Raw genomic sequence first — 55,767 nt, 5'->3', positions numbered from 1 at the left:
GGCATCAACACCCAGCGCTATACCGAATCGGAAATCGACCGGGTTGCCCGCAGCGCCTTTGAACTGGCGATGCGCCGGAACAAGAAGCTCTGTTCGATGGAAAAGGCCAACGTCATGGAATCGGGGGTTCTGTGGCGCGAAGTCGTGACCGAGGTCAGCAAGGACTACCCCGAGGTCGCGCTGAGCCACATGTATGCCGACGCCGGCGCCATGCAGCTGTGCCGCTGGCCCAAGCAGTTCGACGTGATCGTCACCGACAACCTGTTCGGCGACCTGCTGTCGGATGCCGCCGCAATGCTGACTGGTTCGCTGGGCATGCTGCCGTCCGCGTCGCTGGGGGCACCGATGGCCAATGGCCGCCCGAAAGCGCTGTACGAGCCGGTACACGGCTCTGCCCCCGACATCGCCGGTCAGGGCAAGGCCAACCCGATTGCCTGCATCCTGTCCTTCGCCATGGCGCTGCGTTACAGCTTTGACCACGGCGACGAAGCGACCCGCCTGGAACAGGCCGTGGAAAAGGTTCTTGCCGACGGCTATCGCACCGCGGACCTGCTGGGCGAAGAAGGCAAACAGCCTGTGTCCACCTCTGAAATGGGCGACGCGATCGTGGCGGCGCTGGACGCCAGCCTGTAAGCTCGGCCCAACGGAACCCCCCCAAAGGCCCTGCACGATGCGGGGCCTTTGGCATTTATGAAGGTCGGGTATACCGGACTGGGGCCTGCGCTCTGGTGCCCCTATGTGATTGTGGTTCAGAAACCATTGCCCGAAAGATATTTCATGTTGACCCGATTCAAGATCCGCTTGGCCGCGGGCCTGTCGCTTGCCCTGACCCTGGCCGCCTGTGACACCGCCTATCCCGTGACCGTGATCGGCGAGGGCGGCGTGGTGTTCCGTGGGGCAGCCACCAATACCTTCCTGGAAGGAGGCAGTTTTCAGGCCACGAATGGCCGGGTCACCTGCACCGGCACCTATACCCAATATGCCGACATCCGCACCGTCAGCTTTCCGGTGGTCTGTTCCAATGGTCTGACCGGCATCGGCACCGCCGCCTTTGAGACCGCCAGGCGTGGGTCTGGTTTTGTCACGATGTCGGATGGCAGCCGCTGGCAGTTCCTGTTTGGACGCGGCGCGCTGGCACTTTAGGCCGGAGCCACCGAAAAGCTCTTGATCCCCGGGACCGCCCGGGGATAGCACGGGGGCGCTATCGTCAACATCGGACCTGTCACCATGGGACACAACGCCCGGGGCGCGCTGCTTGCGCTGCTGGCCTTCGCGATTTTTTCGACCCACGACGTGATCGTGAAAACGCTTGGCGATACCTACAGCCCGTTTCAGATCGTGTTTTTCAGCGTGTTCTTCGGTTTTCCGCTCGTCACGATCATGCTGATCCGCGATTCCGAACCGGGACATCTGCGGCCTGTTCACCTGTGGTGGACCCTGTTTCGGACGCTGGCAACGGTGATCACCGGCGCGTCCGCCTTTTATGCGTTTTCGACCATTCCGATGGCGCAGACCTATGCGATCCTGTTCGCTGCGCCACTGCTGATCACCATATTGGCGATCCCCATTTTGGGTGAAACCGTGCGTCTGCGCCGCTGGATTGCGGTGATCGTGGGCCTGTGCGGCGTGCTGATCGTGCTGCGCCCCGGCACCACGGATCTGAGCCTGGGCCATGTCGCCGCGTTGGTGGCTGCGGTGTTCAGTTCGTTTTCGTCGATCATCGTGCGCAAGATCGGACAGGATGAACGCAGCGTGGTTTTGTTGCTGTATCCGATGCTGGCGAATTTCGTGCTGATGGGGGCGCTGATGCCCTTTGTCTACCAACCCATGCCGGTGGCGCATCTGGGCGGTCTGGCGTTGATGTCCGCGATGGGGTTTGTGGCCTCGGCCCTGGTGATCGCGGCCTACAAGGCGGGCGAAGCCGTGGTCGTGGCGCCCATGCAGTATTCCCAGATCCTGTGGGCAGCACTTTATGGCGTGCTGTTCTTTGACGAATATCCCGATGGCATGACCCTGCTGGGCGCCACCGTGATCATCGCCAGCGGCACCTATATCGTGCTGCGCGAAGGGCGCTCTCAGGCCTCTGACAACACCCCGGTGCTGCGCAGCCGCACCCGCCTGGACACCGGCACCTTGCCCCGCGTCGGGCTGGTTCTGCGCCTTGTGCGAAAGAAACCCAAAGCCCGCCAATAGCCCCTTGCCAAACCCCTGTGGCTGGGCTATGCCGCGCCGCACGGTCGGAGTGTAGCTCAGCCTGGTAGAGCACTGTCTTCGGGAGGCAGGGGCCGGAGGTTCGAATCCTCTCACTCCGACCAATAATCATAAAATCTCTGATGCCTACGGGCACTCCGGGCCCTGAGCGAGCGATGCCACGCGGATCAAATGGGCCGGGTCACGGTCGTTCCGGGTCGCCCGGCGCGTGACCGTTCTTGGCCTAACGCCCCGCGGGTTCCGGCTCTGCCGGGACAACGTCAACGCTGTGATGGCTGGCCTGCCCGCCTGCGGTGCGCATCATCCCACGCACCGGGGCCACGTCGAAATAGTCGCGGCCAAAGCCAATGACGATGTGGTCCTGCGCGACGAAAACGTCATTCGTCGGGTCGAATTCAATCCAGCCGGCCTCACGCCCGCACCACGCCCGCACCCAGGCATGCATCGCGTCGGCCCCTTCCAACCGGGGTTGACCCGGTGGCGGCAGCGTGCGCAGAAACCCCGATACATAGCCCGCAGGAATGCCGATCCCGCGCAGACAGGCGATCATGATGTGGGTGAAATCCTGACAAACACCGTGACGGTTGGCAAAGGCCTCTGCCGGGGGGGTGTGCACATCCGTCGCCTCGGCATCAAACGTCATTTCCGAATACAGCGCGTGGCCAATCGCTGCGACCGCCTGCGCCGTGGTCATGCCCGGTGACAGGCAGGCGCGGGCAAAGGCGGTCATGTCAGGCTCTGGCCCGGTGCGAACCGACGGCCCCAGGAAATGATGCGGGGCCAGCGGCTCCAGGCTGTGCACGCTGGCTATGTCCCGTGCCAACGTTTCCAGCCCCACCGAAAGTTCCAGTGCCGCCTCTGCGGGCAGCCGTTCAACCGAGGCCCGCAGCGAAACCTCAATCCGGTCGATCGGTTGATGAAAGCTGATCCAGGTGGTCGGGTTGCCGAAAAAATCGACCCCGTCCCAGCGTTCCGGCGGCACCGGATCCACCGATAGCAGCCCTGCGATCACGTTCTGACGGCCAGAGATCATGGCCGGGAATACATGCAGCAGATTGCGGGCATGATCCGACGCGGAATCATAGTCATATTCGACCGTCAGAGAGATATCGAAACGCATCACGTCACCGCAGGTAAACTGACGACAACAGGTCGGACGTCTGCGCCAGCACCGTGCGGATGTTGACCAGCGCCTCTTCCGACAGGTCCTCTGGGTCAGCGACAGCCAGTTCGCTTTGCAGCGGCAGAAGCGCCCGCATCACCGATGACGGCCGATGCTCTGGCTGGTCCTGCGGCAGGTCCCGCGCAATGCCCAGCATCCGGTTGACCTGGAACAGGATCGCCCGCGGGTTCTGCGGATCGAGCGCCAGCAGATCCAGCACCGTTTCGCGCGTTGCGCCGCTGTGATACCGGCGGCGATGCGACATCGCGCTGTCGCCCAATTCCACCGCGATATCGAAGGCCCCCATCGGCGCATCGGCATCGGCAAAGGCGATCAGCGCCGATGCCGTCGCATCGGCCCGTTCCAGCGCTCGGCCAAAAGCAAGGAATTGCCAACCTGTAAAGCGGTACATGTTTTCATGCACCAACCCGGTGAATCCTGTGATCTTGCGCAGCAGAACGCTCATGGCGCGGGCGGCATCGTCGCCGGGGCGCGCGGTGTCCTGCATCCGGCCTGCGGTTTTCGCAAGGTCCTGCAACGCCGCCCAGCCATCAGTGGAAAACCGGTCACGCACCTTGCCCGCACAATTGCTGGCCCAGGCCAGCAGTTCGATCAACGCGGGCGGAATCGGCTGCGTCGCATCGATCCAGATCCTGTCCATGAAGTCAGCCAGTTGCACCAGCCGTGCATCTTCGGGATCACCTGTTTCGCCCAACCGCAAGTTATAGGCCCGGACCAGGCGGAACGCCGCCTCGGTCCGTTCGACATAGCGGCCCAACCAGAACAGGTTTTCCGCAGCGCGGCTTGGCAGCGCTTCGCGCCGAACGTGGCGCAAGCCCCCCCTGTCCAGCAGCGTTTCCTTGGCAACGGGCGTATCGGACACGACCCAGACATCGGCCACGGATCCACCGCGCTGCATCGCCAGCGCGGTGGCATCGTCCGACAGGCCGATCCGAGCATATCCGCCGGGCATGAACACCCAGCCATCGGGCGTGCGCGCGGCGGTCACACGCACCGTCATCGGGCGCGGAGCAAGACGTCCGTTGCGCCACGCCGGTGTCGTGGACAGGGTGACCACCTCTTGCCCGACCAGCATGTCGCCTTCATTCTCGATCCAGTCATCAACCGAGGCTCGGGCGGAATAGCGGAACTCGCCCCCCAGCGCGGTGGTGGCGCCAATGTCGAACGGCAGGTCCTGATCCAAAGCGCCGCCAATCATCATCCTGTCGGTGTTCCGCTGCACGTAGTCGCGCTCTGCGGGCTGGCCGCACCACCAGGTGGCGATGTTGGGCAGCTTGAGCGGCGCACCGGTCAAGACCTGGCTGATCTTGGGCAAAAACGCCATCAGCGCCCGCATCTCCAGCACACCAGAGCCCAGCGCGTTGATCAGGTTCACGTTGCCCAGGCGCAGCGCGTTGACCAGACCGGGAGTTCCCAGCTTCGAGTTTTCAAGCAACTCCAGCGGATCCGCGAATCCGGAATCCAGTCTGCGCCAGATCGCGCCAAGTGGTTCCAGCCCTTCCACCGTGCGCACCTTGAGCACGCCGTCCTGTACGATCATGTCTTCGCCTTCCAGCAGCAGCAGGCCAAGGTATCGGGCGATGAACGTGTGTTCGAAATAACTGGCGTTGCCGGGGCCGGGAGTCAGGATCGCGCTGCGCCGGTTGCCGCTGCCCGGCAAGGTATCCAGCGCATCGCGGAAGGCGCGGAAGAATCCGGCCAGTCGGTGCACATTGGTGCGCGGCAGCGTGTCCTGGAAGATCCGCGTCGTCGCCATCCGGTTTTCCAGTGCGAACCCCGCGCCCGACGGGGCCTGCGTCCGGTCCCCCAGCACGAACCACGACCCGTCGGGGTTGCGGCTGATTTCAAAAGAGATCACGTGCAGGAAATGTCCCGAAGCGGGCCGGATCCCCACCATTGGGCGCAGCCATTCGGGGTTGCGCGCGATCAGCCCCGCAGGCAAGTGCCCGTCGCGGATCAGCGTGGCCGGGCCATATAGATCGTCCATGACCTGTTCCAACAGGTCTGCGCGCTGCGCCAGCCCATCGCAGATCGTGGCCCACTCCGCTTCGTGGATCAGTACCGGGACCGGAGACAATGGCCAGTCCCGTTCCGGTGCCGGATCGTTCGTGTAATGCCGGAAATAGACCCCCGCATCCTGCAGGTAGTTCTTTCCGCGGCCAAAGTCTTCTTCTGCCTGTTCCGGTGTCAGCCGCGCCAGGTGGTTGATCAGCGGGCGCCAGACCGGACGTATGTTGCCGTCTGCGCCGAACAACTCGTCCGCCACGCCGACCTTGGGACGATAGGCCCCCAGCAGACGTGTGAGATCGGGCTGTTCCGGCGCAACGCGCTGGGTCATACGGCAAGCCCCGGAATACGGCGAAGGTCAAGCGTCATCGGAAACTCCGGGTGCGGCTGTTCAGGCTGCGGATGGTAGGTTCCGGCACTATGCCCATAGGGTTCGAACCGCGCAAGCCGGCGCGCCTCGGCTTCGTTCGCGTTGACCGGGAACGTGTCGTAGCTCCGCCCACCGGGGTGTGCAACGTGATAGGTGCAGCCCGCGATCGGCCGGTTCGACCAGGTGTCGTAGATGTCGAACGTCAGCGGTGCGTTGACCGGCAGCACCGGGTGCAGTGCCTCGGGCGGTTGCCACGCCTTGAACCGGACGCCGGCGACCGAGGTGCCGGACTGATCGGTTTTCGCCAAAGGCACCGGGCGCCGGTTGCACATCACCTTGTAGCGGTCCTGGAACTGCGTGGTCAGTGTGACCTGCAACCGTTCAACCGAACTGTCGGTATACCGCACGGTGCCGCCGATGGCCCCGGTTTCGCCCAGCACGTGCCAGGGCTCCAGCGCCTGCCGCAGTTCCAGCTTGACGCCCTCGGCCTCGACCTCGCCGCAGAAAGGAAAGCGGAACTCGGCCTGGGCTTCGTACCACACCGGGTCAATGGCATAGCCGTGGTCGGCCAGGTCGCGCACCAGCGTCAGGAAATCCTGCCACAGGTAGTGCGGCAGCATATAGCGGTCGTGCAGCGTGGTACCCCAACGCACCGGCCGCCCCTGCACCGGCGATTTCCAGCAACGTGCGATGATCGCCCGGATCAACAATTGCTGGGCCAGGTTCATGCGGGGATGCGGCGGCATCTCGAAACCGCGGAATTCCACCAGCCCCAGACGCCCGGTGGGCCCATCGGGGGAATAAAGCTTGTCGATGCAAATTTCGGCCCGGTGGGTGTTGCCGGTGACATCGGTCAGCATGTTTCGGAACAGCCGGTCCACCAGCCAGGGCGGCGGTGCCATGCCTTCGCCCGGGGCGGGCACCTGCGCCAGCGCCATTTCCAGCTCATACAGGGTGTCGTGCCGCGCCTCGTCGATCCGGGGTGCCTGCGATGTCGGACCGATGAACAGGCCCGAGAACAGGTAGGACAGCGACGGGTGCCGCTGCCAGATCAGGATCAGCGATTTCAGCAGATCGGGACGGCGCAGGAACGGGCTGTCGTTCGGCGTTTCGCCGCCCACCACCACGTGGTTGCCACCACCGGTGCCGGTGTGGCGCCCGTCGATCATGAACTTGTCCGCGCCCAGCCGCGATTGCCGGGCTTCGTCATAGATCGCCTCTGTCGTGGCGACGCAATCTTCCCAACTGTGAGCGGGGTGGATATTCACTTCGATCACGCCGGGGTCGGGGGCGACACGGATCACGTTCAGGCGCGGATCGTTCGGCGGCGAATACCCCTCGATATGAATCGGCAGGTTCAGCTCTTCTGCCGTCACCTCGGCCGCGGTCAGCAATTCCAGATAATCTTCCAGCGTGTCACAGGGCGGCATGAACAGACACAAACGCCCGTCACGCGGCTCGATCGCAATCGCGGTGCGCACCGCACCATCGATTTCATGGCCCAGTTCCTGCGGCACCACGGTCTGGCTCATCTCTTCGGACCCGCGCAGGGATTTGTCCTGCGTGTGACCGGGGGACACTTCGGGCAGCATCGCGGCCTGTTCGGCCTCTTCCCTGGCCAGCCGGTCGATTTCGTCCTGGATCGCCTTTTTGCGATCGGAAAGGCGCACCTTGAAATCAGGCAGCGGGCCAACCGGGATCGTTGGGTCTGCCGGATAAGAATACGGGTAATAGGCAGGCGCGACATAGGGCAGCGTCGGCAGTGGCAGGCGGAATCCGACGGGGCTGTCACCGGGCACGAGGAAAATTTTTCCGCGCCGCGGTTTCCACATCTCGGACCGCCACTTGGCCGGCTTGTCGGCAGACTGCCAGCGTTGGATCGGCAGCATATACCCTGCCGGCTCGGTCAGACCCCGGCTGAAGACACGGGCAAAGCGTGCCCTGTCCTCGGGGTTCTTCAGCTTTGAGTTTTCCGGCGTGACATTGGGCGGCAGGTTGGCCTCTTTCAGGATCCACTCTGCCGGATCCTCGAACGCGGGCTGGGCAAAATCGGGATCAAGCCCGAGGTTCTGGGCAAATGTCTGCATGAACTGCCCGGCGTCCTCGGCACTGGCCGGGTTGTCATCCGCTTCGCGCGCCACCAGATCGGGATTGTTCCAAACCGGCTGCCCATCGCGCCGCCAGTAGAGCGAGAAGGTCCAGCGCGGCAGGCTTTCGCCGGGATACCACTTGCCCTGTCCGTAATGCAGAAAGCCACCCGGCGCAAAACGGGTGCGCAAACGCCGGATCAATTCGTCTGCCAATCCACGTTTCTGCGGACCGACGGCTTCTGTGTTCCATTCCGCGCTTTCGAAGTCATCAATCGACACGAACGTCGGCTCGCCCCCCATGGTCAGGCGCACGTCCTCTGCCGTCAGTTCCGCATCGACCTTGCGTCCCAGCGCGTTCAGCCGTTCCCACGCCTCGTCCGAGAACGGCTTGGTGATGCGGGGGTGTTCGGAAACGCGCTTGACCTGCATGTCGAAGGCAAAATTCACTTCGGGCGCACCAGCAGACGAATAGCCGCCGGTGATCGGCGCGGCATTGCGATAATGCGGGGTGGCCGCCAGCGGGATGTGGCTTTCTCCGGTCAGCAGGCCGCTGGTCGGGTCCAGCCCGATCCAGCCTGCACCCGGCAGGTAGACTTCGACCCAGGCGTGCAGGTCGGTGAAATCGACCTCGGTTCCCGAAGGGCCGTCCAGCGATTTCACATCCGGCTTGAGCTGGATCAGGTAACCCGAGACGAAGCGCGCGGCAAACCCCAGGTGGCGCAGCACCTGCACCAAGAGCCAGCTGCTGTCGCGACAGGATCCACGCTTGACGGTCAGCGTTTCCTCGGGCGTCTGCACACCCGGTTCCATCCGGATGGTGTAATCGACCGTATTCGACACCCGCTGGTTCAACGCCACAAGGAAATCGACGGTATTGGTCGCGTCAAACGGGATCTGCCCGATGAATTGCGCCAGAAGCGGCCCCTCGGCCTCGGGCGTGCGATAGATCACAAGGTCGTCGCGCAGTTCCGCCGGATAGTCGAACGGCCATTTCTCGGCCGATTCCTCAACGAAAAAGTCGAACGGGTTGTAGACCGTCATGTCGGCGACAAGATCGACCTCGATCTTCAGCTCGGTCACCGGTTCGGGAAAAACAAACCGCGCCAGCCAGTTGCCATAGGGGTCCTGCTGGTGGTTCACGAAATGCCCCCCCGGCGACACCTTCAACGAATGAGAGATCACGCGCGTACGGCTGTGCGGTGCCGGTCGCAGGCGGATAATCTGCGGGTCCAGCGTGACCGGGCGGTCATACTGGTAGTGGGTCAGGTGGTGGATGCTTGCATAGATCGCCATGGGTGGCCGTCACTTCGCCGGTTGTGTGCGTTGGCCCCCAGTGTGGCGTCTAACGCCGCAGGCATGCAAGCAAATGCCCCGCAATAACGCCCCATGCCGGGCGGATTTCCATGGCACGGGCCGGAACTGCGAACAGCACCGGATCAAAGCTGCCAATAAATGAGGCACCCGGGTTGAACGGGTTCAACGGGCCTGCTGCATCCAGTCATCCAGCGCCGCCACCTGTTCTGGTGTCATCCTCAGGCCCAGCTTGCTACGCCGCCAAACCACGTCTTCAGCCCGGCGGGCAAATTCATGGTCCATCAACCAGCGCACCTCGCGCTCTGTCAGGGACGCGCCGAAATCGCGGCCCAGATCCTTGGCAGTAACGGCATCTGCCAGCATCTCTGCCGCCTCTGCTCCGTAGGCGCGCACCAACCGCTTCGCCCAACGGTCTGTCAGGAACGGATACCCTGCTCTGAGCGCGGCGATCAGATCAGCCACGCCATCGAAAGGGAAATCTCCCCCCGGCAGCGGCACGCCCGCCGTCCAGTCCGGCTTGACCCCGCCCAGTTGCGTCCCGATCTTGGCCAGCGCGCTTTCGGCCAGCCGGCGATAGGTGGTGATCTTGCCGCCAAAGACGTTCAGCAACGGCGCGCCGCCTCCGGCATCGACTGTCAGCGTGTAGTCCCGCGTCGCCGCGGTCGCGCTCGATGCGCCATCGTCATACAGCGGCCGGACACCGGAATAGGTCCAGACGATGTCGTCGCGCGTCAGCTGCCGTTTGAAATACTGGTTCGCAAAGGCGACCAGGTAGTCCTGCTCCGCCTCTGTGCATTCGGGGCGCTGCGAGGGATCTGGATGGTCGGCGTCGGTGGTGCCGATCAGGGTGAAATCTGTCTCATACGGGATCGCAAAGATGATCCGACCGTCAGTTCCTTGAAAGAAATAGCACTTGTCGTGGTCGTAAAGCTTACCGGTCACGATATGACTGCCGCGCACCAGACGCACGCCTTCACGCGTGTTCCGATGAAGTTTCTGCTGCAACACGTCGGCCACCCACGGCCCTGCCGCGTTGATCAGCATCCGCGCGTGGTGGGTCCGGGTGGTCCCGCTTTCGGTATCGCGCGTCTCGACCCGCCACAGGGCGCCATCGCGCTCGGCCCGCACCACTTCTGTTCGCGTCAGAATCTGCGCCCCGCGCGCCTGCGCATCGCGGGCGTTCAGGGCAACCAGCCGGGAATCTTCGACCCAGCAGTCGGAATATTCATACGCCTTGGTGAAACGGTCCTGCAAAGGTGCGCCTTCGGGCGACCCCGCCAGATCAACCCGCGATGTGCCGGGCAGGATCTTTCGCCCACCCAGATGGTCGTAAAGGAAAAGCCCCAGCCGGATCAGCCACGCCGGGCGGCGGCCCTTCATCCACGGCATCAGCGCAGACAGAAGCCGCGACGTGGGCGTTTCGGAATCGAACCGCATGTCCCGATGATACGGCAGAACAAACCGCATCGGCCAGCTGATGTGCGGCATGGCGCACAACAACACCTCGCGTTCGATCAGTGCTTCGCGCACCAGGCGGAATTCGAAGTATTCAAGGTACCGCAACCCGCCGTGGAACAACTTGGTCGAGGCAGAGGAGGTGGCAGAGGCCAGGTCGTTCATCTCGGCCAAGGTCACCGACAGACCCCGCCCCGCCGCATCGCGCGCGATCCCGCAACCATTGATCCCGCCGCCAATGACGAAAAGATCGGTCACATCCTGTGGCTGGCTGGTCATGCTTCGGTCCTTTGGCGCGCTTGGGGTCAGGCTATGCCGAAAGCTTCGCAGAGTCGCAAACAAAAATTTTCGTTTTCTTTCCTTATGACGTCACATTTCATAAAAACGACAAATTTTCGCGGGCCATCAGGTAAAATCATCGCTTCAAACCCTTGCGAAATGTTCGTTTCCCCGCCAGTTTGCGGGCGCGTCCGCTCTGATCGAAAGCCCGCAATGTCCCAGACCTTTCGCCAGCCAGAGATCCTGGAAATCGCCCGCAGCAGCGGCAAGGTGACGGTGGACGGACTGGCGCAGCATTTCGGGGTGACGCTGCAAACCATTCGCCGCGACCTGACCGAACTGGCCGAAGCGGGCAAGCTTGAACGCGTGCATGGCGGGGCGGTGCTGCCCTCGGGCACCACGAACATTGCCTATGACGACCGCCGCGCGCTGAATCCCGTTGCGAAAACCGCGATTGCCCGCGCTTGCGCCGCGCGCATCCCGAACGCTTCTTCGCTGTTCCTGAACATCGGCACCAGCACCGAAGCGGTGGCCCGCGCCCTGCTGCATCATGAAAACCTGATGGTCGTGACCAACAACATGCACGTCGCCAACATCCTTGCCGCCAACCCGGGGTGCGAGGTCGTCGTGACCGGTGGGCACTTGCGCCGTACGGATGGCGGGCTGATTGGTACGCTGGCCACGGATACGATCACTAAATTCAAGTTCGATCTTGCCGTGATTGGCTGTTCCGCGCTGGATCAGGACGGCGACATCCTTGATTTCGATATCCAGGAGGTCAGCGTCAGCCAGGCGATCCTGCGGCAGGCGCGGCGCACCTTCCTTGTGGCCGACCGGTCGAAATTCACCCGCAGCGCCCCGGCGCGGATCGCGTCCCTGGCGGACATCGACACGTTCCTGACCGATGCGCCGCTGCCCGGCGAATTGCCTGATGCCTGCGCCCAATGGGGGACAGAGGTGGTTGTGGCAGACCCCGGTTGACACGAAAAAGGCGCGCCACCGTGGACGCGCCCTTGTCGATTCATGCGGGCCGGATCAGTCCAGCCAGCCCTTCAGGTTGTCTTCGACCACGGCCATCAGCGCCTTGATATGCGCGGCATCGTCGTTGAGGCAGGGGATATAGGTGAACTCTTCCCCGCCGGCATGTTCAAAGCTTTCCTTGATCTCTTCGTTGATCTCTTCCAGCGTTTCGATGCAGTCGGCGGAAAACGCGGGGGCGATCACCGCGATCTTCTTCTTGCCCTGCTTGGCCAGCTCGGCCACATGTTCCACGGTGTACGGACGCAACCATTCCTCGGTGCCGAAAACCGACTGGAAGGTGGTGACGATCTTGTCATCGGCCCAGCCCAGACGTTCCTTCAGCAGGCGCGTGTTCTTCTGGCACTGGCAATGATACGGATCGCCCTCCAGCAAATAGCGTTTCGGCATGCCGTGGTAGGAACAGACAAGGATATCGGGCTGGCTGTCCATCGCGGCATAGGCACGCTCGACCGACTGCGCCAGGGCATCGATATACAGGGGATGGTCGAAATAGGCCGGGATCGTGCGCGCCGCCGGTTGCCATTTCTCCTCCATCAGGGCGCGGAAGAACTGGTCGTTCGCGGTGGCCGAGGTCGCGCCCGCCTGCTGCGGATACAGCGGTACGAACAGGATCTTCTGGCACCCGGCCTCGACCATCTTGCGGACCACGGATTTCGTCGACGGATTGCCGTAGCGCATGCAGAAATCCACCATCACCTGATCGCCGTAGCGTTCAGCCATCGCGGCGGTCATCGCAGCGGTCTGGTCCTTGGTGATGGTCATCAGGGGGCTTTCGTCCTTCTCGGTGTTCCAGATCGACCGGTAGGCCGCACCGCTGGTGAAGGGACGCTTGGTCAGGATGATCAGTTGCAGCAACGGCTGCCACTTCCAGGCCGGATAGTCGATGACCCGCTTGTCGGACAGGAATTCGTTCAGATACCGCCGCATCGACCAGTAATCGGTCGCATCCGGCGTGCCCAGGTTGGCCAGAAGCACGCCCACCTTGGCAGCCGGGATCGCCGGGTGATCAGACGGCGCGTGTTCCGGGCGGACGGCGTGTTTGGCAGTATCCAGCATGTGTTCTTCCCTGTTCCCCTGAGGTCCGGTGCCTCAGATATAGCCTGAGCGCCGGACGTCAATCTTTGAGCGGCGATTCCTTGGTCCCCAGCGCATCCGCCAGACGTTGTGCCGCAGAACCCGGGCGCAGAGGTTTCTGCTGGCTGTCGTCGGGGGCCCAGCCGTGCAGAAAGATCAATTCGAACGTCGCTGGAATACGGCCATCCGGGCCGGCGTGGGTTTCGGCATAGCTCTGCGCCGCGCGCAGCAGCACGCCCCGCCGTGTCGGGTGGCGCAGCCGGGCAGCCAGCGCATTGCCTTCGCCCATCGCGCGCAGGTCGCGCATCAGATGCAGTGGCGTGGCATAGCTGACGGTCAACGGCAGGCTGTCGGCCACCGGCAGCGCGAAACCCGCCCGCTGCAGCAGCCCGCCCAGGTCGCGGATTTCCCCCATCGGCAGAACCCGTGGCGACAAGCCGCCGGTTTCCGCCACCTCGGCCGCGGCAAGCGCGCTGCGCAATTCGTGCAGCGTAGTTCCGCCGAAACTGACCGCCATCAGCAGCCCGTCGGGGCGCAGCGCGCGGCGGCACTGGATCAACTGCCCGACCGGATCGTTCGACCAGTGCAGGCAAAGCGCGTGAATCACCAGGTCTTGCGTGCCTTCGGTCAGGTCCAGCACCTCGGCATCGGGCACGATGCGGGCCCCGGGGATCGCCCCCTGCCAGACCTGTGGAAAGGGCGTCACCACGGCGACGTCCGTAAACGTCCTGTTAACCATCGCCAGCCGATCCTGCACCTCGTCCCGCGCGGTTTCGTGCAGGAACAGCGCATCGGCCTGCGCGCGGGCACGGTTGCGCGCAAGGGCGGTCAGATCGGTCAGGGGCGGCGGTGTCGTCATGAGGAGTGCATAGAATGCTGGGCGCGGCGTTGCAAACGGCTGTTCGCGTGCTTTACCCGCCGCGCTGCCTGTCCTGCGGCGGCATGGTCGAACAGGATTTCGGCCTGTGCGGCATCTGCTGGCGCGACACGCCGTTCATCACGGGCCTGGTCTGCGACAGCTGCGGCACGCCGTTGCCCGGGGAATCCAACACGATCGAACACTGTGACGCCTGTTTGCAAATTGCCCGCCCCTGGGATCGGGGCCGCGCCGCGCTGCTGTATCAGGATACCGGGCGCAAGCTGGTGCTGGCGCTGAAACATGGTGATCGACACGACATCGCGGACCCCGCCGCGCTGTGGCTGGCCCGCGCGCTGCGCCCGATCCTGCCCGACGCGCCGCTGATCGTGCCGGTGCCGTTGCACCTGATCCGCCTTTTGCGCCGCCGGTTCAATCAGTCCGCGTTGCTGGCGCAGGCGCTGGCGGAATGTCTGAAGGCCGATTGCTGCCCCGATGCGCTGCTGCGCCCCACCCGTACGCCCAGCCTTGACGGTCAGACCCGCGAGGAACGTTTTGCCACCATGTCCGGTACCCTGATCGCCAATCCCAAACGCCGCGCACAGATTTCCGGTCGCAACGTGGTAATCGTCGATGACGTGATGACTTCGGGCGCGACGATGGCCGCCGCCGCCGAGGCCTGCCATGACGCTGGCGCAAACACGGTTTGCATTGCGGCGCTGGCGCGCGTTGCAAAGGATGCCTAAATCTCCGACAAATGGGGACAAAGGGGTACACCGATGCAAGATGTTGAAATCTATACCACGCCATTTTGCGGCTTCTGTCACGCGGCCAAGCGCCTGCTGACCCAGAAAGGCGTGGCGTTTTCCGAAGTCGACGTGTGGTCGGAAGCCGACCGCAAGGCCGAAATGGTCCAACGCGCCAATGGCGGGCGCACCGTGCCGCAGATCTTCATCGGTGGCACTCATGTCGGTGGTTGCGATGACCTGTATGCGCTGGAAAGGGCGGGCAAGCTGGACCCGCTGCTGCAAGCGTGATGCGGGCGGCGCTGCTTCAGATCAGCTCGACCGATGATCCGGCGGAAAACCTGGCGACCGTCAACGCGATGCTGCAACAGGCGAAAGCGGGCGGTGCCGGGTTTGCCCTGACGCCAGAAGTAACGAACTGCGTGTCGCAAAGCCGCGACCACCAGCGTGCGGTTCTTCATCCGCAGGACAGCGATCCGACGCTGGCGGGTCTGCGTGACGCCGCGGCGCGCTTAGGGCTGTGGCTGTTGGCCGGATCGTTGGCGGTGAAATCGGACCCGCCCGAAGACCGCTTTGCCAACCGGTCTTTCCTGATCGCGCCCAATGGCGACATCCACGCCTGGTACGACAAGCTGCACATGTTCGACGTGCAGGTGACCGAAACCGAAACCTTCCGCGAAAGCGCCGGTTTCGCGCCGGGCAACCGCGCCGTCGTCGCTGAAACGCCCTTTGGCAAGGTCGGCATGGCGGTGTGCTATGACCTGCGCTTTCCGTATCTTTTCCGTGACCTGGCGCAGGCGGGGGCGACGATCCTGACGGTGCCGGCCGCGTTTTCGCCCGCCACCGGCGTCATGCACTGGGAACCGCTGCTACGCGCCCGCGCGATCGAAAACGGTGCCTATGTCCTGGCCCCGGCGCAGACTGGCAAACACAAGCTGAGCACAGGCAAGCCGCGCACAACCCATGGGCATTCGCTTGCGGTTTCACCATGGGGCGAGGTTCTGGTTGATGCCGGCACCGCGCCGGGCGTGAGTTTCGTTGACCTCGACCCGGCAGCCGTGCAGGATGCGAGGCGGAAAGTCCCGTCTTTACAACATGATAGAAAATACAGCCCTCCGGATGCGTGAACACAATGCCCTTGCGATCTCGCTGTTCAGCGAGCTGCTGACAGCGGATCAGCTGGTGCGGAACCGGCTGACACGGGTGTTGCCCGACCGGATGGAGATCTCGCATTTCTCGGTGCTGAACCACCTTGCTCGGGGCGGGTCGGAAAAGACCCCGGCGCAACTCGCCAAGAGCTTTCACGTCACGCGCGGAGCAATGACCAACACGCTGACCAAGCTGGAAATCGCGGGCTATATCCACATCCGCCCCGACTGGGACGACGCCCGGCGCAAGCTGGTGTCGATCAGCACCGCAGGCCGCCGCGCCCGCGACAGCGCGCTGGATGCGATCACGCCGCTGATCAACGAAATGGTCGCCGAACTGGGCGATGACAAGGTCCGCGCCGCCCTGCCGGTGCTGCGCGAGTTGCGGGTAAAGCTGGAAAGCGATGGCTGACCGGGGCACCTGCCCCGCCATTCAGTGCGCTTCAGCCCAGTTGGCGCCCTTGCCCGCATCCACGATCAACGGCACGTCCAGCTTGACCACCGGCTCTGCCGCGCCCTGCATCACGTCGCGTGCCGCGGCGATCAAGTCATCGACCGCGCCTTCCTCGACCTCGAACAGCAGTTCGTCGTGCACCTGCAACAGCATCTTGGCGGGAAGCCCCGCAATTGCGTCATCCATCCGCACCATCGCCCGGCGGATGATGTCCGCCGCGGTCCCCTGGATCGGGGCATTGATCGCCGCACGTTTGGCAAAACCTGCGCGCGGACCCTTGGCGTTGATCTCTGGCGTGTGGATGACCCGCCCGAACAGGGTTTCGACACGGTTGTGTTTCTGGGCAAAGGCCGTGGTCTCTTCCATGTAGGTCTTGATGCCAGGGAAACGTTCGAAATACCGGTCGATAAAGCCCTGCGCCTCGGCCCGCGGGATGCGCAGGTTGCGCGCCAGACCAAAACCCGAGATGCCATAGATCACACCAAAGTTGATGGCCTTGGCCTGCCGCCGCACGTCCGGGGTCATTTCGTCCAGCGGCACGCCGAACATTTCCGACGCGGTGGCGGCGTGAATGTCCTGCCCTTCGCGGAAGGCCTGTTTCAGCGCCTCGATATCGGCGATATGCGCCAGGATGCGCAGTTCGATCTGGCTGTAGTCAAGGCTGACCAGAACCTTGCCCGGCTCGGCCACAAAGGCCTCGCGGATGCGGCGGCCTTCTTCTGACCGGACGGGGATGTTTTGCAGGTTCGGATCGGTCGAGGCCAGACGCCCGGTGTTCGCCCCCGCGATGGAATAGGACGTGTGCACCCGGCCAGTGTCCGGGTTGATGTGGTCCTGCAACGCATCGGTATAGGTCGATTTCAGTTTCGACAGTTGACGCCAGTCCAGCACCCGGCGCGGCAGTTCATGTTCTGTCGCAAGGTCTTCCAGGATATCCGCGCCGGTGGAATATTTGCCGTTCTTGCCGCGCTTGCCGCCCTCGAGCCCCATCTTGTCGAACAGGATGTCACCCAGTTGCGCGGGCGATCCGACGTTGAATGCTTCCCCGGCAAGTTCGTGAATCTCGGACTCCAACCCGGCCATCTTCTGGGCGAAGGCGTTGGACATGCGCGACAGCGTATCGCGATCCACCTTGATGCCCGCCATTTCCATCCGCGTCAGCACTGGTACCAGCGGGCGTTCCAGCCCTTCATAGACACGGGTGACGTGGGCTTTGTGCAATTGTGGCTTGAACAGGTGCCACAGGCGCAGGGTCACGTCGGCATCTTCGGCCGCATATTTCACCGCGTCGTCGATCGGCACCCGCTCAAAGGTGATCTGGCTCTTGCCGGTGCCCAGCAATTCCTTGATCGGGATCGGCTGATGCCCAAGGTACTTTTCCGACAGGAAATCCATCCCGTGGCTGTGTTCCCCGCCGTGCATCGCATAAGACATCAGCATGGTGTCGTCGATCGGGGCCACGTCGATGCCATAGCGCCTCAGCACCTTGGCATCGTATTTCATGTTCTGCCCGATCTTCATCACAGCCGGATCTTCCAGCAGCGGCTTCAGCGCATCCAGCGCGTCGTTCAGCGGAATCTGCCCTTCGGCCAGATCGTCAGAGCCGAACAGATCATCCGCGCCGCCTGCCTTGTGCGTCAGCGGGATGTAGCACGCCGCGCCGGGGTCGATGGACAGGCAGACACCGACCAGATCTGCACGCATTTCGTTCAGCCCGGTGGTTTCGGTGTCGACCGCGACCCAACCCTTGTCCGTGGCCCGTGCGATCCAGTCGCGCAGCCGATCCATGTCGCGCACGCATTCGTATTTGGATGCGTCGATGGCGGGCCATTCCGGCGCTGTGCTGCCCGGCGCATCGGGCACGTCGGCGGGCGCGTCGGTAATCACCGGGGCCTCGGCACCCAGCGCGTCGGCGATGCGCCTGGTCAGGGTGCGGAATTCCATCTCGGCCAGGAATCCCAACAGGGTTTCGGGATCGGGGTCCTTCACCTCCAGGTCGTCCAGCGTGAAATCCAGCGGGGTGTTGCAGTCCAGTTGAACCAGCCGCTTGGACAGCTCGATCTGGTCGCGTTTCTCGATCAGGGTTTCGCGTCGCTTGGGCTGCTTGATCTCGTCGGCGCGATCCAGCAGCGCTTCGAGAGAGCCAAATTCGTTGATCAGCAAGGCGGCGGTCTTGATCCCGATCCCCGGGGCCCCGGGCACGTTGTCGACACTGTCACCCGCCAGCGCTTGCACATCCACCACGCGGTCCGGCCCGACGCCGAATTTTTCGCGCACGCCGTCCACGTCGATGCGCTTGTTTTTCATCGCGTCCAACATTTCGACGCCGTCACCCACCAGCTGCATCAGGTCCTTGTCGGAACTGATGATCGTTACCCGGCCCCCGGCATCGCGCGCCTGGCAGGACAGCGTGGCGATGATGTCATCGGCCTCGTAGCCTTCCAGCTCCTTGCAGGCGATGTTGAACGCCTCGGTCGCTTTCCGGGTCAGGGGGATCTGCGGCCGCAGGTCTTCGGGCATCGCCTCGCGGTTGGCCTTGTACTGATCATAAAGATCGTTGCGGAACGTGTGGCTGCCCTTGTCAAAGATCACCGCGACATGGGTCGGCGCATCGGGGCCAGAGTTGCCTTCGACGTAGCGGTGCAACATGTTGCAAAAGCCGCTGACCGCCCCGATGGGCAGCCCGTCGGACTTCCGCGTCAGCGGCGGCAGCGCGTGATAGGCGCGAAAGATGAAGGCCGATCCGTCGATCAGGTGCAGGTGGCATCCCTTGCCGAATTGCGTGCCCATGGGCGTCATCCTCCGCGGTTCTTGTGGGGTCTGTTCTGGCATGATCGCCGCCGCGCCGCCAGCCGATGTTTGGCGGTTGCGTTTCGGTTCGAGGCTTCGCACAAAAGATGGGACCAGATTTCGACAGACGACCGAGGCAGAGATGACCGCAGACCTTCCCGCAGACTGGCAGATTGACGAACGCGTCGAAGCCGAAGCCCGTGCTCTGCGCCATGCGCTTCACCGTGCACCGGAACTGTCGAACCACGAGGTCGAAACCGCCCGGATGATCGCCCATCACCTGGCCCCGTTGAACCCCACCCGTTTGCTGACAGGGCTGGGCGGAACCGGCGTTGCGGCGGAATTCGGCCGCGGTGACCGCGCATTGATGATCCGCTGCGAACTGGACGCGCTGCCGATTCTGGAAACCGGCACACCGGCCTATCGGTCCGAAACCGCAGGGGTGGCGCATTCCTGCGGCCATGACGGACACATGGCGATCCTCTATGCCGTGGCACAGTGCCTGTCGCGCCGCCCGCCCGACACCCGCGTGATCCTGTTGTTCCAACCCGCAGAGGAAAGCGGCGATGGCGCGCGCGATGTCATCGCCGACCCGCGGTTTGCCGATTTGCGGGCCAGCATGGCGGTTTCGCTGCACAACTTGCCGAAAATTCCACTGGGCTCTGTGTCCTTGCAGCCCGGCCCGGTCAACTGCGCCTCACGCGGGGTCAAGATCGTGCTGACCGGACGCACCTCGCACTCGTCGCAACCGCAGAACGGCCGATCGCCGGGCAGCGCACTGGTGGCCCTGATCCCGGCATTGGAGGCGCTGACAAACAACGTCGCCACCGACGCGCCCGGGTTCCGACTGACCACCGTCACCCATGCCGTTCTGGGCGAACAGGCGTTCGGCATCTCGCCCGGCCGGGCCGAAGTCTGGGTCACCCTGCGCACACTGCTCGACGATGACATGGCCGCCCTAGAAGGCGAGGCACGGGCCCTGGTCGCCAACCTCGCTGGCGTTTTTGCGCCCGAGATCACGATTCACGAACCCTTCGGCCATTGCATCAACGATGAGCAGGCCACCGCGCTTCTCGACCGCGCCTGCGCGCCGCTGCCACGCGTCTCCGAAGGGCTGCCCATGCGCGCGTCCGAGGATTTTGGGCTTTTTGGCCACCACATGCCCAGCGCAATGCTGTTCCTGGGCTCGGGCGAAGATCACCCCGAACTTCACAACCCTGACTATGACTTCCCCGACGCCCTGATCCCGGTCGGTGCCGGTATCTTCCTCCGCGCCATCAAGGAATTCGCCGGCAACGCGTGACAGGCCAGGAAACACCGCCGCCACAAGCCGGACGCCGGTCGCCCCGCGGGCGTATCCAAAGTGACGCGCGCGTCACGCGACCGGGGACAGGATCAGCCGCAGCCGTTTCAGGCTTTGTCCTTGAAATCCGCGTGGACGTATTTCGCGTCGCAATAGGGGCATTCGACCACGCCGCTTTCATGCGGAATCTGCAGCCAGACCCGGGGATGGCCCAACGCCCCTTCACCGCCGTCACAGGCGATGCGATAGCTGTCCACGATCTTGGTTTCGGGCGCTTCGGTGGTCATGGGCTTCGGTCCCTTTTCGCGAAATCTGCACTCTCAGCGTTATGGGCGATGCGCGAACCCGAGGCAAGAGTGCGCCGCACGCAACGCGCACCCCGAACCCGATGCACAAATGGCGCAGCCCATCGCGCATGCATCCGGCGGGTTTGACAGCGCGCGAAAGCCGGTGATCATCACGCCACCCATCGCTGCGAAGGCCCGACATGACCACGATCCAGACCCACACCCTGCGGGACGGCGACAGCGCCGTGACTCTGCTGTCACTTGGCGCGATCACCCAGGATTGGCAGGTCCGCGACGCCAGCGGCGCGACAGTACACGCCGTTCTCGGGCACGCCGACGCTGAAGACTACCGCCGTTTTCCCGGCTCCATGGGGGTGATCGTCGGGCGCGTGGCGAACCGGATCGCCGGGGCGCGGTTCACGCTGAACGGCGAAACCTGGGTCCTGCCGGCAAACGAAGGCACGAAACAGCTGCATGGGGGTCCCGACGGCTGGCAGCATCGGCACTGGGCAATGGCGCCCGACGGCCCCGGGCGGGTGCGCCTGTCGCTGCACTCGCCTGATGGCGACATGGGCTTTCCCGGTGAGGTCGACGTTCAGGTGATCGTCACGCTCAACGGAACCGCCCTGACCTATGACATGACGGCGACACCCGACCGCCCGACGCCGATCAACATGGCCAATCACAACTATTACAACCTGATGGGATCCGGGCCGATCTGGGATCACGGCATGCAGATCAACGCGGGCGCCTACACGCCGGTCGACGATGCGCTGATCCCCACAGGCCGGATCGTCCCGGTTGCTTCCACGAAATACGATTTCCGTACCCCCTGCACCCTTGGCAAGGCTGACCCGGACCGGATCGGCAGCGATATCAACCTGGTGCTCAGTGGCGCGCAGCCGGCCGTCACGGTAACCGCCCCGAACGGCCTGCGCCTGCGCCTGACCACCGATCAGCCGGGGGTGCAACTCTACACCGGCGGCGGCTTGTCCCCCAGGGGCACACAGTTGCCCGGTCAGACACACGCCGCGTTCACCGGCTTCGCGCTCGAGCCGCAGAACTTCCCCGACGCGGTCAACCAACCAGCCTTTCCGTCAGTCATCTTCACACCGGAAAAACCCTACCGCCAGGTCACGACGATCGACATCGCGCCTGCCTAGCCTCATCATCTTGCCGAAAATATCCTCGGGGGAGCGCGAGGGGGCAGACAGCCCCCTCGCATCACCTCGAACCGGGCATCAACCGGCCTTGGTTTCCGCTTCGATCTGCGCCCGCGACTTCCGCGCGCGCTCGGTCGCCGATTTCAGCTGCCCGCAGGCCGCCATGATATCTTCCCCCCGCGGAGTCCGGATCGGCGAGGCGTAGCCCGCCTTGTAGACGATATCGGCAAAGGCCTCGATCCGCGCCCAGTCGCTGCGCTGATACGGTGCGCCGGGCCATTCGTTGAAGGGGATCAGGTTGATCTTGGCCGGGATGCCCTTGATCAGGCTGACCAGCCGCCGCGCATCCGCATCGCTATCGTTCACATCCTTCAGCATCACGTATTCGAACGTGATCCGTTCCGAATTCGACACCTTGGGATAATCCCGCAGCGCGTTCAGCAATGTCTCGATGTTCCAGCGCTTGTTGATCGGCACCAGCTTGTCGCGCACCTCGTCGGTCGTGGCATGGAAACTCACCGCCAGCTGACAACCGATCTCCTCGGCGGTCTTGGCGATCTCGGGCACGACGCCACTGGTCGACAGCGTGATCCGGCGACGCGACAGGGCGATCCCTTCGCCATCCATCGCGATCTTCATCGCGTCTCGCACGTTGTCGAAATTATAGAGCGGCTCACCCATGCCCATCAGCACGATGTTGGACAAAAGTCGCGGGCCGTTCTCGCCCGTTCCCTGCCCCGGTTCCGGCCATTCGTCCAGGTCGTCGCGCGCCAGCATGATCTGCCCGACGATTTCCCCGGCGGTCAGGTTGCGCACCAGCTTCTGCGTGCCGGTGTGACAGAACGAACAGGTCAGCGTGCACCCCACCTGGGACGAAATGCACAACGTGCCCCGGTCTTCCTCGGGGATATAGACCACCTCGACCTCATGCCCGCCGGCGATCCGCACCAGGTACTTGCGGGTGCCATCGGCGCTGACATGCTTGGTCACCACCTCGGGCAGGGCGATCACGAAATGCTCGGCCAACTGCGCGCGATAGGCCTTGGCGAGGTTCGTCATCTCGGCAAAGTCGCGCACGCCCCAATGATACAGCCACTGCCAGATCTGGTTGACCCGCATCTTGGCCTGCTTTTCCGGCGTGCCCATCGCGATCAGGGCATCGCGCATCCGGTCACGGGTCAACCCGACAAGGTTGACCGGCCCCTCCGGCAGCTTGCGGGGGATCGTTGCAACGTCCTGGGTGATCGGCGCGGTGGCGTCCATGGGGTCGTCCTTCGGGAAAACAGGCACTTCTCATACAGGATTCGCGGGGATTTGCAAAAGCCTAAGCCACGGACCGATCGGCCCGTCCCATCATCTTGCTGAAAATATCCCGGGGGGTGTGGGGGGCTGGCCCCCCACGGGTCAAACGCGCACCTTACTGTGAACAGCGCTTCTCCGCGTCCTCGATCGCCGCCGTGAACCCAAGCAGTGAAAACGTGTCCTTGGTGTTCGTGCCACGCGACGACCGCGCCGCGACAATGGCGGACGATCCGCGTTTCATCGCGGTCACCAGCTTGGCGTCGTCGGCCGGCGTTGCCGGCCAGGCCCACTCGCCCTCGGTGAACAGTTCGAACTCGTTGCCGTCGACATTGACGTTGACGGTCGACCCCGGCGCGAACGGGTAGCCGCCGGTAAAGGCCACCTGGCCCTTGACCTCGGCGCCCGGGCGGAAAAACACCATCAGCAGGATGTCGCCACGGGTCACTGCAACCACCCGGCCCTCCTTGGTGTTGACGCTTTCCTTGTAGGTCGTCACCGCCCAGCATTCACGCGGATCGCTTTCCTCGAAAACGCTCCAGTCCGTGACAGAGTTGACGCGGTTGGTGCTTTCTTCCTGCGCCAGCGATGCGGTCGCCGACAGACACAGCAACGCCCCGGCCACACTCCGCGAAAAGATGGATACCATGTGCCAGCCTCCAGCTGTCATTTGCCTCAATCCTTGTGTTGCGCCATACCTGTTCCGGCTTGTTCTTGCGCGCAACCATTTTACACTCGACGACGGCACATTAGACTGAAATACCAAGACCGCGAAAGCCCTCTTGGCAGAATTTCGCCTGTTTGTGAGGATCACATGCCCATTGCACCCGCACCGCTCGTCGAAATCTGGCGTGGCCCCTTCGCCGAAAGCCACCATTTCGGCCACGCCGTGATCTGCGATGATACCGGCCAGATCGTCGAGGCCTGGGGCGACCCGGACGCGGTGATGCTGCCGCGCAGTTCGTCCAAGATGATCCAGGCGCTGCCGCTGGTCACCTCTGGTGCCGCGTCGAAATTCGGCCTGACCGAAAGCCAGCTGGCGCTGTCCTGTGCCAGCCACCAGGGTGCGCCGCTGCACGTCGACATGGCGAATGCCTGGCTCGCGGACCTTGGTCTTGACGACGACGCCCTGCGCTGCGGCCCGCAACAGACCCGCGATCCCGATCTGAAGAAAGAGATGATCAAGACCGACCAGTCACCGTGCCAGGTGCACAACAACTGTTCCGGCAAGCACTGCGGCTTCCTGACCCTGACGAAACACCTGGGCGCCGGTCCGGAATATGTCGAAATCGACCATCCGGTGCAAAAGGCCGCCCGCGACGCATTCGAAACCGTCACCGGGATGGACAGCCCGGGCTATGGTATCGACGGCTGTTCGGCCCCGAACTTTGCCACCACGATGCACGGCATGGCCCGCGCGATGGCGTTCTTCGCTTCGGCGCACGACCGGTCAGACAGCCTGTCGCAGGCGGCCGCGCAACTGGTCAAGGCCATGTATACCTATCCCGAAAACGTCGCCGGCGAAGGCCGTGCCTGCACCGAATTGATGCGCGCCACAACGGAACCCGTCGCACTGAAAACCGGGGCAGAGGGCTATTTCATCGCCATCCTGCCCGAACGCCGCATGGGTGTCGCGCTCAAGGCGCTGGACGGTGCGACCCGGGCCAGCGAATGCACCATGGCCGCCCTTCTGGTGCGTCTGGGCGTGCTGGACCCGAACCACCCCGCGACGCTGAAACGAATGAACGCCCCCGTCACCAACTGGCGCGGGATCGAAACCGGCGCGATCCGGCCCGCGCCCGGGCTTCTGGCGTGAGCAAGAAAAAGGCAAAGGCCATGACCCCCGAAGAGATCGCCCAACTGCCCTATCGCCGCAATGTCGGCGTGATGCTTGTCAACGGTGACGGCCACGTCTTTGTCGGCCAGCGCATCGACAGCGAGGTTCCGGCCTGGCAGATGCCACAGGGCGGAATCGACAAGAACGAAGACCCGCGGGCCGCCGCCCTGCGCGAGCTCGAAGAGGAAACCGGTGTCCCGGCATCGCTGGTGACGGTCGAGGCCGAAACCGACGGCTGGATCGCCTATGACCTGCCGCATGACATCGTGCCAAAGATCTGGAAAGGCCGCTTCAAGGGGCAGGAACAGAAATGGTTCCTGCTGCGGTTCCACGGTCAGGACAGCGATATCCGGCTGGATGCGGACGATCATCAGGAATTCAGCGAATGGCGCTGGCTGCCGCCCGCCGACCTGCCCGGCCAGATCGTTCCGTTCAAGCGCGCGGTCTACGAAAAGGTTCTGCAATGCTTTGCCGCGCGGCTCTGATCGCCGCGCTCATCTTTCCCCTTCCGGCGTGGGCGCTGTCCTGCCCGCCCGCCAGTTTCGACTCCGATTTCCGGCGCACGCAGGCCTCTGACGACCTGTACCTGATCGCCCGTGGCACGCTGATGTTCGACGTGCGCTCGGTGCCCCGGCACGACCCAGACCGGGCGGGCAACCCGCCCGCATCCACCGACATCAAGGCATTCTTCAAGGGCAGCTCGCTCAGCCGTCGCGGGTTTCACCCTGGCCTGCGGGTACCGGTGACCCTGCGCCTGCGGTGCCGTGGCCACCGGTGCGCCACGCCGCTGTCCGGGATCCGCTACCTCGCCTTTCTCAAGCGAGAGGGCGACGACTACGTCATCACCGCCTCGCCCTGCCCCGGAATGCTGTATCCCGAACCGACGCCGGATCTGCTGGAAACCGCGCAACGTTGCATGGCGGGCGGCCCCTGCGAACCGCCGCATCGCGATTGACCACGCCCACCACCGTGCTACCAAGACGTTCATGCTCGATATCTTCCTAAAGACCCTGCCCTTTTTCGCGCTGATCGGCGTCGGCTACGTCGCCGGGCGCACGCGGTTCTTTACCGAGGAAGCCACCGCCTACCTGACCAAGTTCGTCTTCTACTTTGCCCTGTCGGCGATGTTGTTCCGGTTCTCGGCCAACCTGTCGCTGTCGGAAATCTATGACGGGCGCGTGCTGGCGGCCTATCTCTGGGGCACGGCGGTGGTCTATGGCATCGCCATGGCGGTGGCGTTCCTGCGCGGGCTCGATACCCAGACCGCCGCGATCGAGGCGCAATGCGCCGCCATCGGAAACACCGGATTCCTGGGCGTGCCGATGTTGGCCCTGCTTCTGGGACAAGAGGCCATAGGCCCGATCATCCTTGTGCTGTCGACCGACCTGATCGTGTTTTCGTCGCTGCTGGTGATCCTTGTGGTCGGGTCACGTCAGGGCAAGATGGACATCACCATCTTCCGCACCGTGGCGCTTGGCCTGGCCAAGAACCCGATGATCGTTGCCATCGTTCTGGGGCTGTGCGTGTCGGCGACGTCGGTGCCGATCCCGGCGGCGGTCAACGAATTCCTGTCGACGCTGGGCGCGGCGGCGACCCCCGGCGCGCTCTTTGCCATCGGCGCCTCTCTGGCGTCGAAATCCGCCGAACGGTTGCAGATCGCGGGCTGGCTCAGCTTTTGCAAGCTGATCCTGCACCCGGCGTTCGTCGCGGCGGGGGCCTTCGTCTTTTTTCCCACCGATCCCTACAAGGCCGGGGTGATCGTCTCGGCCGCCGCCCTGCCCGTCGCCGGCAACGTGTTCATCCTGGCCCAGCACTACGGCATCGCGCCGCAACGGGTGTCGGCCTCGATCCTGATTTCGACCACGATCAGCATCCTGACCGTGTCGCTTGTGATCGCCTGGGTCACCGGCGTCTGATCCCGCTTGGCCCCGCCGCGCCGATGCGGTAGCCAAGGATCAAAGTTGGAGGGGTCCCCATGCAGACAGTTTCAGAAAACAAGTGTTTCGGCGGCGTTCAGGGGGTCTATACCCATGCGTCCACGGCATGTTCCTGCGACATGACCTTTGGTCTGTTCCTGCCGCCGCAGGCCGCCGATGGCCCGGTACCCGTGTTGTGGTACCTGTCGGGCCTGACCTGCACCCATGAAAACGCCATGACCAAGGCAGGCGCGCAAGGCTGGGCCGCCGAGGCAGGCATTGCGCTGGTCTTCCCCGACACCTCGCCACGCGGCGATGACGTGGCCGATGACGAAGCCTATGACCTGGGCAAGGGCGCCGGGTTCTATGTGAACGCGACCGAGGCCCCCTGGGCCCCGCATTTCAACATGTGGGATTACGTGGCAGACGATCTGCCCGCCGTGCTGGCGGCCAACTTTCCCCTGGACATGAGCCGCCAGGCCATCACCGGGCATTCCATGGGCGGGCATGGCGCGCTGACGCTGGCCATGGGCCTGCCGGGCCGGTTCCGCTCGGTATCCGCCTTTGCCCCGATCGCCAACCCGACCGGCAGCGACTGGGGCCGGGTCCAGTTGGCGGCGTATATCGGCGACGACGAACGCACCTGGGGGGCGCATGACGCCAGCAAGCTGATGGCGCAGCACGGATTTGATGGGCCCGTGCTGGTGGACCAGGGCACTGACGACCAGTTCCTGAACCTGCTGCGCCCCGAAACCCTGTCGCAAGCGATGGCGGCAAAACGGCAGGACGGGACCTTCCGCATGCAGAAGGGCTATGACCACAGCTATTACTTCGTCTCGACCTTCATGCCCGATCACATCGCCTTTCACGCCGAGGCGCTGTTTGCCTGATCCCGCAACGATCCGTCCGGCGCAACTTGCCGATGCCGACGCACTGGGCAGGCTGCACATGCCGGTGTGGCGGGCGACGTATCGCGACATCGCCCCTCAGGCGCTGATCGACAAGCTGGAGGACCGCCAATGACGCTCTACATCGACGCCGACGCCTGCCCGGTCAAGGCAGAGGCCGAACAGGTCGCCACCCGGCACAAGGTGCAGATGATGCTGGTCTCAAACGGCGGGCTGCGCCCGTCGCGCAACCCCTATGTCGAAACCGTCATCGTCCCGGATGGCCCGGACGAGGCCGACAAGTGGATCGCCGAACGCGCCGGACCCGCCGACGTGGTGGTGACGGGCGACATCCCGCTGGCGGCGAAATGCGTGGCGGCCGGCGCGCAGGTGTTGCGCCACAACGGAGAGCCCTTCACCGAGGCGAACATCGGCCAGCAACTGGCGATGCGCGACCTGATGGCCGATCTGCGCGCCGCCGATCCGTTCCGCCAGGGCGGCGGCCGGGCCTTTTCCAAATCTGACAAGTCGCGTTTTCTGAACGCACTGGAAACCGCGATGCGCAAGGCGTCGCAAAGAGGCTAGACGCTGACGGTCTTGTCTGACCATCTGTGCAGATGCTGACCGCGATCCGATCCAACCCCGCCCTCCTGGGCAGTCTCAGCGCCGTGATCGCGGTGGTCTGTTTTTCCGTCAACGACGTGGTGATCAAATTCCTGTCGGGCGGTTATGCCCTGCACCAGGTGGTGCTGATACGGGCCATCATCAGCCTTGTCTTTCTTCTGACCGTCTTCCGCCCGCTGTCGGGCGGGTGGGCCGCGCTGAGGACAAGGAAACTGGGCTGGCACATCGCGCGCGGGGCCTGCGTGGTGATGGCCAACATGACGTTTTTCCTGGGGTTGGCCGCGATGCCGCTGGCTGAAGGCGTGGCGATCTTCTTTGTCTCGCCGCTACTGATCACCGTGTTTTCCGTCATCTTCCTGCGCGAAATCGTTGGCCCCCTGCGATGGAGCGCGATTTTCGTCGGGCTTCTGGGTGTCCTGATCGTGCTGCGCCCGGGCACGGCGGCGTTCCAGTGGGCGGCGCTTCTGCCGATGCTGGCCGCCTTCGGCTATGCCGCGCTGCACATTCTGACCCGCCACATCGGCAAAACCGAAAGCGCGCTGGCGCTGGCGTTCTACATTCAGGTCGTGTTCATTGTCGTCGCGCTGGCGATGGGGCTGATGTTCGGGCGCGGACAATTCGGCAATCAATCCGATCCGTCTCTGGCCTTTCTGTTCCGCGCCTGGGTCTGGCCCGATCCACATGACCTGTGGATTTTCCTGGTCATCGGCGCCACGTCTGTCACCGGCGGCTATTTCATCTCTGTCGCCTATCGCATTTCCGAAGCGGCGCTGGTGGCCCCGTTCGAATACGCCGCAATGCCGCTGGCCGTGGTTTGGGGGCTGGTCGTGTTTGGCGAATGGCCTGACAGCGTGGCCATGGGCGGCATCGCACTCATCCTTGGCTCCGGTCTGTTCATGATCTGGAGAGAGACACTGCGCGGTCGCACATCACTGGAAACTCCGAAACGGCGCTGACAGGGCTTTGCCCTCCGCACAAACGCCGATAGGTTGCGGGCAAGACAACGCAGGGGGCAACACGGCATGGCAATCGAAGCCGTCATATTCGACATCGGCAACGTGTTGCTGCACTGGCAACCGCGCGCGCATTTCGACCGCGTGCTGGGCGACGCGCGCAGCGCACAGCTGTTTTCCGACGTGCCATTGTTCGAAACCCACCTAAAGGCTGACCAGGGCGGCGACATGCAGGCCCTGTTTACCGAACTTGCCGGTCGGTACCCGGAATGGCAGGCCGAAATCCGGATGTGGGTCGATGACTGGCTGTCGCTGGTGCCGGGCCAGATCGACCGGTCTGTTGAAACGTTGCAAGCCTTGCGGCGGCAGCACATTCCGGTCTTCGCACTCAGCAACTTTCCCGACGGGGCGTTCGACCTGACCGAAATCGCTTTTCCGTTCCTTCGGGATTTCGACCGCCGCTATATCTCTGGCCGGTTGAAGATGGCGAAACCCGATGCCGCGATCTTTGCCCATGTCGAGTCAGACTGCGGCATCGCACCGGATCGGCTGCTGTTCACCGACGACAGTCCGGCCAATATCGACGCCGCCCGCGCGCGTGGCTGGCAAACCCACCTGTTCGAGGGGCCCGAAGGTTGGGAAACCTGCCTTGCCCGTCACGGCCTTCTGGAAAGGGCAGAGCCATGACCACTCCGGACTTCATCCCGTTCGAGGGCGAAACCAGGCTGGACTGGCTTGGTCTGGTCGAAGCGTTCAAGGCCGGGCATCGGTTGCCCAAGGCCGACATCGCTGACACCTTCCTCTATCGCGGGGCCGACACGCTGTTGAACCGTGCGGCCTGGATCGACGGGCTGGGGCTTGCGGTGAAAAGCGCCACGATCTTTCCCGGCAATACCGCGATCGGCACACCATCCGTGAACGGGGGTGTCTGCCTGTATTCCGATACCGACGGCCTGCTCGAAGCGGTGATCGACTTCCACCTGGTGACCAAGTGGAAAACCGCGGGCGACAGCCTGATGGGCGCACTGCACCTGGCGCGCCCGGACAGCAAACTGGTGCTGATCGTCGGGGCCGGCACCGTGGCCCGTTCGCTGTACGAGGCATATTCCGCCGGGTTCCCGGGTGCCCGGTTCCTGCTGTGGAACCGCACCTTCGACAAGGCACAGGCCATGGCCGACGACCTGCCCAATGCGCAGGCCCTGCCCGATCTGGCAGAGGCGGTGGCACAGGCCGATATCATCACCTGCGCCACGATGACGACCGACCCCGTGATCAAGGGCGACTGGCTGCGCCCGGGCCAGCACCTTGACCTGATCGGGGCCTATCGTCCCGACATGCGAGAGGCCGACGATACCGCAATTCGCCACGCGCGGGTGTTCGTCGACAGTTTCGACACCACGCTTGACCATATCGGGGAGCTCAAGACCCCGCTGGTCAACGGGGTCATTTCCCGTGCCGACGTTCTGGGCGATTTCTATGATCTTGCGCCGTTTCAGCGCGCGCCAGAGGACATCACGCTTTTCAAGAACGGGGGCGGCGCGCATCTTGACCTGATGACAAGCCGATACATCCTCGACCGCTGGCGCGCCCCGTCGTGACCCCGGACGCTGCCCTTCTCTGGGCTGCCGCGGCTGCCGGAGCGGTTCCGGCGCTGCGCGAAGCCCTGCGCAAACCGATGACCGAAGAAGTGCGCCGTGCCGCGCCCGGCGCCTTTGTCGATCTGCCCAAGGGACGCACGCACTATTGCTGGCTCGGTCGGCAGCGCGGACCGATTGCGGTTTGCGTGCACGGCCTGACCACCCCGTCTTTCGTCTGGCGCGGGTTGGCGCGGCAACTGGCCTCGCTCGGCTTCCGGGTCCTGATCTACGACCTTTATGGACGTGGCTATTCTGATCGCCCGAAAGAGGCCAACACCCCCGCCTATTTCGTCAAGCAACTGCACGACCTCTTGGCTGCGCTGGACGTCGACGGCGATATCACGCTGTTCGGCTATTCCATGGGCGGCGTCATCGCATCCGGCTTTGCCGCGAAATACCCCAACATGCTGCGCCGCCTGGTCTTGATTGCGCCCGCCGGGATGCAAACCGATCTTGGCCGCACCGCGAAATTTGCCACCGAATGGCCGGTGGTGGGCGACTGGGTGTTCCACATGGCCTATCCATCGGTTCTGAAACGCGGCTACCGGGCCGAGCGCGAGGTGGCAAAAAGCGTTGAACGGCTGGAAGAGATGCAACTGGCAGAGCTGACCTACAGGGGTTACCTGCGCTCGGTCCTGTCAAGTCTGCGCTACACCCTGCGCCACCCCATACCCGCGATCCACAAACAGGTGGCGCTGAACGGCGTGCCGGTGGCCGCGATCTGGGGGCGCGATGACACAGTGATCCCGATTGCCGGGCTTGGTCAGTTGGCGCAATGGAACCGCAAGGCCCACCAAGAGGTGATCGAAGGCGCGGGCCACGGCCTTGTCTATACCCACACCGACGAACTGGGGGACATGATCGCCCGGCTGACAGGCTTGCGGGCCTAAGCCAGGACGCCGCCTGTCACGCGGTTTTCCCGCACCGGCAGATGCACGATGGCGCTGAACGCGCCAACACCCACACCGATCCACCAGACAAAGGTATAGTCGCCGAAGGCGTCATACATCCGCCCGCCCAGCCAGACACCCAGGAAGCTGCCCAGCTGGTGCGACAGGAACACGATGCCATAAAGCGTGCCCATGTAGCGCAGACCATAGAGATGCGCGACCAACCCGGCGGTCAAAGGCACGGTCGCCAGCCAAAGCGAACCCATCGCGACCGAGAACACGATCACCGACACCGGCGTGATCGGCAGCAGGATGAACACCGCCCCGATGACCGTCCGCGCGGCATAGATCCCCGCCAGCAGGTATTTCTTGGACCACCGCTTGCCCGCCCAGCCGGCCAGCAGCGTGCCGCCGATATTGGCCGCGCCGATCAGCGCGATCGACACCGCGCCCAGCGCGCTGGTCGTCGTCACCCCCAGCCCGTGCAGCACCCCGCCGGGCTGGATCGGACCGCACATTTCCGTCACGAAGGCCGGGAAATGCGCCGTGATGAAGGACAGCTGATAACCACAGCTGAAAAAGCCAAGAAAGATCAGCGTATAGGACGGATCGCGAAAGGCCTTGCCCAGGATCTCGCCCATGCTTTCCTGCAATTCGATCTTGCTGGCAGCAGGGGCGCGCATCATCGGCAGCACCATGAGAACCGCAAGGATCGCGGCGGCAAAGACAAGGAACACAGTTTGCCAGGGCATCATCCCCAGCAGCCATTCCGCCACCGGTGCACCCAGAATCTGCCCGCCACTGCCCGCCGCCGTGGCAATCGCCAGGCTCATCGACCGGTTTTCGTCACTCGCGGCCCGGCCAACGACGGCAAGGATCACGCCCATGCCGGTGCCCGCGATGCCAAACCCGACCAGCACCTCGTACCACTGGTGCGCCTGCGGGCTGACGGCAAAGGACGACAGCACCAGCCCCGCGGCATAGACCAGCGCCCCGATGATGATCGCGCGCCGGTCACCCAGCTTTTCCGCCGCCGCACCGAACAGCGGCTGCCCGATCCCCCAGGCCAGGTTCTGGATCGCGATGGCCAGGCTGAATTCCGACCGCAGCCAGCCGAACTCTTCTGCGATGGGGATCTGGAACACCCCGAAACTGGCCCGGATGGCAAAGGATACAAGAATGATCACGCAGCCGGCAATCAGCACGGGCGTGAAAAGGGGGGTACGCGCTTGCATGGCTCTCTCCTGTTCGCGCGTGGAAATTGACATAATCAACATATTAATCAATCCGCATTTTGTGTCTCTACCGTTCAGCAACGCTGATGGGATTGCGCCTTGACCTGCCCGGGTCCAGCCCGTCATCTGTGCCAAACAATCGGGGGGAACCATGACCGGACCGTTGCGCGACATCCGCATTCTTGATCTGACCAACGTGCTGGCCGGGCCGTTCTGCACCCATCAACTGGCCCACCTCGGGGCCGAGGTCATCAAGATCGAGGTGCCGGGATCAGGCGACCTCGCCCGCCAACTGGGGATGGACGAAGACCTGTCGGCGCAGGGCATGGGGATCTCGTTCCTCGCCCCGAACCCGGGCAAGAAATCGGTCACGCTGAACCTGAAATCTGCCACGGGCCGGGACATCCTGAAACGGCTGGTCGAAACCTCCGACGTGCTGGTCGAAAACTTCCGCCCCGGGGTGATGGACCGTCTGGGCCTGTCCTATGAGGTGCTCAAGGGCGTGAACCCCCGCCTGATCTATTGCGCGATCAGCGGGTTCGGCCAGAACGGCCCGCTCAAGGACCGCCCGGCCTATGACCAGATCGTGCAGGGCCTGTCGGGCGCGATGGCGATCACCGGTGACAAGTCCTGCAACCCGATGCGCGCTGGCTGGCCGATTGCCGACACGGTGGGCGGGCTGACCGCCGCGATGGCGATCTCGGCGGCGTTGAACGCACCGGAACGCGGCGCGTTCATTGACGTGTCGATGCTGGACAGCCTGATCGCCACGATGGGCTGGGCGGTGTCCAACCTGCTGATCGGCGGCGTCGCCCCGGTGCCCGCAGGCAACCAGAACCTGACCTCGTCGCCCTCGGCCGCCTATCGCTGTGCCGATGGTTGGTTGAACATCGCCGCCAACAAGCAGGAACAGTGGGAAGCGCTGGCGACCCACCTTGGCTTGTCAGAGCTGATCACCGATCCGCGCTTTGTCACCCGTTTCGACCGGCGACAGAACCGCGATGCGCTGAACACGCTGATCGAGGACAAGTTGACCGCCCAGTCAGTCGCCCATTGGGAACAGGCGCTGAACGGTCTTGGCATCCCGGCGGGCGGGATCAACAGCATGGAAGGCGCACTGACCCATCCGCAATACGTCCAGCGTGACCAGATCGGCGACTATACCCTGCCCGATGGCCGACAGGTGCGCGCCGTGCGCACCGGGATGCAGTTCGACGGTGCACCGCTGACCGTCGACAGCGCCCCACCCGCGCTGGGGGCCGACACGGACGATGTGCTGCGGGACCTTGGCCTGACCGAGGACGAAGTTGAAACCCTTCGCAAGGAGCGCGCGATATGAGCGACGTGTCTGACTGGTGGTCGACCGCGATCATCGACATGGAACCGGGCCGGATCGCATTGCGCGGCCATCCGATTCAGGACCTGATCGGCAACATCAGCTTTCCAGCCATGATCTGGTTGATGCTGCGCGGCACCCTGCCGACCGAGCCGCAGGCCAGGCTGCTCGAGGCGGCGCTGGTCTCTGCCGTCGATCACGGCCCGCAGGCCCCGTCGATCGCAACCGCGCGCATGGCGGTGACCTGTGGCGCCTCTCTGAACCAGGCGATGGCCTCGGCCGTGAACCTTCTGGACGACGTGCATGGCGGGGCGGGCGAACAGGCGGTGGAACTTTACCAGCGGATCGACGCCAGTGGCGACGTGGCCGCCGAGATCAGCCGCTGGCAGGACGAACGCGGCAAGTACCTGCCCGGCTTTGGCCACCGCTTTCACAAACCCACCGACCCCCGTGCCCCGCGCCTGATGGCACTGGTGCGCGACGCCGCCGCGGCAGGGGCCTGCGACGGCCGCTTCGCCGAAATTGGCGAGGCCGTCGAACGCCACCTGGCCACGGCGCGCGGCAAGCCCGTTCCGATGAACATCGACGGTGCCACGGCAGTGATCTATGCCGAACTCGGCTTTGCCGCACCGCTGGCGCGCGGGCTGTTCTGTCTGTCGCGTTCCGTCGGCATCCTGGCCCATGCCTGGGAACAGACCGAACAGGGCGGGCGCAACAAGGGACCGACCCCGCCGGCCTATCGCTGGACCTACACCGGCGGCTGAGCGCCGCCTGATGGTGGCGTTCACGAAAGCGTTGCATAGGCCCGGATTCTGCGATTAGGTGGTCCCGGGCGCCTGGTATACCAGGCAGAAAGCAAATGCCCCAAGGGAGGAAAAATATGAAAATCACGTTGAAGACGCTGGCCGCCAGCGTCGCCTTTGCCATTGCCGGTACGGCTTCCATGGCCACCGAATGCATCGCCCCCGCCAACGCCGGCGGCGGCTGGGATTTCACCTGCCGTCAGGTCGGCAAGATCCTCTATGACATCGGTCAGGTCGACGCGCCGGTGCAGGTGACCAACATGGCCGGCGGCGGCGGCGGTCTGGCCTTTGCCCATGTGGTGAACGAACGCAATGACGACCCCGATCTGATCGTGGCGGCGTCCTCGGCCACCACCACCCGTCTGGCACAGAACGCCTTTGGCGGCGCAACCGCCGACCAGGTGCGGTTCGTCGGTGCCATCGGGATTGACCCCGGTGTGATCGTCGTGGCCGCGGACAGCCCCTACAAGTCGCTGAAGGATCTGGTGGATGCGGCCGTGGCCAATCCGGGTTCCGTCGCCTTTGCCGGTGGCTCTGCCGTGGGTGGCTTTGACCACCTCAAGCCGCTGATGATCCTGAAAAAGGCCGGTTTGCAAGACATCACCAAAGTGAAATACATCGGTGTCGACGGTGGTGCCGACGCCATCACCCAGACCATCGGTGGCTTTACCCAGGCGATGACCGGCGACATTTCGGAAATCGTCGGTTTCCTGCAGTCGGGCGAAGTGCGTGCGCTGGCGATCCTGACTGAAGAGCGTGTGCCGGGCTTCGAGGACATCCCGACCGCCCGCGAACAGGGCTATGACGTGGTCGCCGGCAACTGGCGCGGTCTGTACGTTCCGCGCGGCATTTCGGACGAACAGTTCCAGGCCTGGGCCGACAAGCTGCAAGCCGTCGCCGACAGCCAGGAATGGAAAGACACCATGGCCGCCAACGGTCTGGCACCCTTCACCATGGTCGGCAGCAACTTCCAGGGCTACGTCGACGGTCTGGTGGCCGACATCCGCGAGATGTCAAAGGACATCGGCGTAATCCAATGATGACGACCGACCGCATCTTCGGAGTGGTCGTGATCCTTGGGGCGCTCGCGTATATCGCGGGCGCCTTCCAGATCCAGACCAGCTTTCTGTCCGATCCGGTGGGGTCCAAGACCTTTCCGGTGATCCTTGGTGGTGTGGCGATCCTGTGTGGGTTGGTCATGATCCTTCGGCCCGACGAACAGCCCGACTGGCCCGATCTGAAAACGCTCGTGGCCATTGCCATCGCCGCGATCACGATGGTGGCATATGCCTATGCGCTTAAACCCCTTGGGTTCCTGATCCCGACGGCAGTCTGTGCCGGGATCCTCAGCTTTCAGATCTCGCCGCGTGCCCTGCCCGCCGCGCTGACCGGTCTGGCATTGTCGATCGGACTGTTCATCATCTTCAAGTATATTCTTGGCCTGGGTCTACAGCCCGTGCCCAAGACCTGGCTGGGGTAAGTTCATGGAAATCCTGTCCAACCTAGCGATGGGCTTTGGCGTTGCCCTGTCGCCCTTCACCCTGATGCTGGCCGTGATCGGCTGTTTCCTGGGCACCATCATCGGCGCGCTGCCCGGGCTTGGCCCGTCGAACGGCGTCGCCATCCTGATCCCGCTGGCCTTCTCGCTGGGCCTTGATGCGACCTCGGCGCTGGTGCTGATGACCTCGGTCTACTACGGCGCGATGTACGGCGGCCGGATCAGTTCGATCCTGTTGAACATCCCCGGCGACGAACCGGCACTGATGACCACGCTCGACGGCTATCCCATGGCCAAGGCCGGCCGGGCCGGCGACGCGCTGGTCCTGTCGGGCTTTGCCTCTTTTTTCGGTGCGCTCTTTGCCACCATCGGCCTGATGATCCTGGCCCCGGCCCTGTCGCGCATCGCCTATAAATTCGGCCCGGCAGAATATTTCGCGCTGTACCTTCTGGCGTTCTCCACGCTGGGCGGGATCGCATCGAACAACCAGGCCAAGGCAGCGCTGGCGTCCTGTATCGGGCTGGGCATCGCGATGATCGGACTGGACAACCAGACCGGCATGCCGCGTTTCACCGGCGGAAACATGCACCTGATGGACGGGATAGATTTCCTTGTGGCCATCGTCGGCCTGTTCGCCGTGTCCGAGGTCTTCGTGTTCATCGAAAGCCACGGCAAAGGGTCGTCGATCGGCATCAAGCTGGACAAGGTGACCGTGCCGGTAAAGGAACTTGTCGGCGGAATCTGGACGATGTTGCGATCCTCGGTCATCGGGTTCATCGCCGGGATCCTTCCGGGTGCCGGGGCATCGCTTGGGTCTTTCCTGGCGTACATGAGCGAAAAGGGCGTGCAGGGCGAAAATTCCGGGTTCGGTAAGGGGGCACCCAAGGGCGTCATGGCGCCCGAGGCGGGCAACAACGCCGCCGCCGGGGGCGCGCTGGTGCCGATGCTGACGTTGGGCGTGCCCGGCTCGGGCACCACCGCCGTTCTGCTGGCGCTGCTGATGACCCTGAACATCACGCCGGGGCCGACGCTGTTCACCGACCGGCCAGAAGTCGTCTGGGGCCTCATCGCCTCGCTTCTGATCGCCAACTTCGTGTTGCTGGCGATGAACGTGCCGCTGGTGAAAATCTTCGTCAAGATCCTGTCGGTGCCGCCCTGGGTGCTGCTGCCGGGGGTGATGATGATTTCCTTCGTGGGCATCTATTCGCTGTCGGGCAGCTATTTCGACCTGCTGCTGATGATCGTTTTCGGCATCATCGGCTGGCTGTTCCGCAAGATGGATATCCCGACCGTGCCGATCATCCTTGGCATCCTTCTGGGCAACAACATGGAAGACGCGCTGCGCCGCGCCATGGTGCTGTCGGACGGGGACTGGACCTATCTGTTCAGCTCTGCCATTTCCATCGGCCTGTGGGCCTTCGCGGTGCTGGGCTTCGTCGCCCCGCTGTTCATGCGCAAGGTGCTGCGCAAACCTCAGGCGATTTCTGACTGATGACACGTATCCTGATCCCCTCCGGCGTGCTTGGCCTTGGCTTTGACGAGGACGCGCTCTGGCGTGGGGTCGGGATGCAGCCTGACCTGATCGCCATCGACGGCGGTTCAACCGACAGCGGGCCGGCCTCTCTGGGGTCGGCCACGTCGAAATATTCCCGCGCCGCGACCAAGGCGGAATGGCGCGTGCTGATGCAGGCACGGGCCAAGGCCGGTGTACCGCTGGTGATCGGCACATCCGGCACCGCGGGCACCGATGCCAATGTCGACTGGATGTACCAGATCACCTGCGAACTGGCGCAGGACCTGGGCCAGTCGCTGACCATTGCGCGGCTCTATTCCGAACAAAGCCCCGAAACCATTGCGCAGGCGTTCGAGGCCGGCAAGGTCACGCCGCTGGACCCCGCCCCCGATCTGGATGCCGACGCGATCCGCGGCATGACCCATATCGTGGCGCTGGCCGGGGCCGAACAGATCCAGGCGGCGCTGGCCACCGGGGCCGATATCGTTCTGGCCGGGCGCACCACGGATACCGCGATCATCGCTGCCCTGCCATTGCAGAACGGCGATCATCCGGGCGCGGCATGGCACGGGGCCAAGGTCGGCGAATGCGGCGCCCTGTGTTCGACGAACCCCACCAGCGGCGTGATCCTGGCCGATTTCGATGCCACCGGCTTTGCCGTGAAGCCGCTGGCGACAGGCGCTGTCTGCACCGCGCATTCGGTGTCGGCGCATATGCTTTACGAAAATTCTGACCCGTTCATCCTTTATGAACCCGGCGGGCATCTCGACGTGACCGCCGCGCGGTATCACCCGGCGGGCGATGGCGCGGTCCGGGTCGAGGGCGCGAACTGGGTCGTGGCCCCGGACTACCGGGTCAAGCTGGAGGCGGCGCGCGTGGCCGGCTACCAGACCACTTTGCTGGCCATCCTGCGCAACCGCCGCTACGTCGAAAACGCGGCCCTCTGGGCGGACAAGCTGAACACCTTCCTGCGCCGCGAAATCGCGCGCCGGATGGGCCTGAACGACGGCTATGTCCTCGATATCCGGCTGATCGGCGTGAACGCCACGCTTGGCACGCTGGAGGCACAGACCGGCGCCCCGGTCGAGGTCGGCGTGCTGGTCATCGTCACCGCCGACACGCAGGATCAGGCGACCGAGATCGGCAAGCTGATCAACCCGTTCCTGCTGCACTACCCGCTGACCGAGGACGAGGAACTGCCGACCTTCGCCTTTCCCTACTCGCCGGTCCATTCCGAACGCGGCGCGCTGTATGAATTTGCCATGAACCACGTCCTGACCCTGTCCGACCCGATGGACGCCTTCCGCATACAGGTGGACCGGATATGACGACGCTGGGCGAAAAGGTGGTCAAGGTGCGGTCCAAGAACGCCGGGCCGTTCTGGGTGACGGTTGATATCTTCTGCGGCGATGCAGACCGCTTTGCCGAGGTCCGGCAGGCGATCACGTCGGACCGGGTGGCCGACCTTTACAAGGTGCCGCTGGACAGCCTGAAACGCTTCGACATTGCCGAGCTTTCGGTGATCAAGTTTTCCTTCCCCCGCCCCGTGCCGCAGGCCTCGCCCCGCGACCGGGACCAGCACGGCGCGCAATATGCCGTCCTGCTCGAGGAACTGCCCCTTGGGTAGGATCATCGCCTTGGCCGTCGCGGCCGTGGGCGCTGCAGTCTTTGTCTATGCCGGCCTGCCCCTGCCCTTGCTTCTGGGGCCGATGCTGGCCTGCCTCGCCGCGGCGCTGGCGGGCGTGAAAATGAAAGGCATGGGCACCCTCGGCATCTTCATGCGGACCTTTCTTGGTGTCGCCGTGGGCAGTTCCGTTTCCCCGCAGGTAGTGGCGCAGATGCCGTCCTATGCCACGACGCTGGCCTTCGTCCCGGTCTTCATCCTTGTGATCGCGGCCTGCGGCTATCCGCTGTTCCGCTATGCCTTCGGCATGAACCACCCCACCGCGTATTACGGGTCGATGCCCGGCGGGCTGCAAGACATGCTGATCTTCGGCGAAGAGGCCGGCGGCGATCCGCGCGCGCTGTCGCTGATCCATGCCACCCGCGTTCTGGTGATCGTGACCATCGCCCCCCTGCTCATGCAATGGCTGTGGAACGCCGATCTGTCGGCCCCACCCGGCCAGCGCGCCAGCCAGATCGACCCGGTGGAAATCGGCATCATGATCGCCGCCGGGCTGATCGGCTGGAAAGTGGCGGAACGGATCAAGCTGTTCGGCGCGTCGATCCTTGGCCCGATGATCCTGACCGCGGCGCTGTCGCTGTCGGGCGTGATCACCCACCGTCCGCCGGCGGAAATCATCTGGGCGGCACAGTTCTTCATCGGCATCAGCGTCGGCGTGAAATACGTCGGCATCACCGGGCGCGAACTGCGCCATTTCGTGACGGCCGGTGCCGCCTATTCCACCGTTCTGGCGCTGATCAGCGTGGTCTTTATCGAAGCGATCAGCCTTCTGCACCTGGCCCCGCCCATCGACACCTTCCTGTCCTTCCTGCCGGGCGGCCAGGGTGAAATGGTGGTGATCGCGATCATCACCGGTGCCGATCTGGCCTTTGTCGTCAGCCACCATTTGCTGCGGCTGATCCTGGTGATTTCACTGGCCCCGGTGATGGCGCGGTATTTTCCGGGGCAAAAAGGCTGAAACGAAAACGCCCCGGGATCCCCCGGGGCGCATGATCTTGCGTTGTGCCGAACCGCTCAGCCCTTCAGGCGGCGGTTCCGGGCGGCCAGCAGCTTCAGCCGCAGCGCGTTCAGCTGGATAAAGCCCTGCGCATCCTTCTGATCGTAGGCGCCGGCGTCTTCCTCAAACGTCACATGCGCCTCGGAATACAGCGAATGATCCGACCAGCGCGCCACGGTGCGGGCCGACCCCTTGTACAGCTTCACCCGCACGGTGCCGGTGACATGCTCTTGCGACTTGTCGATCAGCGCCTGCAGCATCTCGCGCTCGGGCGAGAACCAGAAGCCGTTATAGATCAGCTCCGCATAACGCGGCATGATCGAATCCTTCAGGTGGCCCGCGCCGCTGTCCAGCGTGATCTGTTCGATGCCGCGATGCGCCTCAAGCAGGATGGTCCCGCCGGGGGTTTCATAGATCCCGCGCGACTTCATGCCGACGAACCGGTTTTCGACCAGGTCCAGACGGCCGATACCATGGGTGCGGCCCAGCTCGTTCAGCTTGGTCAGGATGGTGGCCGGGCTCATCGCCACGCCGTTGATGGCAACGGCATCGCCCTTTTCAAAGGTGATCTCGACCATTTCCGCGGTATCCGGCGCGTCCTCGGGGTGCACGGTCCGCTGATAGACATAGTCGGGCGCTTCCTGCGCCGGGTCTTCCAGGACCTTGCCCTCGGACGAGGTGTGCAGCAGGTTCGCGTCCACGCTGAACGGCGCTTCGCCGCGCTTGTCCTTGGCGATCGGGATCTGGTTCTTTTCAGCGAAATCCAGCAGCTTGGTCCGGCTGGTTAGATCCCACAGACGCCAGGGCGCGATCACCTTGATGTCGGGGTTCAGCGCATAGGCCGCCAGTTCGAACCGCACCTGGTCGTTGCCCTTGCCGGTGGCGCCATGCGACACCGCATCGGCACCGGTTTCGGCGGCGATCTCGACCAGACGCTTGGAAATCAGCGGGCGCGCGATCGACGTGCCCAGCAGGTACAGCCCTTCGTACAGCGCGTTGGCGCGGAACATCGGGAACACGAAATCGCGCACGAATTCTTCGCGAACGTCCTCGATATAGATGTTCTCAGGCTTGATCCCCAGCATCAGCGCCTTTTCACGCGCGGGCTCCAGCTCTTCGCCCTGGCCAAGGTCGGCGGTAAAGGTCACCACCTCGCAACCGTATTCGGTTTGCAGCCATTTCAGGATGATGGACGTATCGAGGCCGCCGGAATAGGCCAGAACGACTTTCTTGGGCGCGGACATGGGCAGTGTTTCCTTGGTCAAATCTGGCAGGCGGGATATAGGCTTTTGCGGTCCGGGGCAAGGCAAGCCCGCTGCGATTGACAGCCCCGGCCCCCGTCCCTAACGATTCACGTAAAACGAGCACGGAAAGGGTGTCGATGGCCGTTCGAATTTTTATGCATGCCTTGCGAATGATCTTCGGGGATCTCAAGACTGTCTTGCGCGTTTCCATCCCGGTAATCGTGGTGCTGGCCGCCGCCATTGCGATCTTCGGCGGCACCATGGTCACCGTATCCGATTTCCCGGCTGACGGGTTGGCGCTGCCAAGCCTCGGGCTGATGTCGCTGTTTTTCGTCGCCTATATCCTCGCGATCCTCTGGATGGCCGTGGCCTGGCACCGCTATTGCCTGCTGGCGGAATACCCCGGTGCGTTTCTGCCCAATTTCCACGGCGACCGGATCGCGGCCTATTTCGGCCGGATGCTGATGCTGGTGCTGATCGCAATGGTGATCGGCGGCCTCGGCAGTTTCGTGATCGGCCTGGTGATCGGAACCGGCTCTGGCTCGTTCGGCGTCGTTGGCGGCGCGTTGGGGCTGACCGGGATGCTGGCACTGATCTGGGCGTTTCAGCGCCTGTCGATCATCCTGCCCGCCGCCGCCATTGGCGAACCCCTGACGCTGGGCGAAGCGTGGGCGGCGACCGCACCGCTGTCCATGCCGATCATCGGGGTGCTGGTGCTGCTTTTGCTGTTTTCGCTGGCGATGGGCCTTGCCGTCGGTGCGCTGACCCTGATTCATCCGGCCATCGGGATGCTGGGCAACCTGATCATGTCATGGCTGCAAACCGTGTTGGGCCTGTCGATCCTGACCACGCTCTACGGCGTTGCCGTACAGGGCCGCGACATCGACTGACTTGCACGGCGCGCGGCTTTGATCCACTGAAATGGGCATGAGCGATTTTCAAGCCAGGGCGCGCGCCGCCACCGACGCCATGCGCGGGGTTTTCCCGCCGACCCCGCTGCTGCGTAACGCGCATCTGTCCGACCGGTTCGGGGCCGAGATCTACCTCAAGCGCGAAGACCTGAGCCCGGTGCGCAGCTACAAGCTGCGCGGCGCGTTCAACGCGATGCGCAAGCACCCCGATACACCGCTGTACGTCTGCGCCAGCGCCGGCAACCATGCGCAGGGCGTCGCCTACATGTGCCGCGAATTCGGCACCAGGGGTGTAATCTTCATGCCGGTGACGACACCGCAGCAGAAGATCCAGAAAACCCGCATGTTCGGCGGCGACAACATCGAGATCCGCCTGATCGGCGACTATTTCGATGACACGCTCGCCGCCGCGCAGGATTTCTGCGCCGAGGCCGGTGGATATTTCCTGTCGCCCTTCGACGACGAAGAGGTCATCGAAGGCCAGGCCAGTGTCGCGGTGGAAATCGCCGAACAACTGGGCCGTGCGCCCGATCAACTGGTGATTCCGGTGGGCGGGGGCGGCCTCTCTGCCGGGCTGCTGTCTTATTTCGGCACCGACACGAACTATACCTTTGTCGAACCCCTGGGCGGCGCCTGCCTGCGCGCCGCGCTGGCGGCGGGCAAACCGGTGCGCCTGCCCAGGGTCAACACCTTTGCCGACGGCGCCGCCGTCGCGCTGATCGGCAGCAAGACGTTCGAGGTGCTCAAAGGCGTGGGCCTTGCCAACGCGCTGACCATCCACGAAGACCGTCTTTGCACCACGATGCTGGAAATGCTGAACGTCGAAGGCATCGTTCTGGAACCGGCCGGCGCGCTGGCGATCGACGCGCTCAAGGACCTGGGGCAGTCGATCCGCGGCCGCACCGTCGTCTGCATCGCCTCGGGGGGGAATTTCGATTTCGAACGCCTGCCAGAGGTCAAGGAACGCGCCCAGCGCTATTCCGGGGTGAAGAAGTATTTCATCCTGCGCCTGCCGCAGCGCCCCGGCGCATTGCGCGGTTTCCTTGATCAGCTTGGCCCGAACGACGACATCGCCCGGTTCGAATACCTCAAGAAATCGGCGCGCAACTTCGGCTCGGTCCTGATCGGGATCGAAACCAGCGATCCGGCAAATTTCGAAATGCTGTACGCCCGCCTGGACGCAGCGGGTTTCACCTATCAGGACATCACCGAGGACGAGGTGGTGGCAGAATTCGTGATCTGATGCGGATCGACGGGCAAATCGCGGTGGTCACCGGCGGCGGCCAGGGCATTGGCCGCGCCATTTGCCGGGCGCTGGCGGCCAACGGCGCGCGCGTGATGGTCAGCGATCTGGATCCCGCCGCCGCAGCCCGCGTCGCGGCAGAGATCGGCGGCGCGGCGCAGGTCTGCGACGTGACCGACCCCGACCAGATCGCGGCGCTTGTGAAGGCGACCGAAGACCAGCTCGGCCCGGTCGACATCTGGATATCGAACGCGGGCTTCGCGCGGGGCGAACCGGGCGGCGCGGCCTCTGCCTCTGACGCCCATTGGCAGGCCAGCTGGGATGTGCACGTCATGGCCCACCTGCGCGCCGCCCGCCTGCTGATCCCCGGCATGCAGGCGCGCGGTCACGGCGCGCTGGTCAACGTCGCCTCTGCCGCCGGGCTGCTGTGCCAGATCGGCGATGCCGCCTATTCTGCCACGAAACACGCCGCCGTCAGCCTGGCGCAATCGCTGGCCATCACCCATGGCGACAAGGGCATTCATGTTGCGGTCGTCTGCCCGCTGTTCGTCGCAACGCCGCTCTTGGGGTATGATGACGACGCCCCGGAAAACACCCCGAACGACAGGGTGATCCTGCCGGCCGACGTGGCGCAGGCCCTGATCGACGGGCTGGAACAGGACCGTTTCCTGATCCTGCCACACCCCGAGGCAGGCGCCTATTTCCAACGCCGCGCTGCCGATACCGACCGCTGGATCAAGGGCATGTCGGCGCTGCGCCGCACGGTGGACAACGCCGTCGGCGACGCCGACGACCTGACCGCCATTCATCGCCACATCTGACCTATCCGTCCAACCGCGCCCGAAGGCCGGCCAGGAACTGGTCGCGCGATGCGGCATAGACCGCGCGCACCTGGTCCAGGTTCACATCCGTTTGCCCCTGCGCCGCGGCGCTTTCGCCGGCTTGGCACAGTTCGGCCAACGCCGAAAACCCAAGGTTCAGCGCGCTGCCCTTCAGGAAATGCAACCCCGCCTCAAACGCCGGTGCATCAAGCCCCGGATGCAGCCCGTCCAGGGCCTCTTCAACCTCGGCCAGGAACAGTTCAACCACTTCGCCAAACCCGTCCGGCCCGATCTCGTGGCGCAATATGCTGACTCGATCCCAAGCTATCATCGCCCATCCTCCTGCGGCGGCAGACTGACCCGTGAAGGTGAAGAATCCGTTTTTGCGGATTCGAAAAAACACCGCTCCGATTTTCACGGGAAATTAAACCGCCCTGGCGCAGGCTGCCGCCAAGGTGACGGGTAAAGAGTGAAAGGGCAGGCCTGACGTGAGCGTTCACGCCACGCATTCCGCAGCGCATCTGCAAGATGCGACACCGATCAAGCGGGTTCTGGTTGTCGACGACAGCCGGGTTCAGCTGCGGATCATGTCGTCGATCCTGCGGCGCTGGCACTATGACGTATGGGAAGCGTCGGGCGGCCAGCACGCGCTCGACCTCTGCGCACAGGTGCGGCCCGATCTGGTCCTGTCGGACTGGATGATGCCGGGCATGGACGGGCTGGAATTCTGTCGCCGGTTCCGCGCGATGACACGGGATCGCTATGGCTATTTCATTCTGCTCACGTCGAAATCGGAAAAGGGTGAAATCGTGCTGGGGCTGGATGCAGGCGCGGACGATTTCCTCAGCAAGCCAGTCAATTCCGACGAATTGCGCGCCCGGATCAACGCCGGGGCCCGGATGCTGGCGATGCAGCGCGAACTGGCGGCCACGCTGGGCACGCTGCAAAAACTCTACGACGACATCGACAAAGACCTGCAACAGGCCCGGCTGATCCAGGAATCACTGGTGCCCCGGCGGCGCGTGAAACAGGAAAACGGCACGGTCAGCCTGCTTTTGAAACCCTGCGGCCACGTCGGCGGCGATCTTGTCGGCATGTTCAGCCCCGGGCGCAACAGGCTTGGCGTCTACAGCATCGATGTGTCCGGCCACGGCATCACCTCGGCGCTGGTGACGGCGCGGATGGCGGGATACCTCAGCGCCGAGCATTTCGAGGAAAACATGGCGCTCGAACGCCGCTTCGATCAATTCTTTGCCTTGCGCCCGCCAGAACAGGTGGCCAGCCTGCTGAACCGCCGCCTGACCAACGACCGGGGCGTCGCCGAATACCTGACCATGGCCTATGCCACGGTCGATCTGAACAGCGGCAACGTCGCGATGGTGCAGGCCGGCCATCCGCCGCCGCTGCTGCTGCGTGCCGATGGCAGTCACCGTTTCATAGGTGACGGCGGCCTGCCCATCGGTTTGATGGAAAACGCCCGCTATGACCGGATCTCGTTCCGAATGCAGCCGGGCGACCGGCTGATCCTCTATTCCGACGGGCTGACCGAATGCGAAATCCAGGGCGGCCAGATGCTCGAAGAAGACGGTCTTGCGCAACTGGCGCTGGCCACGCCGCACCGTCTGCACGACACGGACTACCTTGATGACCTCTATTGGCGGCTGTGCCAGATGCGGGCACCCGGTTCGGACTATGTCGACGACATTTCCGCTGCGATGCTGGAATTCGCCCCCGATCAGCCCGAGTAGGCTGCCGCGAAATACCGATCGCCGGGATTGCCCAGCGCCTCGATCGCCAGGTCGGGGGGCATCCACACCGCCTCGTGCCCCGGTTCGGTCGGCGGGCCATAGGCGCGCACCGGCAGCGCGGTATAGATCACGCACAGCTTTTCCGCCCACAGGTCGTATTCCGGCATGTAGGTAAAGCGCCGGAACGCGCCCAGCCGCCGGGGCCGCGCGATATGCCAGCCGGTTTCCTCGAACACCTCGCGGTGCAGGGCCGTGATCGGCGATTCGCCGGGGTCGATGCCGCCGCCGGGCAGCTGGAATTCCGGTTCCGGCTCTGCCTGGTGGGTCAGCAGCAGCGCCCCGTCGCGCGGCAGCACAGCGTAAACACCGGTGCGCAGCGTGTATTTCCGGGCCGGGTCGGGCGCCTGTCCGAAACGTCTGATCATCTGTCCCTTGGTCCCCTGCTTGTCGCGCCTATATAGTCGCGGTATGCCATGCCGCCGGCAAATAAGGAATCCCCATGACTCTTGGCACCAAACTCGCCTGGGATGACACCGTTCTTCCCTTCCAGCTCGACGCTTCCGACATCCGGGGCCGCGTGGCCCGGCTGGACGGTGTGCTGAGCGGGATCCTGAAACAGCACAACTATCCCCCGCAGGTCGAGGCGCTGATCGCCGAAATGGCCCTGCTGACCGCGCTCATTGGCCAGACGATCAAGCTGCGCTGGAAACTGTCGCTTCAGGTGCAGACCAAGGGCGCGGTGCGGATGATCGCCACCGACTACTATGGCCCGGAAAAGGAAGGCGACCCCGCCCGCATCCGCGCCTATGCCAGCTTCGACCGCACCCGCATCACCGATGCCGCGCCGTTTTCGCAACTGGGCGAAGGCTATTTCGCGATCATGATCGACCAGGGCAAGGGCACCACACCGTATCAGGGAATCACACCGATCGCCGGCGGCTCGCTGGCCACCTGCGCCGAGGCCTATTTCGCCCAGTCCGAACAATTGCCGACCCGGTTCAGCCTGTCCTTCGGCAGATCGACCGAACGCGGCGGCGCCGAACACTGGCGCGCCGGTGGCATCATGATCCAGCACATGCCCAAGGCCTCTCCGTTTGCCCAGGGTGGGGCGACGGGCGACGCGGGGCTGCTGCACGCCCGCGACCTGGTCGATGGCGACGACGGTGAAAACTGGAACCGCGTGAACATCCTGCTCGACACGGTCGAAGCGCTGGAACTGATCGGCCCGTCGGTACCGCCCACCGATCTTCTGGTCCGTCTGTTCCACGAAGAGCGGCCGCGCGTGTTCGATGCCCAGCCGGTACGCTTTGGCTGCACCTGTTCCGAGGATCGCGTGCGACAAAGCCTGTCGATCTATTCCGCCAAGGACATCAGCAAGATGACCACCGAAGACGGCCGGGTCACCGCCGATTGCCAGTTCTGTGGCGCGCATTACGACCTGGATCCCACGACCGTCGGCTTCGAGGCCAAGGATGACTGATCTCGACGCGGTGCGCCGGGCGCTGACCCTGGACAGCGCCGCGTCGTCGGATTTCGATCTGAACCCCGAGGCCGTGCTGCCCGCGCACCGCAAACTGCGGCCCGCGGGTGTTCTGGTCCCCCTGATCGACGGGCCAACGGGCTGTCAGGTGATCCTGACCAAACGGTCGTCAGCGCTGAAACACCACCCCGGCCAGATCGCCTTTCCCGGTGGCAAGGTCGATCCCGCCGACGCCGATCCCACCGCCGCCGCCCTGCGCGAGGCGCACGAGGAAATCGGCCTGCCCCCCGGCATCGTTCAGGTGCTGGGAACCCTGCCCAGCCATGAAACCGTGACCGGTTTCTGCGTGACCCCGGTGGTCGCCCATGTCACCGCCGAGTTTCGCGACATCCCCGAACCGGGCGAGGTGGCAGAGGTGTTTCGCGTGCCGCTGTCCCATGTGACCGACCCGGTCAATTTCAGCATCCAGTCCCGCCGCTGGCGCGGGCAAAGGCGGCGCTATTTCACCGTGCCTTATGGGCCCTATTACATCTGGGGGGCGACGGCGCGCATCCTGCGCGGGCTGGCCGATCGCATGTCGAAATGAAGGTCACCGGCGACTGGTTGACCCGGCCGCAGACGCAAACCGTCATGGCGCTTCTGGAAAGCGCCGGGCATCTGGCGCTGCTGGTTGGCGGCTGCGTGCGCAACGCGCTGTTGGGGGCCCCGGTCGATGATATCGACATTTCCACCGACGCGCGGCCCGAACAGGTGATCGCGCTGGCCAGGGCGGCAGGGCTGAAGCCGGTGCCGACGGGCATCGACCATGGCACGATCACCGTCGTCGCCGATGGCATCCCGCACGAGATCACGACCTTCCGCGCCGACATCGAAACCGATGGCCGACGTGCCGTGGTGCGCTTTGCCGATGACGTGAGCGAAGACGCCCTGCGCCGCGATTTCACCATGAACGCGCTTTACGCCGACCGGCGCGGCACCATCGTCGATCCGCTGGGCGGCCTGCCCGACCTGATCGCGCGGCGCGTGCGCTTTATCCAGAACGCCGACACCCGCATCCGCGAAGACTACCTGCGCATCCTGCGGTTTTTTCGCTTCACCGCGTGGTATGGCAACCCCGACCTCGGCTTCGATCCCGACGCGCTGGATGCCATCGCCCGCAACCTAGACGGACTGGCGACCCTGTCGCGCGAACGTGTGGGGGCAGAACTGAAGAAACTCCTGCGCGCGCCCGATCCCGCCCCGGCAGCGGCCACCATGGCTCAGACCGGCGTGCTGCCCGCGCTGATCCCCGGCGCCGATGCCCGCGCGCTGGCGCCGCTGGTGCATCTGGAACAGGGGCTGGGCGCCCCCCCCGGCGCGCTCCGGCGGCTGGCCGCCATCGGCGCCTTCGACGGCGCCGCCCTGCGCCTGTCGAAAGCCGAACAGCGGCAGTTGTCGACCTTGCAAGACCTGATCGGCAGCGTCGAAAGCCCAGAGGAGCTGGGCTATCGCCACGGGCCGGACACCGCCCGCGACGTGGTGTTGCTGCGCGCCGCGATGCTGGGCGGGGACCTGCCCCCCAGGGCGCTGGCCCGCATCGCCACCGGTGCGCAGGCCACCTGCCCCGTCACCGCCCGCGACCTGCAACCGGGCCTGCAAGGCGCGGCACTGGGCCAAAGGCTGAAGCATCTCGAAGCGCTCTGGATCGCGTCGAACTTTACCCTTGGCCGGGACGATTTGCTGGCGCTCTGAACCGCACGCCATGCGCATACGATGTGCATAGGGTGTGCATGGGGTGTGCATCGTCGTTTTCCGCCCCTTGACCGCCCCCAAGCGGCACTTCAAACAGGGCGCCATGACGCTCGACCCGCTTTATGGATTTGTCTTCTTCGGCCTGTTTTCACCGGGTCCGAACGTGATCATGCTGACCACCTCCGGTGCCCGTTTCGGCCTGCGCGCCACCCTGCCCCACCTGTTCGGAGTCGTCGCAGGCGTCGGCATCACCTCTGGCCTGACCGGGTTCGGAATCGGCGCCGCGCTACAGTCCATGCCACGTCTGGAACTGGCGCTGAAACTCGCCTCCGCGGCCTGGATCCTTTATATGGCGTGGGGCCTTTGGCAATCGCGCCCCAAGGAACGCAGCCCCGACGAACGCCCGATGCGGTTCCACGAAGCAGTTCTGTTTCAATGGGTTAACCCCAAGGTCTGGGCGGTCGCGCTGGCCGCGTCCAGCGGCTATGCCTCTGACCTGTCGCCGCTCTGGGAGGCGCTGCGGCTGGGCTCCGCCTTCTCGGGGATCAATCTGGGGGTCTGCCTGTTTTGGACCTCGACAGGCGCGTTATTGACCTATTTATTGCACACACCTTTGGCCTGGCGCGTCTTCACCCGGGTGATGGCCACGGCGCTTGCGGCTTTCTCGGTCCTGATCTTCCTGTAACGGACCATCTGGCAAGGAGAAAACGATGTTCCGGTTTTTCGAGAACCTCGTCGATCCCTATTGCGACTACCCAGAGCAGGACACGCCGCCCCGCCGCGTTGTCCCGTTCCTGCGCGCCTATGCCAAACCTTTCAACGCCGTCCTTGTCCTGACCTTCGTGGCCAAGGTCCTTGTCGCGGTGATGGAACTGCTGCTGATCTGGTACCTGTCGCGGATCGTCGATCTGCTGGCGGGCAGCACACCGGAACGGATCTGGCCGGAACACGGGATGGAACTGCTGTTGGTGGGGCTGTTCATCCTGCTGCTGCGCCCGGTGATTGCCGTTCTGGACGTGGCGCTGTTGCACAACACCATCCTGCCGAACTTCGGCAACCTGATCCGCTGGCGCGCGCACCGGCAAGTGCTGCGGCAATCGGTGGGCTGGTTCGAAAACGACTTTGCCGGGCGCATCGCCAACCGCATCATGCAGACCCCCCCTGCGGCAGGTGAAGCGGTGTTTCAGTTGTTCGATGCCATGGCCTTTGCCCTGACCACCCTGATCGGATCGGTCGCCCTTTTGTCGGGATTCGACCCCTGGCTGGCCCTGCCGCTGACGGTCTGGATCGTTGGCTATCTCGCGCTTTTGCGCTGGACGGTGCTGCGCATGGGGCCCGCGGCCAAGGCCAGTTCCGACGCCCGCAGCGCTGTGACCGGGCGCATCGTCGACAGCTATACCAACATCCATTCGGTCAAGATGTTCGCCCATCACGACGGCGAACTGGCCTATGCCAAGGATGCCATCGAACACACGCGCCAGACCTTCATGTCGGAAATGCGCATCATCACCAAGATGGACCTGACGCTGACCGCGCTGAACGGCGCGCTGATCGTCGCGGTGACCGGACTGGCGCTGTGGCTGTGGAGCACGGGTGCCACCACCACCGGCGCGGTCGCCGCCGCCACGGCGCTGGTGCTGCGGTTGTCGAACATGACCTATTGGATCATGTGGGCCACCACCAACCTGTTCCAGAACCTTGGCGTTGTGGCCGAAGGGATGGAAACCATCGCCCAGCCCATTACCTTGACAGACGACACAGAAGCCAAGCCGTTGATCCTGTCCAAGGGCGCGGTGACGATCGAGACCCTGAGCCACCACTATGGCCGCGGAGCGGGCGGACTGGACAAGATTTCGCTGACCATCCGCCCGGGCGAAAAGATCGGGCTGGTGGGCCGGTCCGGGGCCGGGAAGTCGACGTTGGTAAAACTGTTGCTGCGATTCTACGACCCCGAGGGCGGTCGCATCCTGATCGATGGGCAGGACATCACCAAAGTGACGCAGGACAGCCTGCGTCTGGCCATCGGCATGGTCCAGCAAGACAGCGCGCTTCTGCATCGCTCGGTGCGCGATAACATTCTTTATGGCCGTCCCGACGCCACCGAAGAGGACATGATCGCCGCCGCAAAACAGGCGCAGGCGCATGACTTCATCCTTGATCTGGCCGACCAGCAGGGCCGCACCGGCTATGACGCGCATGTCGGGGAACGCGGGGTGAAGCTTTCGGGGGGGCAACGCCAGCGGATCACGCTGGCCCGCGTCATCCTGAAAGACGCACCGATCCTTCTGCTGGACGAAGCCACCAGCGCGCTGGACAGCGAGGTCGAGGCCGCCATTCAGGATACGCTTTACGGCATGATGGAAGGCAAGACCGTGATCGCCATTGCCCACCGCCTGTCCACCATCGCCCAAATGGACCGCATCCTTGTGCTGGATGGCGGCCATATTGCCGAAGAAGGCAACCACGCCGACCTTTTGGCGAAAAACGGGCTATATGCGGGTTTCTGGGCACGGCAGTCCGGTGGGTTCCTTGCGACGGAGACCGCAGAATGAACGCGGCAAACTGGATCGACGCATCTGCCCCGGCAAAGGGCGCCCCGCCGCGCCGGCTGTTGCCCTTCATCCGGTGGGCGCTGAAGGGCGCGTGGCGGATGCTTGCCGCGGCGTCGGTGGTTTCGATCTTCGGCGGCGTGGTCGAGGTCATGGCCGCGCTGATCCTTGGACAGGTGATCGACGCCGCGCTGTCGACCCCCGCCGATCAGGTCTTTGGCACCAACATGGGCACGCTGATCGGGGCGGCTGCGTTCTTTCTGCTGCTGCGCCCGCTGACCTTTGGCGCGTCGTCCTTCCTGCAATCCATCGTGGTCGGGCCGAACGTGTTCAACCTGTGCCTGTCGCGGCTGCACCGGTATACGCTGGGCCAGTCCGTCACCTTCTTCGATGACGATTTCGCCGGGCGTATCGCACAGAAGGAAATGCAGACCGCCCGCGCCCTGACCGACGTGGTGATCGAGATGATCCACACGGTGCTGTTCGCGCTGGCCTCGGTCATTGGGGCGATCATGCTGCTGGGCACGGTGGATTTCCGCATTGCCGCGGGACTGGTGGTGTGGCTGGTGGGATACCTGTTCCTGATCCGTCATTTCATGCCGCGGATCCGCCAGCGGTCCAAATCCCGCGCCGCCGCAAGGGCCATGGTGACGGGGCAGGTCGTGGATACCGTGACCAATATCAAGACGGTCAAGCTGTTCGCCCATGCCGATCACGAAGACCGCGCCGCGCTGGGCGCGATGAGCGCGTTCCGCGACAGGTCGCTGGAATTCGGCGAACTGTCGGTCACCTTCCGGTTCTGGCTGATGGCGCTGGCCGGGGTGCTGCCGGTGCTGTTGGTGGGCGGGGCGTTGTGGTACTGGTCGCGCGGGCTGGTCACGGCGGGCGACATCGCCGCCACCGGTGCGGTGTCGCTGCGGCTGGCGCAGATGACCGGCTGGGTCAGCTTCACGCTGATGGGCCTTTATGCCAACGTCGGAGAGGTCGAGGACGGCATGCGCACCCTGACCCCGCCGCATGGCCTGACCGATGCGCCCGACGCGGGCGAACTGCTGGTGCATTCGGGGCATATCCTGTTCCGCGACGTGGGGTATTCCTATGGTCGTGACACGGGTGGGATCGAACACATCGCGCTGGAAATCCGGCCGGGCGAAAAGGTGGGCATCGTCGGGGCCTCGGGGGCCGGGAAATCGACCCTGGTGGCGTTGCTCTTGCGGCTTTACGATACCGAAAAGGGCGCGATCGAAATCGACGGGCGCAACATTTCCACCGTGACGCAGGAAAGCCTGCGCCGCCAGATTGGGATGGTCACGCAGGAAACCGCGATGTTCAACCGTTCGGCGCTGGACAACATCCGCTATGGCCGCCCCGACGCAACCGAGGATGACGTGATCGCCGCCGCGAAAAAGGCCGAGGCGCATGAGTTCATCCTTGGGCTTGAGGATCACAAGGGCCGCAAGGGATACGCGGCGCACCTGGGTGAACGCGGGGTGAAACTGTCCGGTGGGCAGCGGCAGCGCATCGCGCTGGCCCGCGCCATCCTGAAAGACGCCCCGATCCTTGTTCTGGACGAAGCCACCAGCGCACTGGACTCAGAGGTCGAGGCCGCCATCCAGGATGCGCTGGAACGGGTGATGGAGGGCAAGACCGTACTGGCCATCGCGCACCGCCTGTCGACCATTTCGCATATGGACCGGATCGTGGTGCTGGATCGCGGCCATGTGGCCGAGGAAGGCACACATGCGGAACTGCTGGCCCGCGGCGGGCTTTATGCGCGGTACTGGGACAGGCAATCCGGTGGTTTTCTTGGATCAGAGGAGCAAGACGCCGCAGAATGAAACGTGTGATGATCGTCGGCCAACCCGGTTCGGGCAAATCGACACTGGCGCGGGAGATCGGCAAACGCACCGGCCTGCCCGTCTATCACATGGACCAGATCCACTGGCAACCCGGCTGGGTTGCCCGCGACAGGGGCCTGCGCGTGCACATGGCCAACGAAATCGAACTGCGGAAGACGTGGATCTTCGAAGGTGGGCTGTCGGAAACCTATCCACACCGGCTGTCGCGTGCCGACACGCTGATCGTGCTGGAAATTCCCTTGTGGCGGCGGGCGTGGCGGGTGTTCAAACGCACCCTGACAAACCTTGGCCGCAACCGTCCCGACCTGCCGGAAAACTGCCCCGAACGCTTTGACCCGGAGTTCTGGAAATGGATCTGGACGACGCGCCACAGCGCTGTCCTGCGTCACCGCGCGTTGATCAAGATCGCACCGGCGGACGTCGCCGTGCATCACCTGTGCAACAGCGCCGAGGTACGGGCCTTTCTGGAAAGCCTCGACAGCGCGGATGCGCCGGGGCATTAGGCGGGTATGACGACCTACCGTATCGACAGACTGGGCCATCAGGGCGACGGGATCGCCCAGGGGCCGATCTATGCCCCGGGCTGTTTGCCCGGCGAAGAGGTGACGGGCACGCTGGACGGGCAGGTGCTGCGCGACATCCGCATCATCACGCCCTCTGACGACCGGGTAAAGCCCCCCTGTCCGCACGCGAAATCCTGTGGCGGCTGCCAGTTGCAACACGCCAGCGACGATTTCGTCGCCGCGTGGAAACGGCAGGTGGTCGAAACCGCCCTGCGCGCACAGGGGATCGACGCAACGGTGACGGGGCCGCTGACCTCGCCCGCGCGCAGCCGCCGCCGCGCGGCCATCAGTGCCCGGCGCACCAAGAAAGGTGCACTGGCGGGGTTTCACATGAAGGGATCGGACGTGGTCGTGTCGGTTCCCAACTGCCAACTGGTGCACCCGAACCTCGCCGCCGCGCTGCCGATGGTCGAGGCGCTTGCAATCCTCGGCGCCAGCCGCAAGGGAGAGCTTTCGGTTCTGGTGACGCTGTCAGAGGCCGGGCTGGACGTGGATGTCTCGGGCGGCAAGCCGCTCGAGTCTGCCTTGCAATCGCAACTGGCCGAACTGGCCCGCGAATACGATCTGGCCCGCGTCGGCTGGGACGGTGAAACCGCGCTGACCCGCCGCCCGGCGATCCGCCACTTTGGCCCGGTGGCCATCACCCCGCCCTCACGCGCGTTCCTGCAAGCCACTGCCGAAGGCGAGGCCGCGCTGCGCGATGCGGTCATGGACCTGACCGAAGGTGCCAAACATGTG

55 protein-coding genes and 1 tRNA gene (2 of these 56 running past the window's edge) are annotated in these 55,767 nt (G+C 64.2%); 42 read left to right on the top strand and 14 right to left on the bottom strand.

Going from position 1 to position 55,767, the window contains the following annotated elements; translation table 11 throughout:
• The 4 genes from leuB to VK792_RS05490 all read left to right on the top strand — a co-directional run.
• Positions 1–633: the 3' portion of a 3-isopropylmalate dehydrogenase gene (gene leuB / locus VK792_RS05505; protein ID WP_326296356.1), read on the top strand. 471 nt of this gene lie to the left of the window's left edge; 633 of the gene's 1,104 nt are visible here — the last part of the coding sequence; the start codon falls outside the window, past its left edge; its stop codon occupies positions 631–633.
• A gap of 144 nt (positions 634–777) precedes the next feature.
• A complete protein-coding gene (locus tag VK792_RS05500) occupies positions 778–1,143 on the top strand; it encodes a hypothetical protein (protein WP_326296355.1) in 366 nt (121 codons plus the stop codon).
• An 84-nt stretch (positions 1,144–1,227) separates the two neighbouring features.
• Positions 1,228–2,193: a DMT family transporter gene (locus VK792_RS05495; protein ID WP_326296354.1), complete on the top strand. Its 966-nt coding sequence runs from the start codon at positions 1,228–1,230 to the stop codon at positions 2,191–2,193.
• 45 nt (positions 2,194–2,238) lie between these two features.
• A tRNA-Pro gene (locus tag VK792_RS05490) sits at positions 2,239–2,315 on the top strand.
• Between the two features lie 119 nt (positions 2,316–2,434).
• On the opposite strand, the gene VK792_RS05485 is transcribed toward VK792_RS05490, so the two are convergent.
• From VK792_RS05485 to glpD, 4 genes are all read right to left on the bottom strand, one after another.
• Entirely contained in the window at positions 2,435–3,331 is an 897-nt protein-coding gene (locus VK792_RS05485; RefSeq protein WP_326296353.1) for a transglutaminase family protein, read from the bottom strand.
• 4 nt (positions 3,332–3,335) lie between these two features.
• Complete coding sequence (locus VK792_RS05480) at positions 3,336–5,732, bottom strand: circularly permuted type 2 ATP-grasp protein (protein ID WP_326296352.1); 2,397 nt, start codon at positions 5,730–5,732, stop codon at positions 3,336–3,338.
• Entirely contained in the window at positions 5,729–9,154 is a 3,426-nt protein-coding gene (locus VK792_RS05475) for a transglutaminase family protein (protein ID WP_326296351.1), read from the bottom strand. Before VK792_RS05475 ends, VK792_RS05480 begins: the two co-directional genes overlap by 4 nt.
• 183 nt (positions 9,155–9,337) lie before the next feature.
• On the bottom strand, positions 9,338–10,909 hold the full coding sequence (gene glpD, locus VK792_RS05470; RefSeq protein ID WP_326296350.1) for a glycerol-3-phosphate dehydrogenase: 1,572 nt from the start codon (positions 10,907–10,909) through the stop codon (positions 9,338–9,340).
• A 213-nt stretch (positions 10,910–11,122) separates the two neighbouring features.
• On the opposite strand from glpD, the gene VK792_RS05465 reads away from it, so the two are divergent.
• On the top strand, positions 11,123–11,890 hold the full coding sequence (locus VK792_RS05465; protein WP_326296349.1) for a DeoR/GlpR family DNA-binding transcription regulator: 768 nt from the start codon (positions 11,123–11,125) through the stop codon (positions 11,888–11,890).
• Positions 11,891–11,944: 54 nt separating this feature from the next.
• Here the strand turns inward: VK792_RS05465 and hemH are convergent, their stop codons facing one another.
• The gene (gene hemH, locus VK792_RS05460) at positions 11,945–13,006 is read right to left on the bottom strand and encodes a ferrochelatase (protein ID WP_326296348.1); all 1,062 of its coding nucleotides are present in this window, start codon (positions 13,004–13,006) and stop codon (positions 11,945–11,947) included.
• 58 nt (positions 13,007–13,064) lie between these two features.
• Entirely contained in the window at positions 13,065–13,883 is an 819-nt protein-coding gene (locus VK792_RS05455; protein ID WP_326296347.1) for a methyltransferase domain-containing protein, read from the bottom strand.
• A 14-nt stretch (positions 13,884–13,897) separates the two neighbouring features.
• Here VK792_RS05455 and VK792_RS05450 point away from each other — a divergent pair, with 14 nt between their 5' ends.
• From VK792_RS05450 to VK792_RS05435, 4 genes are read left to right on the top strand one after another with little or no spacing between them, the layout of a single operon-like run.
• Positions 13,898–14,626: a ComF family protein gene (locus tag VK792_RS05450; protein ID WP_326296346.1), complete on the top strand. Its 729-nt coding sequence runs from the start codon at positions 13,898–13,900 to the stop codon at positions 14,624–14,626.
• Between the two features lie 33 nt (positions 14,627–14,659).
• A complete protein-coding gene (gene grxC, locus VK792_RS05445) occupies positions 14,660–14,917 on the top strand; it encodes a glutaredoxin 3 (RefSeq protein ID WP_326296345.1) in 258 nt (85 codons plus the stop codon).
• Complete coding sequence (locus VK792_RS05440) at positions 14,917–15,753, top strand: carbon-nitrogen hydrolase family protein (protein WP_326296344.1); 837 nt, start codon at positions 14,917–14,919, stop codon at positions 15,751–15,753. The genes grxC and VK792_RS05440 overlap by 1 nt, the downstream gene beginning before the upstream one ends.
• Entirely contained in the window at positions 15,746–16,186 is a 441-nt protein-coding gene (locus VK792_RS05435) for a MarR family winged helix-turn-helix transcriptional regulator (RefSeq protein WP_326296343.1), read from the top strand. The genes VK792_RS05440 and VK792_RS05435 overlap by 8 nt, the downstream gene beginning before the upstream one ends.
• A gap of 21 nt (positions 16,187–16,207) precedes the next feature.
• On the opposite strand, the gene polA is transcribed toward VK792_RS05435, so the two are convergent.
• Positions 16,208–19,018 carry a DNA polymerase I gene (gene polA / locus VK792_RS05430; RefSeq protein WP_326296342.1) on the bottom strand — a complete coding sequence of 937 codons (2,811 nt, stop codon included), beginning with the start codon at positions 19,016–19,018 and terminating at the stop codon, positions 16,208–16,210.
• 142 nt (positions 19,019–19,160) lie between these two features.
• Here polA and VK792_RS05425 point away from each other — a divergent pair, with 142 nt between their 5' ends.
• Entirely contained in the window at positions 19,161–20,321 is a 1,161-nt protein-coding gene (locus VK792_RS05425) for an amidohydrolase (RefSeq protein WP_326296341.1), read from the top strand.
• Between the two features lie 107 nt (positions 20,322–20,428).
• Here the strand turns inward: VK792_RS05425 and VK792_RS05420 are convergent, their stop codons facing one another.
• Complete coding sequence (locus VK792_RS05420) at positions 20,429–20,608, bottom strand: zinc-finger domain-containing protein (RefSeq protein ID WP_326296340.1); 180 nt, start codon at positions 20,606–20,608, stop codon at positions 20,429–20,431.
• A gap of 200 nt (positions 20,609–20,808) precedes the next feature.
• Between VK792_RS05420 and VK792_RS05415 the strand changes: the two genes are divergently transcribed.
• Positions 20,809–21,771, top strand: coding sequence for an aldose epimerase family protein (locus VK792_RS05415; RefSeq protein ID WP_326296339.1), 963 nt, complete (start codon positions 20,809–20,811; stop codon positions 21,769–21,771).
• Between the two features lie 78 nt (positions 21,772–21,849).
• On the opposite strand, the gene rlmN is transcribed toward VK792_RS05415, so the two are convergent.
• Entirely contained in the window at positions 21,850–23,034 is a 1,185-nt protein-coding gene (rlmN, locus tag VK792_RS05410) for a dual-specificity RNA methyltransferase RlmN (protein WP_326296338.1), read from the bottom strand.
• Positions 23,035–23,188: 154 nt separating this feature from the next.
• A complete protein-coding gene (locus VK792_RS05405; RefSeq protein WP_326296422.1) occupies positions 23,189–23,719 on the bottom strand; it encodes an invasion associated locus B family protein in 531 nt (176 codons plus the stop codon).
• 165 nt (positions 23,720–23,884) lie between these two features.
• Between VK792_RS05405 and VK792_RS05400 the strand changes: the two genes are divergently transcribed.
• The 11 genes from VK792_RS05400 (at position 23,885) to VK792_RS05350 (ending at position 31,814) form a co-directional block, all read left to right on the top strand.
• Positions 23,885–24,886 carry an asparaginase gene (locus VK792_RS05400; RefSeq protein ID WP_326296337.1) on the top strand — a complete coding sequence of 334 codons (1,002 nt, stop codon included), beginning with the start codon at positions 23,885–23,887 and terminating at the stop codon, positions 24,884–24,886.
• A 20-nt stretch (positions 24,887–24,906) separates the two neighbouring features.
• Positions 24,907–25,392 (top strand): RNA pyrophosphohydrolase, encoded by a 486-nt coding sequence (locus VK792_RS05395; RefSeq protein WP_326296336.1) that lies wholly within the window; start codon positions 24,907–24,909, stop codon positions 25,390–25,392.
• Positions 25,371–25,862: a hypothetical protein gene (locus tag VK792_RS05390; RefSeq protein WP_326296335.1), complete on the top strand. Its 492-nt coding sequence runs from the start codon at positions 25,371–25,373 to the stop codon at positions 25,860–25,862. Before VK792_RS05395 ends, VK792_RS05390 begins: the two co-directional genes overlap by 22 nt.
• Positions 25,863–25,893: 31 nt before the next feature.
• Positions 25,894–26,823, top strand: coding sequence for an AEC family transporter (locus VK792_RS05385; RefSeq protein ID WP_326296334.1), 930 nt, complete (start codon positions 25,894–25,896; stop codon positions 26,821–26,823).
• 59 nt (positions 26,824–26,882) lie between these two features.
• Positions 26,883–27,713 carry an S-formylglutathione hydrolase gene (gene fghA, locus VK792_RS05380; protein WP_326296333.1) on the top strand — a complete coding sequence of 277 codons (831 nt, stop codon included), beginning with the start codon at positions 26,883–26,885 and terminating at the stop codon, positions 27,711–27,713.
• Entirely contained in the window at positions 27,706–27,846 is a 141-nt protein-coding gene (locus tag VK792_RS05375; protein ID WP_326296332.1) for a hypothetical protein, read from the top strand. Before fghA ends, VK792_RS05375 begins: the two co-directional genes overlap by 8 nt.
• On the top strand, positions 27,843–28,295 hold the full coding sequence (locus VK792_RS05370) for a YaiI/YqxD family protein (RefSeq protein WP_326296331.1): 453 nt from the start codon (positions 27,843–27,845) through the stop codon (positions 28,293–28,295). Before VK792_RS05375 ends, VK792_RS05370 begins: the two co-directional genes overlap by 4 nt.
• 32 nt (positions 28,296–28,327) lie before the next feature.
• On the top strand, positions 28,328–29,290 hold the full coding sequence (locus VK792_RS05365) for a DMT family transporter (protein ID WP_326296330.1): 963 nt from the start codon (positions 28,328–28,330) through the stop codon (positions 29,288–29,290).
• A gap of 66 nt (positions 29,291–29,356) precedes the next feature.
• On the top strand, positions 29,357–29,974 hold the full coding sequence (locus VK792_RS05360) for an HAD family hydrolase (RefSeq protein WP_326296329.1): 618 nt from the start codon (positions 29,357–29,359) through the stop codon (positions 29,972–29,974).
• Positions 29,971–30,885: an ornithine cyclodeaminase family protein gene (locus VK792_RS05355; RefSeq protein ID WP_326296328.1), complete on the top strand. Its 915-nt coding sequence runs from the start codon at positions 29,971–29,973 to the stop codon at positions 30,883–30,885. The genes VK792_RS05360 and VK792_RS05355 overlap by 4 nt, the downstream gene beginning before the upstream one ends.
• The gene (locus VK792_RS05350) at positions 30,882–31,814 is read left to right on the top strand and encodes an alpha/beta fold hydrolase (protein WP_326296327.1); all 933 of its coding nucleotides are present in this window, start codon (positions 30,882–30,884) and stop codon (positions 31,812–31,814) included. The genes VK792_RS05355 and VK792_RS05350 overlap by 4 nt, the downstream gene beginning before the upstream one ends.
• Here the strand turns inward: VK792_RS05350 and VK792_RS05345 are convergent.
• Positions 31,811–33,049: an MFS transporter gene (locus tag VK792_RS05345; RefSeq protein ID WP_326296326.1), complete on the bottom strand. Its 1,239-nt coding sequence runs from the start codon at positions 33,047–33,049 to the stop codon at positions 31,811–31,813. The two genes, VK792_RS05350 and VK792_RS05345, sit on opposite strands and share 4 nt — an antisense overlap.
• A 151-nt stretch (positions 33,050–33,200) precedes the next feature.
• Between VK792_RS05345 and VK792_RS05340 the strand changes: the two genes are divergently transcribed.
• From VK792_RS05340 to VK792_RS05305, 8 genes are all read left to right on the top strand, one after another.
• Positions 33,201–34,388: a CaiB/BaiF CoA transferase family protein gene (locus tag VK792_RS05340; protein ID WP_326296325.1), complete on the top strand. Its 1,188-nt coding sequence runs from the start codon at positions 33,201–33,203 to the stop codon at positions 34,386–34,388.
• Positions 34,385–35,149, top strand: coding sequence for a citryl-CoA lyase (locus VK792_RS05335; protein ID WP_326296324.1), 765 nt, complete (start codon positions 34,385–34,387; stop codon positions 35,147–35,149). The genes VK792_RS05340 and VK792_RS05335 overlap by 4 nt, the downstream gene beginning before the upstream one ends.
• Positions 35,150–35,265: 116 nt before the next feature.
• Positions 35,266–36,228, top strand: coding sequence for a Bug family tripartite tricarboxylate transporter substrate binding protein (locus tag VK792_RS05330; protein WP_326296323.1), 963 nt, complete (start codon positions 35,266–35,268; stop codon positions 36,226–36,228).
• Complete coding sequence (locus VK792_RS05325) at positions 36,225–36,668, top strand: tripartite tricarboxylate transporter TctB family protein (RefSeq protein WP_326296322.1); 444 nt, start codon at positions 36,225–36,227, stop codon at positions 36,666–36,668. The genes VK792_RS05330 and VK792_RS05325 overlap by 4 nt, the downstream gene beginning before the upstream one ends.
• 4 nt (positions 36,669–36,672) lie before the next feature.
• Entirely contained in the window at positions 36,673–38,178 is a 1,506-nt protein-coding gene (locus VK792_RS05320) for a tripartite tricarboxylate transporter permease (RefSeq protein ID WP_326296321.1), read from the top strand.
• A complete protein-coding gene (locus VK792_RS05315) occupies positions 38,178–39,527 on the top strand; it encodes an acyclic terpene utilization AtuA family protein (protein WP_326296320.1) in 1,350 nt (449 codons plus the stop codon). The genes VK792_RS05320 and VK792_RS05315 overlap by 1 nt, the downstream gene beginning before the upstream one ends.
• Positions 39,524–39,826 (top strand): DUF4387 family protein, encoded by a 303-nt coding sequence (locus tag VK792_RS05310; protein ID WP_326296319.1) that lies wholly within the window; start codon positions 39,524–39,526, stop codon positions 39,824–39,826. Before VK792_RS05315 ends, VK792_RS05310 begins: the two co-directional genes overlap by 4 nt.
• Positions 39,819–40,841, top strand: coding sequence for an AbrB family transcriptional regulator (locus tag VK792_RS05305; RefSeq protein WP_326296318.1), 1,023 nt, complete (start codon positions 39,819–39,821; stop codon positions 40,839–40,841). The genes VK792_RS05310 and VK792_RS05305 overlap by 8 nt, the downstream gene beginning before the upstream one ends.
• Positions 40,842–40,897: 56 nt before the next feature.
• Here the strand turns inward: VK792_RS05305 and VK792_RS05300 are convergent, their stop codons facing one another.
• Positions 40,898–42,124 carry an argininosuccinate synthase gene (locus VK792_RS05300; protein WP_326296317.1) on the bottom strand — a complete coding sequence of 409 codons (1,227 nt, stop codon included), beginning with the start codon at positions 42,122–42,124 and terminating at the stop codon, positions 40,898–40,900.
• Positions 42,125–42,294: 170 nt separating this feature from the next.
• Here VK792_RS05300 and VK792_RS05295 point away from each other — a divergent pair, with 170 nt between their 5' ends.
• The 3 genes from VK792_RS05295 to VK792_RS05285 are packed head-to-tail and all read left to right on the top strand — an operon-like array spanning position 42,295 to position 45,099.
• Complete coding sequence (locus VK792_RS05295; RefSeq protein WP_326296316.1) at positions 42,295–43,014, top strand: hypothetical protein; 720 nt, start codon at positions 42,295–42,297, stop codon at positions 43,012–43,014.
• A gap of 37 nt (positions 43,015–43,051) precedes the next feature.
• Positions 43,052–44,278 (top strand): threonine ammonia-lyase IlvA, encoded by a 1,227-nt coding sequence (gene ilvA / locus VK792_RS05290; RefSeq protein ID WP_326296315.1) that lies wholly within the window; start codon positions 43,052–43,054, stop codon positions 44,276–44,278.
• Entirely contained in the window at positions 44,278–45,099 is an 822-nt protein-coding gene (locus tag VK792_RS05285) for an SDR family oxidoreductase (RefSeq protein ID WP_326296314.1), read from the top strand. Before ilvA ends, VK792_RS05285 begins: the two co-directional genes overlap by 1 nt.
• A 1-nt stretch (position 45,100) precedes the next feature.
• Here the strand turns inward: VK792_RS05285 and VK792_RS05280 are convergent, their stop codons facing one another.
• Positions 45,101–45,430 carry an Hpt domain-containing protein gene (locus tag VK792_RS05280; RefSeq protein ID WP_326296313.1) on the bottom strand — a complete coding sequence of 110 codons (330 nt, stop codon included), beginning with the start codon at positions 45,428–45,430 and terminating at the stop codon, positions 45,101–45,103.
• 157 nt (positions 45,431–45,587) lie between these two features.
• On the opposite strand from VK792_RS05280, the gene VK792_RS05275 reads away from it, so the two are divergent.
• The gene (locus tag VK792_RS05275; protein ID WP_326296312.1) at positions 45,588–46,847 is read left to right on the top strand and encodes a PP2C family protein-serine/threonine phosphatase; all 1,260 of its coding nucleotides are present in this window, start codon (positions 45,588–45,590) and stop codon (positions 46,845–46,847) included.
• Here VK792_RS05275 and VK792_RS05270 read toward each other — a convergent pair.
• On the bottom strand, positions 46,835–47,272 hold the full coding sequence (locus VK792_RS05270) for an NUDIX hydrolase (RefSeq protein WP_326296311.1): 438 nt from the start codon (positions 47,270–47,272) through the stop codon (positions 46,835–46,837). The two genes, VK792_RS05275 and VK792_RS05270, sit on opposite strands and share 13 nt — an antisense overlap.
• 74 nt (positions 47,273–47,346) lie before the next feature.
• Here VK792_RS05270 and hslO point away from each other — a divergent pair, with 74 nt between their 5' ends.
• The 8 genes from hslO to VK792_RS05230 all read left to right on the top strand — a co-directional run.
• The gene (gene hslO / locus VK792_RS05265) at positions 47,347–48,327 is read left to right on the top strand and encodes an Hsp33 family molecular chaperone HslO (RefSeq protein ID WP_326296310.1); all 981 of its coding nucleotides are present in this window, start codon (positions 47,347–47,349) and stop codon (positions 48,325–48,327) included.
• On the top strand, positions 48,320–48,913 hold the full coding sequence (locus VK792_RS05260) for a CoA pyrophosphatase (RefSeq protein WP_326296309.1): 594 nt from the start codon (positions 48,320–48,322) through the stop codon (positions 48,911–48,913). The genes hslO and VK792_RS05260 overlap by 8 nt, the downstream gene beginning before the upstream one ends.
• Complete coding sequence (locus tag VK792_RS05255; RefSeq protein WP_326296308.1) at positions 48,910–50,058, top strand: CCA tRNA nucleotidyltransferase; 1,149 nt, start codon at positions 48,910–48,912, stop codon at positions 50,056–50,058. Before VK792_RS05260 ends, VK792_RS05255 begins: the two co-directional genes overlap by 4 nt.
• Before the next feature lie 103 nt (positions 50,059–50,161).
• Positions 50,162–50,743 carry a LysE family translocator gene (locus VK792_RS05250; RefSeq protein ID WP_326296307.1) on the top strand — a complete coding sequence of 194 codons (582 nt, stop codon included), beginning with the start codon at positions 50,162–50,164 and terminating at the stop codon, positions 50,741–50,743.
• A gap of 25 nt (positions 50,744–50,768) precedes the next feature.
• Complete coding sequence (locus VK792_RS05245; protein WP_326296306.1) at positions 50,769–52,610, top strand: ABC transporter ATP-binding protein; 1,842 nt, start codon at positions 50,769–50,771, stop codon at positions 52,608–52,610.
• Positions 52,607–54,445, top strand: coding sequence for an ABC transporter ATP-binding protein (locus VK792_RS05240; RefSeq protein ID WP_326296305.1), 1,839 nt, complete (start codon positions 52,607–52,609; stop codon positions 54,443–54,445). The genes VK792_RS05245 and VK792_RS05240 overlap by 4 nt, the downstream gene beginning before the upstream one ends.
• Entirely contained in the window at positions 54,442–54,969 is a 528-nt protein-coding gene (locus VK792_RS05235; RefSeq protein ID WP_326296304.1) for a P-loop NTPase family protein, read from the top strand. Before VK792_RS05240 ends, VK792_RS05235 begins: the two co-directional genes overlap by 4 nt.
• A 6-nt stretch (positions 54,970–54,975) precedes the next feature.
• Positions 54,976–55,767: the 5' portion of a class I SAM-dependent RNA methyltransferase gene (locus tag VK792_RS05230; RefSeq protein WP_326296303.1), read on the top strand. It continues 429 nt past the right edge of the window; only the first 792 of its 1,221 coding nucleotides appear in the window; its start codon is at positions 54,976–54,978; its stop codon lies off the right edge, out of view.

The organism is Mesobacterium hydrothermale (assembly GCF_035818635.1).
Lineage (GTDB): Bacteria > Pseudomonadota > Alphaproteobacteria > Rhodobacterales > Rhodobacteraceae > Mesobacterium_A > Mesobacterium_A hydrothermale.
Note: the sequence above shows the minus strand (reverse complement) of the source record. Positions and strands in the feature narration are given on the sequence as shown.

Bases quoted from the DNA above. Each gene is read 5' to 3' on its own strand.
- VK792_RS05500 (WP_326296355.1), top strand. From the start codon at position 778: ATGTTGACCCGATTCAAGATCCGCTTGGCCGCGGGCCTGTCGCTTGCC.
- VK792_RS05495 (WP_326296354.1), top strand. From the start codon at position 1,228: ATGGGACACAACGCCCGGGGCGCGCTGCTTGCGCTGCTGGCCTTCGCG.
- VK792_RS05485 (WP_326296353.1), bottom strand. From the start codon at position 3,331: ATGCGTTTCGATATCTCTCTGACGGTCGAATATGACTATGATTCCGCG.
- VK792_RS05480 (WP_326296352.1), bottom strand. From the start codon at position 5,732: ATGACCCAGCGCGTTGCGCCGGAACAGCCCGATCTCACACGTCTGCTG.
- VK792_RS05475 (WP_326296351.1), bottom strand. From the start codon at position 9,154: ATGGCGATCTATGCAAGCATCCACCACCTGACCCACTACCAGTATGAC.
- glpD (WP_326296350.1), bottom strand. From the start codon at position 10,909: ATGACCAGCCAGCCACAGGATGTGACCGATCTTTTCGTCATTGGCGGC.
- VK792_RS05465 (WP_326296349.1), top strand. From the start codon at position 11,123: ATGTCCCAGACCTTTCGCCAGCCAGAGATCCTGGAAATCGCCCGCAGC.
- hemH (WP_326296348.1), bottom strand. From the start codon at position 13,006: ATGCTGGATACTGCCAAACACGCCGTCCGCCCGGAACACGCGCCGTCT.
- VK792_RS05455 (WP_326296347.1), bottom strand. From the start codon at position 13,883: ATGACGACACCGCCGCCCCTGACCGATCTGACCGCCCTTGCGCGCAAC.
- VK792_RS05450 (WP_326296346.1), top strand. From the start codon at position 13,898: ATGCTGGGCGCGGCGTTGCAAACGGCTGTTCGCGTGCTTTACCCGCCG.
- grxC (WP_326296345.1), top strand. From the start codon at position 14,660: ATGCAAGATGTTGAAATCTATACCACGCCATTTTGCGGCTTCTGTCAC.
- VK792_RS05440 (WP_326296344.1), top strand. From the start codon at position 14,917: ATGCGGGCGGCGCTGCTTCAGATCAGCTCGACCGATGATCCGGCGGAA.
- VK792_RS05435 (WP_326296343.1), top strand. From the start codon at position 15,746: ATGCGTGAACACAATGCCCTTGCGATCTCGCTGTTCAGCGAGCTGCTG.
- polA (WP_326296342.1), bottom strand. From the start codon at position 19,018: ATGGGCACGCAATTCGGCAAGGGATGCCACCTGCACCTGATCGACGGA.
- VK792_RS05425 (WP_326296341.1), top strand. From the start codon at position 19,161: ATGACCGCAGACCTTCCCGCAGACTGGCAGATTGACGAACGCGTCGAA.
- VK792_RS05420 (WP_326296340.1), bottom strand. From the start codon at position 20,608: ATGACCACCGAAGCGCCCGAAACCAAGATCGTGGACAGCTATCGCATC.
- VK792_RS05415 (WP_326296339.1), top strand. From the start codon at position 20,809: ATGACCACGATCCAGACCCACACCCTGCGGGACGGCGACAGCGCCGTG.
- rlmN (WP_326296338.1), bottom strand. From the start codon at position 23,034: ATGGACGCCACCGCGCCGATCACCCAGGACGTTGCAACGATCCCCCGC.
- VK792_RS05405 (WP_326296422.1), bottom strand. From the start codon at position 23,719: ATGGTATCCATCTTTTCGCGGAGTGTGGCCGGGGCGTTGCTGTGTCTG.
- VK792_RS05400 (WP_326296337.1), top strand. From the start codon at position 23,885: ATGCCCATTGCACCCGCACCGCTCGTCGAAATCTGGCGTGGCCCCTTC.
- VK792_RS05395 (WP_326296336.1), top strand. From the start codon at position 24,907: ATGACCCCCGAAGAGATCGCCCAACTGCCCTATCGCCGCAATGTCGGC.
- VK792_RS05390 (WP_326296335.1), top strand. From the start codon at position 25,371: ATGCTTTGCCGCGCGGCTCTGATCGCCGCGCTCATCTTTCCCCTTCCG.
- VK792_RS05385 (WP_326296334.1), top strand. From the start codon at position 25,894: ATGCTCGATATCTTCCTAAAGACCCTGCCCTTTTTCGCGCTGATCGGC.
- fghA (WP_326296333.1), top strand. From the start codon at position 26,883: ATGCAGACAGTTTCAGAAAACAAGTGTTTCGGCGGCGTTCAGGGGGTC.
- VK792_RS05370 (WP_326296331.1), top strand. From the start codon at position 27,843: ATGACGCTCTACATCGACGCCGACGCCTGCCCGGTCAAGGCAGAGGCC.
- VK792_RS05365 (WP_326296330.1), top strand. From the start codon at position 28,328: ATGCTGACCGCGATCCGATCCAACCCCGCCCTCCTGGGCAGTCTCAGC.
- VK792_RS05360 (WP_326296329.1), top strand. From the start codon at position 29,357: ATGGCAATCGAAGCCGTCATATTCGACATCGGCAACGTGTTGCTGCAC.
- VK792_RS05355 (WP_326296328.1), top strand. From the start codon at position 29,971: ATGACCACTCCGGACTTCATCCCGTTCGAGGGCGAAACCAGGCTGGAC.
- VK792_RS05345 (WP_326296326.1), bottom strand. From the start codon at position 33,049: ATGCAAGCGCGTACCCCCCTTTTCACGCCCGTGCTGATTGCCGGCTGC.
- VK792_RS05340 (WP_326296325.1), top strand. From the start codon at position 33,201: ATGACCGGACCGTTGCGCGACATCCGCATTCTTGATCTGACCAACGTG.
- VK792_RS05335 (WP_326296324.1), top strand. From the start codon at position 34,385: ATGAGCGACGTGTCTGACTGGTGGTCGACCGCGATCATCGACATGGAA.
- VK792_RS05330 (WP_326296323.1), top strand. From the start codon at position 35,266: ATGAAAATCACGTTGAAGACGCTGGCCGCCAGCGTCGCCTTTGCCATT.
- VK792_RS05325 (WP_326296322.1), top strand. From the start codon at position 36,225: ATGATGACGACCGACCGCATCTTCGGAGTGGTCGTGATCCTTGGGGCG.
- VK792_RS05320 (WP_326296321.1), top strand. From the start codon at position 36,673: ATGGAAATCCTGTCCAACCTAGCGATGGGCTTTGGCGTTGCCCTGTCG.
- VK792_RS05315 (WP_326296320.1), top strand. From the start codon at position 38,178: ATGACACGTATCCTGATCCCCTCCGGCGTGCTTGGCCTTGGCTTTGAC.
- VK792_RS05310 (WP_326296319.1), top strand. From the start codon at position 39,524: ATGACGACGCTGGGCGAAAAGGTGGTCAAGGTGCGGTCCAAGAACGCC.
- VK792_RS05300 (WP_326296317.1), bottom strand. From the start codon at position 42,124: ATGTCCGCGCCCAAGAAAGTCGTTCTGGCCTATTCCGGCGGCCTCGAT.
- VK792_RS05295 (WP_326296316.1), top strand. From the start codon at position 42,295: ATGATCTTCGGGGATCTCAAGACTGTCTTGCGCGTTTCCATCCCGGTA.
- ilvA (WP_326296315.1), top strand. From the start codon at position 43,052: ATGAGCGATTTTCAAGCCAGGGCGCGCGCCGCCACCGACGCCATGCGC.
- VK792_RS05285 (WP_326296314.1), top strand. From the start codon at position 44,278: ATGCGGATCGACGGGCAAATCGCGGTGGTCACCGGCGGCGGCCAGGGC.
- VK792_RS05280 (WP_326296313.1), bottom strand. From the start codon at position 45,430: ATGATAGCTTGGGATCGAGTCAGCATATTGCGCCACGAGATCGGGCCG.
- VK792_RS05270 (WP_326296311.1), bottom strand. From the start codon at position 47,272: ATGATCAGACGTTTCGGACAGGCGCCCGACCCGGCCCGGAAATACACG.
- hslO (WP_326296310.1), top strand. From the start codon at position 47,347: ATGACTCTTGGCACCAAACTCGCCTGGGATGACACCGTTCTTCCCTTC.
- VK792_RS05260 (WP_326296309.1), top strand. From the start codon at position 48,320: ATGACTGATCTCGACGCGGTGCGCCGGGCGCTGACCCTGGACAGCGCC.
- VK792_RS05255 (WP_326296308.1), top strand. From the start codon at position 48,910: ATGAAGGTCACCGGCGACTGGTTGACCCGGCCGCAGACGCAAACCGTC.
- VK792_RS05250 (WP_326296307.1), top strand. From the start codon at position 50,162: ATGACGCTCGACCCGCTTTATGGATTTGTCTTCTTCGGCCTGTTTTCA.
- VK792_RS05245 (WP_326296306.1), top strand. From the start codon at position 50,769: ATGTTCCGGTTTTTCGAGAACCTCGTCGATCCCTATTGCGACTACCCA.
- VK792_RS05240 (WP_326296305.1), top strand. From the start codon at position 52,607: ATGAACGCGGCAAACTGGATCGACGCATCTGCCCCGGCAAAGGGCGCC.
- VK792_RS05235 (WP_326296304.1), top strand. From the start codon at position 54,442: ATGAAACGTGTGATGATCGTCGGCCAACCCGGTTCGGGCAAATCGACA.